The organism is Sporosarcina ureae, from assembly GCF_029267015.1.
Classification (GTDB): Bacteria; Bacillota; Bacilli; order Bacillales_A; family Planococcaceae; genus Sporosarcina; species Sporosarcina ureae_D.
Genome location: NZ_JARIEA010000059.1, coordinates 115343 through 157213, shown reverse-complemented (window position 1 = coordinate 157213; position 41871 = coordinate 115343). Strand labels below are relative to the sequence as shown.

At 41.0% G+C, this 41871-nt stretch carries 39 protein-coding genes and 1 rRNA gene; 29 read left to right on the top strand and 11 right to left on the bottom strand.

What is annotated here, in order from left to right; genetic code table 11:
* From Q7P97_RS09700 to dnaA, 8 genes are all read right to left on the bottom strand, one after another.
* A 16S ribosomal RNA gene (locus tag Q7P97_RS09700) occupies positions 1–149 on the bottom strand; the annotation flags it as partial.
* Positions 150–700: 551 nt separating this feature from the next.
* Positions 701–1813, bottom strand: a complete 1113-nt coding sequence (locus Q7P97_RS09695) for an HD-GYP domain-containing protein (protein WP_303968987.1) — start codon at positions 1811–1813, stop codon at positions 701–703.
* A gap of 143 nt (positions 1814–1956) precedes the next feature.
* Positions 1957–4479 (bottom strand): DNA gyrase subunit A, encoded by a 2523-nt coding sequence (gene gyrA / locus Q7P97_RS09690; protein ID WP_303968986.1) that lies wholly within the window; start codon positions 4477–4479, stop codon positions 1957–1959.
* A 65-nt stretch (positions 4480–4544) separates the two neighbouring features.
* The gene (gene gyrB / locus Q7P97_RS09685; RefSeq protein ID WP_085427704.1) at positions 4545–6473 is read right to left on the bottom strand and encodes a DNA topoisomerase (ATP-hydrolyzing) subunit B; all 1929 of its coding nucleotides are present in this window, start codon (positions 6471–6473) and stop codon (positions 4545–4547) included.
* Between the two features lie 42 nt (positions 6474–6515).
* Entirely contained in the window at positions 6516–7634 is a 1119-nt protein-coding gene (gene recF, locus Q7P97_RS09680) for a DNA replication/repair protein RecF (protein WP_303968985.1), read from the bottom strand.
* Positions 7624–7863, bottom strand: coding sequence for a S4 domain-containing protein YaaA (yaaA, locus tag Q7P97_RS09675; RefSeq protein ID WP_085427702.1), 240 nt, complete (start codon positions 7861–7863; stop codon positions 7624–7626). Before yaaA ends, recF begins: the two co-directional genes overlap by 11 nt.
* A 120-nt stretch (positions 7864–7983) precedes the next feature.
* Positions 7984–9120, bottom strand: a complete 1137-nt coding sequence (gene dnaN, locus Q7P97_RS09670) for a DNA polymerase III subunit beta (RefSeq protein WP_303968984.1) — start codon at positions 9118–9120, stop codon at positions 7984–7986.
* A 171-nt stretch (positions 9121–9291) separates the two neighbouring features.
* Positions 9292–10641 carry a chromosomal replication initiator protein DnaA gene (gene dnaA, locus Q7P97_RS09665; RefSeq protein ID WP_303968983.1) on the bottom strand — a complete coding sequence of 450 codons (1350 nt, stop codon included), beginning with the start codon at positions 10639–10641 and terminating at the stop codon, positions 9292–9294.
* 505 nt (positions 10642–11146) lie between these two features.
* Between dnaA and rpmH the strand changes: the two genes are divergently transcribed.
* From rpmH to Q7P97_RS09610, 11 genes are all read left to right on the top strand, one after another.
* On the top strand, positions 11147–11281 hold the full coding sequence (rpmH, locus tag Q7P97_RS09660; RefSeq protein ID WP_029054388.1) for a 50S ribosomal protein L34: 135 nt from the start codon (positions 11147–11149) through the stop codon (positions 11279–11281).
* Positions 11282–11399: 118 nt separating this feature from the next.
* Complete coding sequence (gene rnpA / locus Q7P97_RS09655) at positions 11400–11738, top strand: ribonuclease P protein component (protein ID WP_085427699.1); 339 nt, start codon at positions 11400–11402, stop codon at positions 11736–11738.
* 88 nt (positions 11739–11826) lie between these two features.
* Positions 11827–12603, top strand: a complete 777-nt coding sequence (gene yidC, locus Q7P97_RS09650) for a membrane protein insertase YidC (RefSeq protein WP_303968982.1) — start codon at positions 11827–11829, stop codon at positions 12601–12603.
* Positions 12600–13412, top strand: a complete 813-nt coding sequence (gene jag / locus Q7P97_RS09645) for an RNA-binding cell elongation regulator Jag/EloR (RefSeq protein WP_303968981.1) — start codon at positions 12600–12602, stop codon at positions 13410–13412. The genes yidC and jag overlap by 4 nt, the downstream gene beginning before the upstream one ends.
* Positions 13413–13863: 451 nt before the next feature.
* Positions 13864–15249, top strand: coding sequence for a tRNA uridine-5-carboxymethylaminomethyl(34) synthesis GTPase MnmE (gene mnmE / locus Q7P97_RS09640; RefSeq protein WP_303968980.1), 1386 nt, complete (start codon positions 13864–13866; stop codon positions 15247–15249).
* A gap of 30 nt (positions 15250–15279) precedes the next feature.
* Positions 15280–17169, top strand: a complete 1890-nt coding sequence (mnmG, locus tag Q7P97_RS09635) for a tRNA uridine-5-carboxymethylaminomethyl(34) synthesis enzyme MnmG (protein WP_303968979.1) — start codon at positions 15280–15282, stop codon at positions 17167–17169.
* Between the two features lie 51 nt (positions 17170–17220).
* Positions 17221–17943: a 16S rRNA (guanine(527)-N(7))-methyltransferase RsmG gene (gene rsmG / locus Q7P97_RS09630; RefSeq protein ID WP_303968978.1), complete on the top strand. Its 723-nt coding sequence runs from the start codon at positions 17221–17223 to the stop codon at positions 17941–17943.
* Positions 17944–18019: 76 nt separating this feature from the next.
* Positions 18020–18892 carry a nucleoid occlusion protein gene (gene noc / locus Q7P97_RS09625; RefSeq protein WP_303968977.1) on the top strand — a complete coding sequence of 291 codons (873 nt, stop codon included), beginning with the start codon at positions 18020–18022 and terminating at the stop codon, positions 18890–18892.
* Positions 18893–19086: 194 nt separating this feature from the next.
* Entirely contained in the window at positions 19087–19848 is a 762-nt protein-coding gene (locus Q7P97_RS09620; RefSeq protein ID WP_085427693.1) for a ParA family protein, read from the top strand.
* The gene (locus tag Q7P97_RS09615) at positions 19841–20677 is read left to right on the top strand and encodes a ParB/RepB/Spo0J family partition protein (protein WP_085427692.1); all 837 of its coding nucleotides are present in this window, start codon (positions 19841–19843) and stop codon (positions 20675–20677) included. The genes Q7P97_RS09620 and Q7P97_RS09615 overlap by 8 nt, the downstream gene beginning before the upstream one ends.
* A gap of 68 nt (positions 20678–20745) precedes the next feature.
* Positions 20746–21450 (top strand): DUF554 domain-containing protein, encoded by a 705-nt coding sequence (locus Q7P97_RS09610; RefSeq protein ID WP_303968976.1) that lies wholly within the window; start codon positions 20746–20748, stop codon positions 21448–21450.
* Here the strand turns inward: Q7P97_RS09610 and yyaC are convergent.
* Positions 21361–22002 carry a spore protease YyaC gene (yyaC, locus tag Q7P97_RS09605; protein WP_303968975.1) on the bottom strand — a complete coding sequence of 214 codons (642 nt, stop codon included), beginning with the start codon at positions 22000–22002 and terminating at the stop codon, positions 21361–21363. The two genes, Q7P97_RS09610 and yyaC, sit on opposite strands and share 90 nt — an antisense overlap.
* Before the next feature lie 112 nt (positions 22003–22114).
* Between yyaC and Q7P97_RS09600 the strand changes: the two genes are divergently transcribed.
* From Q7P97_RS09600 to ychF, 3 genes are all read left to right on the top strand, one after another.
* Positions 22115–23050: a mechanosensitive ion channel family protein gene (locus tag Q7P97_RS09600; protein ID WP_303968974.1), complete on the top strand. Its 936-nt coding sequence runs from the start codon at positions 22115–22117 to the stop codon at positions 23048–23050.
* Positions 23031–23228: a DUF951 domain-containing protein gene (locus Q7P97_RS09595; protein ID WP_083034454.1), complete on the top strand. Its 198-nt coding sequence runs from the start codon at positions 23031–23033 to the stop codon at positions 23226–23228. Before Q7P97_RS09600 ends, Q7P97_RS09595 begins: the two co-directional genes overlap by 20 nt.
* Before the next feature lie 94 nt (positions 23229–23322).
* A complete protein-coding gene (gene ychF, locus Q7P97_RS09590) occupies positions 23323–24423 on the top strand; it encodes a redox-regulated ATPase YchF (protein ID WP_303968973.1) in 1101 nt (366 codons plus the stop codon).
* A 171-nt stretch (positions 24424–24594) separates the two neighbouring features.
* On the opposite strand, the gene Q7P97_RS09585 is transcribed toward ychF, so the two are convergent.
* Positions 24595–25137 (bottom strand): DUF3267 domain-containing protein, encoded by a 543-nt coding sequence (locus tag Q7P97_RS09585; protein WP_303968972.1) that lies wholly within the window; start codon positions 25135–25137, stop codon positions 24595–24597.
* A 154-nt stretch (positions 25138–25291) separates the two neighbouring features.
* Between Q7P97_RS09585 and rpsF the strand changes: the two genes are divergently transcribed.
* The 14 genes from rpsF to rlmH all read left to right on the top strand — a co-directional run bounded on the left by rpsF (position 25292) and on the right by rlmH (position 39377).
* The gene (gene rpsF, locus Q7P97_RS09580) at positions 25292–25579 is read left to right on the top strand and encodes a 30S ribosomal protein S6 (RefSeq protein ID WP_085132250.1); all 288 of its coding nucleotides are present in this window, start codon (positions 25292–25294) and stop codon (positions 25577–25579) included.
* 47 nt (positions 25580–25626) lie between these two features.
* A complete protein-coding gene (gene ssb, locus Q7P97_RS09575) occupies positions 25627–26148 on the top strand; it encodes a single-stranded DNA-binding protein (protein ID WP_085427687.1) in 522 nt (173 codons plus the stop codon).
* Positions 26149–26194: 46 nt separating this feature from the next.
* A complete protein-coding gene (rpsR, locus tag Q7P97_RS09570; protein WP_303968971.1) occupies positions 26195–26431 on the top strand; it encodes a 30S ribosomal protein S18 in 237 nt (78 codons plus the stop codon).
* Between the two features lie 251 nt (positions 26432–26682).
* Positions 26683–27621 (top strand): YybS family protein, encoded by a 939-nt coding sequence (locus Q7P97_RS09565; RefSeq protein ID WP_303968970.1) that lies wholly within the window; start codon positions 26683–26685, stop codon positions 27619–27621.
* 11 nt (positions 27622–27632) lie between these two features.
* Positions 27633–29606 (top strand): DHH family phosphoesterase, encoded by a 1974-nt coding sequence (locus tag Q7P97_RS09560; RefSeq protein ID WP_303968969.1) that lies wholly within the window; start codon positions 27633–27635, stop codon positions 29604–29606.
* The gene (rplI, locus tag Q7P97_RS09555; protein WP_085132246.1) at positions 29606–30052 is read left to right on the top strand and encodes a 50S ribosomal protein L9; all 447 of its coding nucleotides are present in this window, start codon (positions 29606–29608) and stop codon (positions 30050–30052) included. Before Q7P97_RS09560 ends, rplI begins: the two co-directional genes overlap by 1 nt.
* Positions 30053–30076: 24 nt before the next feature.
* Entirely contained in the window at positions 30077–31426 is a 1350-nt protein-coding gene (dnaB, locus tag Q7P97_RS09550; protein WP_483315745.1) for a replicative DNA helicase, read from the top strand.
* Between the two features lie 247 nt (positions 31427–31673).
* The gene (gene yycF / locus Q7P97_RS09545) at positions 31674–32384 is read left to right on the top strand and encodes a response regulator YycF (protein WP_085427683.1); all 711 of its coding nucleotides are present in this window, start codon (positions 31674–31676) and stop codon (positions 32382–32384) included.
* Between the two features lie 6 nt (positions 32385–32390).
* Positions 32391–34214, top strand: coding sequence for a cell wall metabolism sensor histidine kinase WalK (walK, locus tag Q7P97_RS09540; RefSeq protein WP_303968967.1), 1824 nt, complete (start codon positions 32391–32393; stop codon positions 34212–34214).
* Complete coding sequence (locus Q7P97_RS09535; protein WP_303968966.1) at positions 34205–35536, top strand: YycH family regulatory protein; 1332 nt, start codon at positions 34205–34207, stop codon at positions 35534–35536. Before walK ends, Q7P97_RS09535 begins: the two co-directional genes overlap by 10 nt.
* Complete coding sequence (locus Q7P97_RS09530) at positions 35523–36335, top strand: two-component system regulatory protein YycI (RefSeq protein ID WP_303968965.1); 813 nt, start codon at positions 35523–35525, stop codon at positions 36333–36335. Before Q7P97_RS09535 ends, Q7P97_RS09530 begins: the two co-directional genes overlap by 14 nt.
* 11 nt (positions 36336–36346) lie before the next feature.
* Positions 36347–37135, top strand: coding sequence for an MBL fold metallo-hydrolase (locus Q7P97_RS09525; RefSeq protein ID WP_303968964.1), 789 nt, complete (start codon positions 36347–36349; stop codon positions 37133–37135).
* A gap of 106 nt (positions 37136–37241) precedes the next feature.
* Positions 37242–38486 carry a S1C family serine protease gene (locus Q7P97_RS09520; protein ID WP_303968963.1) on the top strand — a complete coding sequence of 415 codons (1245 nt, stop codon included), beginning with the start codon at positions 37242–37244 and terminating at the stop codon, positions 38484–38486.
* Between the two features lie 411 nt (positions 38487–38897).
* The gene (rlmH, locus tag Q7P97_RS09515) at positions 38898–39377 is read left to right on the top strand and encodes a 23S rRNA (pseudouridine(1915)-N(3))-methyltransferase RlmH (protein ID WP_303968962.1); all 480 of its coding nucleotides are present in this window, start codon (positions 38898–38900) and stop codon (positions 39375–39377) included.
* Positions 39378–39526: 149 nt separating this feature from the next.
* Here the strand turns inward: rlmH and Q7P97_RS09510 are convergent, their stop codons facing one another.
* A complete protein-coding gene (locus tag Q7P97_RS09510) occupies positions 39527–40378 on the bottom strand; it encodes a 5'-methylthioadenosine/S-adenosylhomocysteine nucleosidase (RefSeq protein ID WP_303968992.1) in 852 nt (283 codons plus the stop codon).
* A 568-nt stretch (positions 40379–40946) separates the two neighbouring features.
* On the opposite strand from Q7P97_RS09510, the gene Q7P97_RS09505 reads away from it, so the two are divergent.
* The gene (locus tag Q7P97_RS09505) at positions 40947–41855 is read left to right on the top strand and encodes a DMT family transporter (RefSeq protein WP_303968961.1); all 909 of its coding nucleotides are present in this window, start codon (positions 40947–40949) and stop codon (positions 41853–41855) included.
* Positions 41856–41871: the final 16 nt, after the last annotated feature.

The following is a 41871-nucleotide window of genomic DNA, read 5'->3' as shown; positions in this document are numbered from 1 at the left end:
TATCCCCATCTGAAGGGCAGGTTGCCCACGTGTTACTCACCCGTCCGCCGCTAACTGAAAGGAAGCAAGCTTCCAACAGTTCGCTCGACTTGCATGTATTAGGCATGCCGCCAGCGTTCGTCCTGAGCCAGGATCAAACTCTCCATAATACTGACAGACAATCTGCAGCGAATTACGTCGTCGATTTCAGTCGGTCAGTCGGTCACGTACCTGAGTACGCTCCCTCCTTCTCTCCTTCATCTCCTAGTACTTCACTACACCTTGTCAGTCAGTTACATGAAAAATCGATTAGCTCGAGTTTCATTTGCTGGCATCAATTAAGATACTCATTTTGTTTATGTCACTGGCAAGCCAGGCACAAACTGTATTTCATTAACGTTTTGCTGTTCAGTTTTCAAGGTTCATAAGGTTAGTCTCTCGTAAGAGGCAACTTTCTAATATTAACATCTCATCGTTTCGTTGTCAACACTTTTACTTAAAAAGTTTTTCTTGTTAAGTTTGATGTTTTCGCAACTGCTCAATGCGACGCTTATAAATATACCACCGTGTTTAAAGGAATGCAAGCTTTTTCACCATTCTTTTAAAAAAGAATGGTGAAACCGCGTACCTACAATGAAAGAAAGATACAAACCACCTATACAATGATGATTTAAAGACTTCGTAATCTCTTTAGTTGTTTCTTTATTTAGGGTTTGGTGTATTAAAAGACCTTAACAATGGATATTTTTCTGTTAGATGATAAGTCAATATGGATGCCTGTATCTAAAACCTTCACTATCGGACGCAATGGAAAGTCTCTGTGTAAATAAATAACTTCGGCTATCTCATTGGTCGTTAGTTTTAATTTGGTTCCAATTGAAAGCTTGTTGATCAGTTCGTGAAGTACTTCAATTACTTTCATATCAAACTTGCCAAATTCCTCTTCTCTCATTAACTCAATTACTTTGAAAGAACTCTCCTTTTGTCTGTACGGTCTTTCCGACACCATTGCGTGGTATACATCCGCCACTGAAAGTATTTGGGAGATTTCTGTAATCTCTTGCCCTTTCAGCCCTCTCGGATAACCACTACCATCGAAACGCTCATGATGCTGGAGAATTGCTACTTTCATTTCCTGCCGTACTAATGAAGAGTCGTTAACCATTTGGAAACTATGAATCACGTGTTTCTTTACTTCATTCAATTCCTCGCCTGTTAGAAACGCGACTTTATCAATAATTTTCTCATCTACTTTAGCCATACCGCTATCTGCTAATACGCCGGCTATACCAATTTGTAGTACTTGTCCTCTTGGGTATCCCATAGCATCACTTATTAATGCTGCTAGAATCCCTACGCTAATAGAATGATGTGCGCGATAGTTTTGCATGGAGGAAAACTCATTTAGTCTTCTAACGTATTCCTTATTTTCTAAAAAGGCTTGAATTACCGGTAAGACAATTGTACGCACTGCCGCGACGTCTAGTTTCTTACCTGATCTATAATTGATAAATTCTTTTCTGTATGATTCTACTGCCTCGTCATATAATGTTTCCATTGATCTTGACTTTGGAGGTGCACTTTGATTCATCAGACTTTCAACTTCTGGTGTTAGTTTTACTTCCGTTATTTGCTCTACAGGTCCTTGGTCTGTTTTACTAAGTGCCTTTGACTCAACCAAAACGCGGGTAATACCAAATGAATGAAGAATTTCGAAATGCTCTAGCATTAACTTAGTGTCTTTAACCATAATCGGGTTTTTCGTATTGACATACAGGTCCTCTTTTAGAAAACTACCCGGCCTCAATTCACTTACCTCTTTGTAAATATCCAACGTTTTCACCTGATTTCTTGTTCGCTCTATCTATTATCATATAATATTCTCAATTATATGGATAGATGTCTGAGCAAATTTTCCTATTGAAAGTAAAAAAAAGTTATTGGAGGGGTAAATTAAACCTCTCCAATAACTTTTGCTTATTCTTCTGAATCTAGTTCAGTATCTATATCTGTATCTGGCAATACCTGTTCAGATGTTTCCACGTGATCATCAAGCTCTTCTTCAAGGTCGTCATCTTTTTCCACCTTTGCGACTGTTGCTACTCGTTCATCATCAGCCAAGCGAATAAGTCGTACTCCTTGTGTAGATCGACCAAATATAGAAATATCACTGATCGACATACGGATTAAAATCCCGTGAATCGTAATTAACATTAAATCTTCTTCTCCGTTAACCGATTTCATCGCGACGATACCGCCATTTCGATCTGTCATATGCATAGTTTTTAGTCCATAACCGCCACGTGATTGAGATCGGTACTCACTTTCAGGCGTACGTTTACCATACCCCTTCTCAGTAACTACTAGGATGTCATCTCCAGCATCTACAATATCCATGCCAATTACTTCATCCTCGAGACGCAATCTGATACCGCGTACACCTGCGGCAGTTCTGCCGAGCGGACGGATAGTTTCTTCGTCAAAACGAATCATCATACCTTGTTTTGTACAGATCGCAATATCTGACGTTCCATCAGTAGACCTAACGGATATCAGTTCATCTTCTTCACGCAATCCTAGTGCAATTAAGCCGTTCGCACGAATATTGGCATAGTCCATAATCGACGTTCGTTTAATAACACCTTGTTTTGTCGAGAAGAACAAATAATGATCTTCAGTAAACTCGTCAATTGGGATCATGGCCGTAACCTTTTCACCTTTTTGGAAGTCTAGCAAGTTAATAATCGGCAAGCCTTTGGCAGTACGGCTGTATTCAGGAACTTCATAGCCTTTTTTACGGAATACACGGCCTCTGCTCGTAAACAATAAAATCGTGTCATGCGTAGATGTATTTAACAAGTGCTCTACAAAGTCATCTTCATTCGTACCCATACCTTGAATTCCACGACCGCCACGTTTCTGACTGCGATACGTATTGGCTGGTAGACGTTTAATATACCCTTGATGAGTTAATGTCACAATGGAGTTTTCCACTGGAATTAAATCTTCATCTTCAAGCATTTCAGAACCGCCCAGCATAATCTCCGTTCGACGTTCATCAGAAAAACGCTCTTTAATTTCAGTCAATTCTTCACGGATTATTTCAATTAATTTTACTTCATCCGCTAAAATCGCACGCAATTCGGCAATAAGTGTCAGCAACTCCTGGTACTCAGACTCAATCTTATCTCTTTCCAATCCTGTTAGGCGTTGTAAACGCATATCGAGAATAGCTTGTGATTGACGATCGGATAACTCGAATGTCTCCATCAAGCTTGCCTTTGCTTCCCCTGTCGTCTTAGACGCGCGGATCAATGCAATGATGCGGTCAATATGATCAAGCGCTATACGTAGTCCTTCTAAGATATGCGCACGGTCTTCTGCTTTATTCAAATCAAATTGTGTACGGCGACGAATGACCACTTTCTGGTGTTCTAAGTAGTGGTATAGAATTTCTTTCAATGGCAACACTTTTGGTTGCTTGTCTACAAGTGCCAACATATTGATACCAAAACTAGTCTGCAAGGCAGTTTGTTTATACAGGTTGTTCAATAAAACGTTGGCATTGGCATCGCGTCGTACTTCAATGACAATTCGCATCCCTGTGCGGTCAGATTCATCTGCCAAGTGCGTAATGCCTTCAATCTTCTTATCGCGCACGAGCTCCGCAATCTTCTCGATTAACTTTGCTTTGTTCACTTGGAACGGTATTTCATTGACGATAATCGTTTCACGACCGTTTGTAGCCGTTTCGATTTCTGCCTTTCCCCGGATAATTAGGGAACCACGGCCTGTTTCATAAGCACGACGAATTCCACTACGTCCAAGGATCATACCGCCCGTTGGGAAATCTGGGCCAGGAATAATCTCCATCAGTTCCTCAGTTGTAATTGCACTGTTTTCTGCTAAGGCAAGTACAGCATCGATCGTTTCCCCTAAGTGATGGGGAGGAATATTTGTTGCCATTCCTACCGCAATCCCAGATGTACCGTTTACTAGTAAGTTTGGATAACGGCCTGGTAAGACGGCAGGCTCTTTTTCCTGCTCGTCATAGTTTGCTTGGAAATCAACTGTATTTTTATTGAGATCGCGTAGTAATTCCATTGCTATGCGAGACATACGAGACTCCGTATAACGCATTGCAGCTGCGCCGTCTCCATCCACAGAACCAAAGTTTCCGTGTCCGTCCACTAGCATGTAGCGATAACTGAAGTCTTGCGCCATCCGTACCATTGTGTCATAGACTGCACTATCACCGTGTGGGTGATACTTACCAATAACGTCCCCTACAATACGTGCAGACTTTTTATGTGGTTTTTCCGCGGTAATTCCGAGATCATGCATAGCATACAAGATACGGCGATGTACGGGTTTCAAACCATCACGAACGTCTGGAAGCGCACGAGAAACAATAACACTCATCGCATAGTTCAGAAATGATGTTCTCATCTCTGTATTAATATTTATTTCCTGCACTCCGCCTTTTGGCAAATCTGCCATGTTGTCAAGCTCCTTTCACCACTTATATCTATAATTTTGATCGTTGCTAATTCATTCACAATCAATCAAGTATCGATATTTTGTGCGAAAACTGCATTGTCTTCAATGAATTTTCTACGTGGCTCTACTTCATCACCCATTAGTTCTTCAAATGTTGCATTGGCTTCTATTGCATCATCCATACGAACTTGCAAGAACGTACGCTTTTCAGGATCCATTGTTGTTTCCCATAGCTGTTCAGGATTCATCTCACCTAGACCTTTGTATCGTGTAATGTCTGGTTTTGGTGAAGCTGGCATTCTGCTCAAGATTTCTTGCAACGCCTCTTCGTCATAACAATACTCTTCCTTTTTCCCTGCGCGCACGCGGTAAAGCGGTGGCTGTGCAATATATACATAGCCTGCTTCGATCAACGGACGCATGAAACGGAAGAAGAAGGTTAATAATAACGTCCGGATGTGGGCTCCATCCACGTCAGCGTCTGTCATAATGACAAGCTTGTGGTAACGGGCTTTATCCAAGTTGAATTCAGGTCCGATTCCTGTGCCGAGTGCCGTAATAATCATACGAATCTCTGCGTTTCCTAGAATACGGTCCAAACGCGCTTTTTCTACGTTGAGGATTTTCCCTCGTAATGGCAAGATCGCTTGGAAGTGACGGTCACGACCATTTTTTGCAGATCCTCCAGCCGAGTCACCCTCAACAATATACAATTCACTGATAGCTGGATCTCTTGAAGAACAATCTGATAGTTTACCCGGCAAACTCGATATTTCTAACGCCGATTTGCGACGTGTCAATTCACGAGCGTTTTTCGCAGCCATACGTGCTCTTGCTGCCATCGTACTCTTACCAACTACTTGACGCGCTACCACTGGATTTTCAATTAAGAAACGTTGCAGTGCTTCGGAAAACAATGAATTGGTAATCGTACTAACTTCTGAGTTACCTAATTTCGTTTTTGTTTGACCTTCGAATTGAGGATCAGGGTGCTTAATGGATACGATAGCCGTTAGTCCTTCACGCACATCATCCCCTGTCAGATTGTCTTCTGACTCTTTCAATAGGCCGTTCTTACGTGCATAGTCGTTAATCACTCGAGTTAATGCCGTTTTGAAGCCTTGCTCGTGTGTACCGCCTTCATACGTATGGATGTTATTCGCAAATGACAATAGGTTTTCTCCATAGCCACTGTTGTATTGCATAGCGACTTCAACAGTAATCCCATCACGTTCGCCTTCGGTATAAATTGGATCCTCAAAGATCGGTTCTTTATTTACGTTCAAATGCTGGACGTATGATTTGATACCGCCTTCGTAGTGAAACAATTCTGATACAGTTTCTTCACCGCGCTCATCCGCAATGGTAATACGTAAGCCACGATTTAGATAAGCAAGTTCACGTAAACGTGTTGCCAATATGCTGTACTCATATTCCGTTGTTTCCGTAAAGATTTCAGAATCCGCCTTGAATCGAATTGTAGTACCGGTTTCATCCGATTCACCAATGACTTCAAGTTCTTTTGAGACGGGTCCTCTTGAAAACTCAATCGCGTATAGTTTATTATCACGCTTAACATAGACTTCCGTCTTCTCTGACAAAGCATTGACAACTGAAGATCCTACGCCGTGTAGACCACCAGAAACTTTATATCCACCGCCACCAAACTTACCGCCAGCGTGTAATACAGTCATGATGACCTCAACAGCGGGCCTACCTGTTGACTCTTGAATGCCTACTGGAATCCCGCGACCATTATCAGCTACACGAATCCAGTTATCCTTTTCTATGGTTACTTCAATGTGATCACAGTACCCAGCGAGGGCCTCGTCAATACTGTTATCTACAATTTCCCATACAAGATGATGAAGTCCTTTCGCACTTGTAGTCCCAATGTACATACCGGGACGTTTGCGGACAGCCTCGAGGCCTTCCAATACTTGTATCTGACCTGCATCATAATCGGTCTGTATGTCCTTATCTTCAATTGCCAAGGTGTTCACCTTTCCTTTCCAAACCTATCAAACCGTACTAACCTATTCTCTACGTGAGACTGATCCGTCATGCACTTCAAAAATAGCTGCTTCCTGAATCGTATTATGATCAATTCCTGCGATATTGGTTGTCGTCACAAATGTTTGTACTTGTCCTTGCATTGTACTTAGTAAATGCGATTGTCGATAATCATCCAATTCCGATAACACATCATCTAGCAATAAAATCGGAGTTTCGCCCACTTCTTGCTTTACTAGCTCAATTTCCGCAAGCTTTAAAGAAAGAGCAGTCGTCCGTTGCTGCCCTTGTGAACCGTACGTTTGAATATCGTACCCATTGACAAAAAACTGCAAATCATCACGATGTGGACCTATTAGTGTAAGCCCTCGTTCTAATTCGCGTCTTCGTACACTCTGTAACTGATCAGCAAAAATTGTTTCCATCTCCTTGGCAGTCTGCCCAGAATGGAGATCTTTTAAAGTCCCATATGAAACTTCTAGTGATTCAAGACCACGTGAAATCCCTTGATGAATGGGGTTTGCCCATTTTTGTAGCAATTCCATGAAATAAAAACGTTTTCGAATAATTTGAACTGCCACTTGAATATACTGTTCTGTGTAAATATCGAACATAACATCCTGGAGATCCAATTTACCTCGATTTGCTTTTAACAAGGCATTGCGTTGTTTTAATATCTTTTGGAAATTGACCAAGTCATGCAAATAGACTCTCGAGATCTGTCCAATTTCCATATCTAAAAAACGCCTGCGCAGCTGTGGGCTGCCTTTTACGATATTCAAATCTTCAGGCGCGAACATGACTACATTCATCTGGCCGACATACATACTCAAACGATTTTGTTCCAGATGATTAACTCTAGCTTTCTTTCCCTTTTTGGAAATCGTCAGCTCTAACGGCATATGTCCAAATTTACGTTGGACGTCCCCTTCTATTTTACCACACTCTTGTTCCCAACGTATAAGTTCACGATCATTTGATGTGCGATGAGATTTTGCCATGGCTAATACGTAAATAGCCTCCATGACATTAGTTTTCCCTTGTGCATTTTCGCCGATCAACACATTCATTGTGGGAGAGAATTCTAATTCCAGAGATTCGTAATTTCGATAGTTCGATAATTTTAGCCGATCAATATGCATCCGACTGTCCAGATTCATCCAATGACAGTTTGAATTTTCCTGCACCCGGGATATTTACTACATCACCGTCATATAGTTTCTTACCGCGTCGTTGTTCTGGTTCGCCATTTACATAGACGACATTTTCACCTAAAAACCATTTAGCCATTCCGCCAGAGCTGATCACGTTAGTCATTTTTAGTAATTGTCCAAGCGTTATATATTCAGTATTAAACTGTACTGTTTCCATTTTTTTATCAATCCCTCTTAAAATATTCTGTCCCTCTAGTTTACCTAACTTTTCGCAATAAGTAAAAAGGTAGCCAACATGTTGACTACCCTTTTAAAAGATATTTTCTATAGTTCCGGGTTAAAACGTTCTAACCGGTAAAATTAGTTGTAATATTGCTTCGCTATCAATTGATTTTAAGATGAATGGTCGCATGCTGCCAGTAAAATGAATCTTAAGATCCTGACCATCAATTGCCTTCAATGCATCCATCATATACTTTGCACTAAAGGAGATTTTCAAAGGTTCACCTTCGATATGCACAGCTTCTACCAGTTCTTCTACATTTCCGACATCTGGAGAATTTGAAGAGATTTGCACATGTGGACTACCGTCTGTTGAGAAGTGCACAATATTATTCCGATCTTCACGCGCTAACAAAGATGCACGGTCAATTGCTTGCAACAGATTACGACCATTAATTGTTATGGACGTTTTGTATTCGGTTGGAATCAGACGTGACGTGTCAGGATAATTGCCCTCTAATAGTCTTGAATAGAACAAGACATTGTGCAACTTGAATAGTACTTGCTGATTGGCAATGAAGATTTCTACTGCAGTCGAGTCGTCAGGCAATATTTTGCTAAGTTCCTGAAGGCTTTTACCCGGAATTACTGCATTGAATGGTGAACTCGCTTGAATTTCAGGTGTTACAATTCGTCTAGCTAATCGGTGACTATCAGTCGCGATGCAATACAACTCTTGCTCTTTCATGATCCATTGAACGCCGGTTAGAACTGGACGCGTTTCTTGTTGAGATACAGCAAATACAGTTTCACGAATAAGCGATTTCATCAGATCCGCCGGCATTTCAAAGCGTTCTGCATCTTTTACGTCTGGCAGAATGGGATATTCGTCAGCACTTTGGGCAATAATATGGAATTCAGACTGACCAGAACGAATATGTGTTTTCATTCCATCACGTAACTCAATCATGACTTCATTAGTCGGGAGCTTACGAATAATCTCGTTGAATACTTTTGCTTGTAATACTAGTGTACCAGGTTGGATCGTTTGAATGATTTGTGTACCATCCTCTTCGACTGGAATGAAAGTGGATATCGTGATATCTGAATCACTTCCAGTCATCGTCAATCCCTTATCAGTAATTTCTAATTTGATTCCTGTCAAAATAGGTGTTGTCACTTTTGAACTGATTGCTTTGATAACATCGCTCAATCCATCCAATAATCTATCTCTCATAATTTCAAACTGCATATCGATACCTCGCTTATATAATAATAATTAAGTAATTAAAAATAGTAGTAATAGTAGTAGGGCCTGTGGATATGTGGAAAAGCCTTTTGAATGTATGAGAATCATAGTTTCCCACATGTGCATAACAAGTGGACGACCTTGCACTACTTGTCCACAGTTATCCACAACTCATTAGGCTCTTCCTAAAACCTTTTTAATATCTTGTACATCTTGTTGTAGTGATTTGTCTACATCAAGTTGTTTCGAGATCTTTTCATGTGCGTGAATAACAGTGGAGTGATCCCGACCACCAAATTCCGAACCAATCTTCGGCAGTGATGAATCTGTCAGCTCTCTTGAAAGAAACATTGCAATTTGTCGTGGAAATGCAATAGCACGTGTTCGTTTCTTCGCTACAAAGTCTTCTAATCTAATATTAAAATGCTCACCGACGGCCTTTTGAATGTCTAGAATCGATATAATCCGCGGACGTGAGTTTGGAATAATATCCTTTAATGCTTCAGCTGCCAAGTCTGTGGTGACATCTGCATTTACTAACGAGGAGTACGCAACCACACGGATTAATGCACCCTCTAGTTCTCTAATATTTGTATCAATTTGATTGGCAATGTATAGCATGACGTCGTTTGAGATGTCGACTAAACCATCTGCTTTAGCCTTTTTGCGTAAAATTGCAATTCTCGTTTCAAGATCAGGCGGTGCAATATCTGTAATCAGTCCCCATTCAAAGCGAGAACGTAAACGGTCTTCCAGTGTGGGGATCTCTTTTGGAGGTCGATCACTGGAAATGATGATTTGCTTTGATTCTTCATGCAGCGTATTGAATGTATGGAAGAATTCTTCTTGCGTTTGTTCTTTTCCTGCCAAGAATTGAATATCATCAATTAATAGCACATCTACGCTGCGGTATCGGTCCCTAAAATCACCGGCTTTATTATCACGTATGGAGTTAATAAACTCATTCGTAAACTTTTCAGATGACAAATAAACTACCTTTAGTGCGGGATTTTGTTCCAGTACATAATGACCAATTGCATGCATTAAGTGCGTTTTTCCTAATCCAACGCCTCCATAGATAAAGAGTGGATTATAGGCTTTTGCGGGTGCTTCTGCAACTGCAAGTGAAGCAGCATGAGCAAAGCGGTTTCCTGACCCAATGACGAATGTATCAAATGTATACTTTGGATTTAACATGCCAGCTGAATTGGCCATAGGCGCTCTTTCTACTGGCTTAGGCTCTGGCTTTGGTAATTTAATATCGTTCTCCGCCATGTCTTGCGGGACGATAAACTCAACAATTCGATCTTCACCCGTTAGTTCGGATAGAATCCCTGTTATTAGATGGACGTAATGTGTTTCAAGCCAGTCCTTAGCGAATGAGTTTGGAACAGAAATAGTTGCATGTTCTGCTTCATACGTCAGTAACTTTGTTGATTTCAACCACGTCTCAAAACTAGGCTTCGAAACTCTAGCTTCAATATTCTTCAATACTTGTTCCCATAAACTCGATAGATTTTCCAAACGTGTGCCTCCTTTACAATGAAATATTAAAAAGCCCTGAATCCGCTTATACACAGTATCCATGGCTGTGGATAAATATTATCGAAACATGTTGAAAAAACTATCCACACTGTATTCACATATGTGGATAAGATTTTAGATATAAATTATATACACAACAAAAGCTTTCTAATTGTAACAGGGAAAATGAATATTGACAAGGGATCTGATGATTTATGCACAACTCCGTTAACTGTGCATAAAGTGGTTATCCACAGGCTTGGATATGTGAAAAACTTGTCGACAATTGCCGGTATAAGAAATCCACAATTTTAATCCATTAACAATTCATCCAGAGCGATATCATGGAGTGTTGTGGATAAGTCTATATGGTGATTAAAAGTATTGAGTGCGGATCTTAAACTAAGGAATAGAAAAACATTGACATTCTTTTACTGGATGGCTATACTGTTCAAGACTGTCATAGTAGGAAAAGAGACAATCAAAGCAGGAGGTGTCTTACGAAATGAAACGTACATTCCAACCAAATAAACGTAAACGCGCTAAAGTTCACGGCTTCCGCCAAAGAATGAGTTCGAAAAACGGACGTAGAATTCTAGCAGCTCGTCGTCGTAAAGGAAGAAAAGTTCTTTCAGCATAAGGCCACTGACATCAGTGGTCTTTTTTTTAGCTATTGGACTATTTCTTAGTGACTGCCAAGTCTCTACCATTAGAGGATCAGCAGACTGTGGCGGAAGAAAATTAAAGCAGGTGCCAATATGAAAAAAAGCCAGCGAATTAAAAAAAATAAAGAATTTCAAACAGTATTTAAAAAAGGAAAGTCTTTTGCTAACCGACAGTTTATTGTCTATACCTATAAGAAGGAAGACCAGGAAGAGTTCAGAATCGGCTTATCTGTCAGTAAAAAGGTAGGGAATGCCGTCACACGAAACCGGATTAAACGATACATCCGACAATCGTTCCTGGAAATGAAAGATGAGGTCAAACCTGATCTGGATTATGTTATTATCGCGAGAAATCAAGCCGCTACGCTTGATTTCCATACGGCCAAGAAAAATCTGCGACATGTACTAAAAATCGCAAAGGTGTTTAAGTAAAGTCTCATTAAGATGTAGAACGATTAAAGCCGTCATGTTACACTGAAAAAAACTTAATAAATGATCTTGCGACTGTTTGGGGGAAAAAATGTTGAAAAAGAAATTAGTGTTCCTTTCACTACTTGTTGTAGTCGCTGTCTTCATGGCAGGTTGTACCGAATTCAAGGAGCCGATCACGGCCGAAAGCACAGGTATCTGGAACGAATATATCGTCTGGCCGCTCGTCACATTGATTATGAAATTCAAATCGTGGTTAGGTACATATGGACTGGCCATTATCGTCGTTACAGCAATCATTCGTACCGCATTGCTTCCATTGATTATTCAACAAACGAAAAGTTCGAAGCGCATGCAGGAAATCCAACCGCAACTTAAAGCGTTGAAAGAGAAATATAAATCCAAAGACGCGGTGACCCAAAAGAAGTATCAAGAAGAAATGCAACAAATCATGATTAACGAAAAGATCAATCCAGTTGCAGGATGTCTACCGGTTCTCATTCAGATGCCAATATTTATTGGTTTCTATCATGCGATCAGCCGGATGAATGCAACGCCAACAATTGAACTGGGTAATTTCTTCGGAGTTGCACTCGGTTCACCAAGTATTTTATTTGCTATCATTGCTGGATTGTTCCAATTGACCGTTCTACGTACAGGACCTGCAATGGATAACCCACAGATGAAGATGATGATGTATATTATGCCATTTATGATCATGGTATTCGGTTCATTCTTGCCAGCAGCACTTGCTTTATACTGGATTGTCGGAAATATCATTTCATTGCTCCAAAACATTTTCATCTATAAGCCGTTCGATAAGCCGAAAAACGTCGAAGTAGAGAAAGCGGGAGGGAAAAAGAAATGAAACAACTTACACAAAGGGCAGCAACAGTCGAGCTAGCAATTGAATCAGCTTTACAGGACCTGGGTGTAACAAGAGATGAAGTAGAGGTACAGGTAGTGGAAAAGGGCAGAAAAGGATTTCTTGGTTTTGGCTCAAAACAAGCCGAAGTGCATGTAACTGTATTAGAGAAATCAAAGCCTATCCCTAAACCTGTGGTCACTCCGGTCACTGAACCGGCACAGACGCTAGCAGATGACAGTAAAGAGCCATCACCTGTGACTGAGGCTCGAGAAGTTGTTCAACAGCCTGAGGCTAAAGCAGAGCCTGTGATGGATGAAGAAGCCGAACCTGCACAAAATACTAAGATTTATAATGAAAAAGAAGCGATTGAAGAAACTAAGCGATACATCGAAGAGATGGCTGAAGGAATGGGTATTGAAGATTTGGTCATCACATATCAAACAAAAGGGAAGTATATTAACTTCCAACTAGAAAGTGAAAAGGCAGCGTTCTTAATAGGCAAAAGAGGCCAAACGCTTAATGCAATCCAGCAATTAGCACAGCTCGTCGCCAATAATGTAACGAAGCAATTCAAGATTGTAAGAATTGATGTAGCGGATTACCGCGAGCGCCGTGAGCAGTCACTAGAACAGCTGGCGGATCGCATGGCAGACCGCGCAGTACGGACGAAACGTCAAGTGGCGCTTGAGCCAATGCCTTCCTACGAGAGAAAGGTCATCCATAACGCATTATCACTCAGACTCGATGTCGAGACATTCTCTGAAGGAAAAGATCCATACCGACACATCGTCATCAAAGGAATCGAATAAAACGAGCCCCGTGGAAGCTTCTACGGGGTTTTTTAGTGCGTGTAAGTAGGGAATCGTGCGCTAGGAACTTTCACTTCTAGCCGAGTACACTTGTCACGGGAGCTTGCGACTAATTGTTTCACTGCATCCTATCTGAAGCGTAAAGCCCACCACGATAGACATGCAAGCCACTCAAATACTCTCTAGATTTCTTGCATCCTTTCTTGCTCCTATATTATCTTTTCAGAAAGTTTCTACACGAGAAATCTTGAAACGACAGTGTTCTTTGTCGACTGCTAGCACATGGTAAATTACCATGACGCTTGGTTCAAAATTCCTGAATTTATCCACATTTTTTTAAATTCGCGTGCTAGGAGATTCCGACGATTTATGATAATATAGGTTGTTAGAAAGTAGTATTCGCTATAAAAGATATGCACATGTGCACAACGAAGCCAGGAAGGTGAAAAACTTGCATTTTGATACGATAGCCGCTATTTCCACTCCTATGGGAGAAGGAGCGATTGCCATCGTTCGTCTGAGCGGCGATGACGCATGGAAGATTGCAGACCGTATATTCCAGTCACCAGCAGCGAAACCACTCTGCGAACAACCATCGCACACAATTCATTATGGACATCTGCATGATCCCGCCACTGAGGAACTAGTGGAGGAAGTTATGGTGTCGATCATGAAAGCACCAAAGACCTTTACACGTGAAGATATAGTGGAGATCAACTGTCATGGAGGCATCACTTCAGTCAATAGAGTACTTCAATTGGTATTGACAGAGGGGGCTAGATTAGCAGAACCCGGTGAGTTTACCAAGCGGGCATTTCTGAATGGTCGAATTGACTTATCCCAAGCGGAAGCAGTTATGGATTTGATCAGGGCCAAAACAGATAAAGCCATGAACGTTGCACTGAATCAGATGGAGGGGAAATTATCCCACTTGATCGGCGAATTGCGACAAGCATTACTCGAAACACTTGCACAAGTGGAAGTTAATATAGATTATCCGGAATACGATGATGTTGAAGAAGTGACAATTCCTTTGATGGTTGAAAAAGGTACGTGGGTAATGAATGAGATTGATGAGTTATTGCGTACATCATCACAAGGAAAGATCTTGCGTGAAGGATTATCTACCGTCATTGTAGGACGTCCGAACGTTGGAAAGTCATCGCTACTTAACAGCTTAGTGCAGGAAAACAAAGCGATTGTTACGGATGTTGCGGGCACTACCCGCGATATTATAGAAGAGTACGTCAATGTTCGGGGAGTTCCTTTACGTCTTGTCGATACTGCAGGAATTCGGGAGACAGAAGATATTGTCGAGCGGATTGGTGTGGAACGTTCTAGGAAGGTACTGAAAGAAGCGGACCTCATTCTATTGATGGTGAATAGTTCTGAAGTGTTAACAGATGAAGATGAGCGATTATTTGAAGCTGTTGCCGGTATGGACATGCTCGTTATCGTCAATAAAACAGACTTGCCAGCAAAAATTGATCTGGAACGAGTCTATGAATTGGCAGGAAGAGATCGCGTGATTACTACTTCCATTCTGCAAGAGCAAGGTATTGATGAGTTGGAAGAAGCGATTGCTGCACTGTTCTTTGAAGGTTCATTGGAATCCAATGACTTAACGTATGTATCCAATGCTCGCCACATTTCGCTACTCAAGCAAGCGCGTAATACGATTGACGATGCAGTACAAGCAGCACAAGCAGGAGTTCCTATTGATATGATTCAAATAGACGTTACACGTACGTGGGAAATTCTCGGTGAAATCATCGGAGATACCGTTCAAGATAGTTTAATTAAAGAGTTGTTCTCAAAGTTCTGCCTCGGAAAATAATGATTTTATAAATGGGAAGGATGAACGAACATGCCACAATTTGAAGCAGGCACGTTCGATTGTATCGTCATTGGTGCTGGACACGCAGGCGCAGAAGCAGCCTACGCATCAGCCAAGATGGGCGCATCGACATTAGTTTTAACAATGAATTTAGACATGATTGCTTTCATGCCATGTAATCCCTCATTGGGAGGGCCTGCAAAAGGCATTGTAGTGCGTGAAATAGACGCACTTGGCGGCGTGATGGCAAAAGTCATAGATAAGACGCATATTCAAATGCGTTTATTGAACACAGGGAAAGGTCCAGCAGTGCGTGCTTTACGTGCACAAGCAGACAAAGTATTGTATCAGCAAGAAATGAAGCGCATTCTAGAAGAAGAACCGAATATGACACTTCGCCAAGCGGTCGTCGAAAAATTGATCGTAGAAGATGACGAAATAAAAGGCGTAGTGACACAGATTGGTGCCATTTTCCGTGCAAAGACTGTCATTATTACAACAGGTACATTTTTACGCGGGGAAGTCATCATCGGAGATCTCAAATACTCGAGTGGACCGAACAATCAAATGCCATCCATTAAACTGGCGGAGCATTTGCAAGAACTTGGTTTACAGACGGTTCGATTTAAAACGGGAACACCGCCACGTATTAACAGCAATACGATCGATTACAGCAAGACAGAAATTCAGCCAGGAGACGACGTACCGCGTTCATTCAGCTATGAAACAACTGAATTCATTACGGATCAGCTGCCATGTTGGTTAACGTATACAACTCCGGAAACGCATGAAATCATCAATGAAAACCTTCATTTATCCCCGATGTATTCGGGCATGATTAAAGGAAAAGGACCTAGCTATTGTCCATCCATTGAAGATAAAATTGTACGTTTTGCGGACAAATCACGTCACCAGATTTTCCTCGAGCCTGAAGGTCGTAATACAAGAGAAGTATATGTACAAGGATTGTCAACAAGTCTTCCCGAGCATATACAACATCGCTTGATTGCAAGTGTACCAGGACTTGAAAAAGCTGAAATGATGCGCGCGGGTTATGCAATTGAGTATGATTCCGTCATTGCTACACAATTATGGCCAACGTTAGAAACGAAAAAGATTAAAAACTTGTACACAGCTGGCCAAATTAACGGAACTTCCGGATATGAGGAAGCTGCAGCACAAGGATTGATGGCGGGAATCAATGCAGCATGCAATGTACTTGGCAAAGAAGAAGTTGTGTTGGGTCGAAGTGATGCATACATTGGCGTACTCATCGATGATCTTGTCACTAAAGGAACAAGCGAACCATATCGTCTATTGACGTCAAGGGCGGAATATCGTCTATTACTACGACATGACAATGCCGATATGCGTTTGACGGAGATTGGTTATCAAAATGGAATGATCAGTGAAGAGCGCCATAACAAGTTTTTGGCGAAGAAAGCACAAATTGATGCGGAGATTGAACATTTACGCAAAACATCAATTAAACCGACAGACGAAGTTCAAGCAATTATCGCTGAAGCAGGTGGAGCAGCACTTCGTGAACCGATGAAGGCAGCTGATTTATTAAAGCGACCTGAAATGAAGTACAGCGAATTGTGCAAAGTGGTTCCGCCTCTTGAAGAAATTAGCGATGAAGTGGCAGAGCAAGTTGAGATCTTCATCAAGTATGAGGGGTATATTGAGAAATCCATGCAACAAGTAGCAAGAATGAAGAAGATGGAGAATAAGCGGATTCCTGAAAACATTGATTATGATGCAATTTCAGGTATTGCCAAAGAAGCAAAGGCCAATCTTAAAGAAGTACAGCCGTTGTCGATAGCGCAGGCATCACGTATTTCGGGTGTCAATCCAGCAGATATCTCGATCTTACTTGTCTATATTGAACAGGGAAAGATTGCGAAAGTATCCGGGTGAGTATAGGACTGGCACTTAAGGGTATCAGTCTTTTTGAAAAGGAATGAGAACATGACGGAAGAACAGTTTTACGAAGCGCTACAAGAGAAAGGCTTTGAATTATCTGATACGCAGAAACAACAGTTCAAACGTTACTTTGAAGTACTCGTTGAGTGGAATGAAAAGATGAACTTAACGGCGATTACGGATGCACCTTCTGTATATCTAAAACACTTTTATGATTCCATCACAAGTGCATTTTACGTGGATTTCACGAAGTATGAATCAATTTGTGATGTAGGAGCGGGCGCAGGTTTTCCGAGTATCCCGTTAAAGATTATCTATCCACATCTTCACGTAACGATTGTAGACTCCTTGAACAAACGTATTACATTTTTAAACCATTTAGCAAGTGAATTAAAGCTTGAAAAAGTGGCATTCGTCCATGCAAGAGCAGAGGAGTTCGGTCGCAATCCGAAGTATCGTGAACAGTTTGATGTAGTGACTGCGCGTGCAGTAGCACGTTTGTCGGTATTGTCGGAACTCTGTATTCCACTTGCCAAACAAGGTGGACTCTTTGTTTCCATGAAAGGTGCAGATGCTTCCAATGAAATGGCAGATGCTACACGTGCTGTAAAACTACTTGGGGCAGTTTTACAGAATGAACATGCATTCCTTTTACCGGAAGAAAATAGTGAACGCCACATTTTTGTCTTTGAAAAGAAGAAGCAGACACCGAAGAAATACCCAAGAAAACCGGGTATACCTAATAAAACACCGATTACAGCAGACTGATTTAAGGGAATGTTTCACGTGAAACAATTGTATAGAAGAGATAAGAGGGAATAGTTCCGAAAAGGTGGTGCAGAGGTTGAAAAGTACTTTTTCGCGTTTTTTTGGTGGGGGAGAAAAGATGGCTACGATAGAAGAAGTTAGAGTTCAGCATCTGGAGAAGGTAGCACAGATAGGTATTGATACAATTATACCGAATCAATACCAACCACGGGCAATTTTTAATGAAGAAAAGATTGAAGAACTTGCTAGAACGATTCATACACATGGCGTTATTCAACCAATTGTCATTCGTACAAAAGATGACGGATCATACGAAATCATTGCTGGGGAACGAAGATATCGTGCGATGCGTAAGCTTGGCTGGACAGAAGTACCGGCAATTGTAAGAGACTTGGATGATAAAGAGACGGCCTCTATTGCTTTAATTGAGAACTTGCAACGCGAGGAACTGACGGCAATTGAGGAAGCACATGCTTATGAACGTTTACTGGAACTGCATGAACTGACACAGGAAGCATTAGCACAAAGACTTGGTAAGGGGCAGTCTACAATTGCAAATAAGATGCGCTTATTGAAGTTACCTGAATCCGTTCAAACAGCGATCTTGAAAAAGGAAATATCTGAACGTCATGCACGCGCGTTATTACCGTTAAAGGAATCCACACTTCAGATGGAAGTGTTGGAAGAGATCAAAATGAATCAATATAACGTTAAAGATCTAGAAGCCAGGATTAAAGAGATCTTGTACCCAACTGAATCAGTTGAGAAAGTGCAACCTGCAAGAAAGCGCGGACCTCGACAGAAAGCTGTCAGTAAGGATGTTCGTATTGCGGTAAATACGTTGCGCGAATCACTGGCACTAATGGCCAAGAGTGGAATTGAAGTAGAATCCGAAGAAGTAGATTCTGAAGAATACTACACAATCACGGTAAAGATATGTAAAAAGTGACGTATGAAAACTCTTGCTGACATACTAGCAAGAGTTTTCTTATATATCAATAGAGTTCGTACAGTGAAGATGATAAACTGAAATAGACCACATAGAACACATTTTTTGTCAGGTGTTTTACACATACGAAGCAACTAGTAAAATTTTGGTGTACTATTAAGATAAATGAATTAGGAAAGAAAGCAGGTGCAAGAGTGGGTAAGATTATTGCTATAGCAAATCAAAAAGGAGGAGTCGGCAAAACGACGACTTCTGTAAACTTAAGCGCATGCCTTGCCCATTTAGGCAAAAAGGTGCTCTTAATTGACTCTGATCCACAAGGAAATGCAACGAGTGGAGTCGGTGTAAACAAAGGCGACGTGCAAGATTGTATTTATAATATTTTAATTGACGATGTGCCGGTACGAGATGTTATTTTTCCAACGGATATCGAAAATCTTGAAATTGTTCCTGCGACTATTTCACTTGCAGGAGCTGAAATTGAGTTAGTATCAACTATTTCACGTGAAGTTCGCATGAAACATGCAATTCAAGACATTAAAGATGACTATGACTATGTCATTATTGACTGTCCACCATCACTTGGTCTGTTGACGTTGAATGCACTGACGGCTTCTGACTCCATCATCATTCCTGTGCAGTGTGAATATTATGCGCTCGAAGGACTTAGTCAATTACTGAGCACAGTCCGTCTCGTTCAAAAACACTTGAATGAATCGCTCTATATTGATGGGGTATTATTGACGATGTTTGATGCACGTACGAATTTAGGTATTCAAGTTATTGAAGAAGTAAAGAAATACTTCCAAGACAAAGTGTACAAAACGATCATCCCACGTAACGTTCGTTTAAGCGAAGCACCGAGCCATGGTAAACCCATTATATTATATGATCCACGATCCAAAGGTGCGGAAGTGTATTTAGAGCTGGCAAAGGAAGTGGTGGAGAATGAGTAAAGGTCTAGGTAAAGGTCTTAATGCATTATTTCCTCGAGAGTCATTAGAAAAGGTAGAACTTTTACGCTTGAAAAGTATTAAAGTCAATCCATACCAGCCACGCAAAGAATTCAATGAAGAGTCCTTGATTGAATTGAGCGAGTCCATCAAAGAACATGGCGTTCTACAACCTATTATTGTCCGAAGTGTAGGGACACAGTATGAAATAGTAGTAGGGGAAAGAAGATTCCGAGCTTCTGAATTGGCAGGTAAAAAGGAAATTCCGGCCGTTGTACGTGATCTAACAGATGAGCAATCAATGGAAATGGCTATTCTGGAAAACCTGCAGCGTGAAGATTTATCACCAATTGAAGTGGCGGAAGCCTATCAAAACTTAATGGAAAGTCTAGAGTTAACGCAAGAACAACTTGCCTTTAGACTCGGCAAAAGTAGACCACATATCGCCAACCATATCCGTTTACTAGCATTACCGGAAAAGGTCTTGAAAGACATTTCCCAAGGAATACTATCTATGGGACATGGTCGGACGCTTCTTGGTTTGCGTAAAAAAGAACAAATCCTAGCTATTGCTGAAAAGATTAAGACGGAAGGGTTAAATGTCCGTCAATTAGAGAAACTAGTACAACGTTTAAATGAAGATGTTCCACGTGAAACAAAAAAGGAAAAGAAAAAAGATATATTTATTGAAGCCCAGGAAACTACATTGCGTGAGCAATTCGGTACAAATGTTACTATCAAAAAAACAAAGAAAAAAGGTAAAATTGAAATCGAGTTTCATTCAGATGAAGACTTCGAACGTATTCTTGAATTATTGAACGCAGAGCGATGATACAAAAACCTATTTTGCTTTCATTGCAAAATAGGTTTTATTCTTGAAGAGAACTTGGACGTGACATCATGATATTGTTTGGATCGCTGTTTAATGTGTTTACGATTATAGTGGGTACATTAATTGGTAGGTTTTTATACGCAATACCAGAACGAATGAAAGAAACGATCATGTATGGAATTGGTATGGCTGTCGTAGCTATTGGATTGCAAATGACATTTGAAACAACACAAATTGTCATTGTCATTCTTAGCATTGTCATAGGTGCAATTCTTGGTGAAATCATTGATCTTGATCAAAAGGTTAATCAATTGGGGCATTGGATTGAAAAAAAGTTACCTGCCAAAAAAGCAGGGCCGGGTATTGCTCAAGGATTTGTAACGGCTACATTGTTCTTTTGCGTAGGCTCCATGGCGATCATCGGTGCTATTGATAGTGGTCTGCGTAACGATCACAATGTATTGGTAATGAAAGGAATCCTGGATGGATTTACTTCCATTATCTTCAGTTCTACTTTAGGAATAGGTGTAGCTTTTGCAGCCGTACCTCTATTCATTTATCAAGGAAGTATAACTTTCCTAGCTACATTCCTCAGTCGGTTTGTCCCTGATGAATTAATGGAGTTATTCATCTCTGAAATGACCGCTACGGGTGGCTTAATGATTGCAGCGATCGGATTAAATTTAATCGGCTTGACGAAAATCAGGGTAGCTAATTTCATCCCAGGGATTGGTGTAGTTGCGGTCATCGTAACGATTGTATACGCCTTTTGATGGCTGACGATGATGTGCTAGTTGCAAGGCTCGACCAATCATACGACTCATTTCAAATGGCAAATGTAGCCGAGTGCTTTGTAAGACAGCTTGCTCCATGAATCCACCGATATTAACGATTCCTTTGATTGATACATCGCCAACAGGTGGTAGTTCCTTACCAACTGCTTTGCCAGGTGCAATGGGTCCGCTATGAAACAATAGATCACCAACTGCGTCCTTTTTACTTAGACATGCATCAATTGCGACTACGAATGCATCGGGATACATGGATTTTGTTAACTCGATACGTTGCTGCAAGTTAAGTGCGTGCAACGGGTCTTGCAACGTGCCGACTACCTTGTAAGGGAATAGACTTAGTTCAGACAAGTAAGAGCCGGTCAACGGCCCAAGCGAGTCGCCAGTAGAGCGATCCGTTCCAATACAATAAAATATGATTGGTTGCTGTTTGAAAGGGATATGTTGCGCGAAGTAAGAACTTAATTTCCACACGACACCGGTTTCTTTACTGGAAATTCGGTAATGATAGGAAGAGGATTCAGCTCTATACATAGGATGACACCAGTCCTTTGTGATTATTTACGCTGAAGAGTATTCTGCTCAGGTATTGTTGTGCAGTATGTCCTCGGGTGAACTGGTTTATACGAAAGGAGGATTTCTTTCAATGGCAACAACTTCTGCTACAGAAGAAGCGAAAGAAAGCCTAAAAGGTTTAGAAGCAGCAGTGCAACAAGTGAAAGATACGATATTCAGTGCCGACTTTTGGCTCTCTACCGGAATTTTTGCTATTCGCATTCTCTTGATTATTGTGGTGGCAGGTGTAGTAGTAAAAGTAGGGCAAGTATTAATAAGGCGATTCTTCGCTATTAAATTAAAAAGTCCGATGCGCAAAACAGAACGACGTGAAAAGACCATGATCAAACTTTTGGAAAATGCATTGAAATACATTGTCTATTTCTCCGCCATACTAGCCGTTCTGACAGAGTTCAAGATAGACGTAAAAGGTCTGCTTGCAGGTGCAGGTGTACTTGGTCTTGCTGTCGGCTTTGGTGCTCAAAGTTTAGTAAAGGATGTCATTTCAGGGTTTTTCATCATTTTCGAAGATCAATTTGGAGTAGGGGATTATGTACGTATTAACTCAGGTGAAGGAACGGTCGTGGAAATCGGTCTCCGTACAACAAAGATTGCGTTGTACGGCGGTGAGTTATATACCGTACCGAATGGACAAATAGGTGAAGTTGTCAACTATTCTGTTACCAACTCCATGGTATTGCTTGATCTTGCGTTATCCTATGAAACGGATATTGATCATGCAGAGGAATTAATCAAGGAATTTTTGAAACGATTGCCGAAAGATCGTTATTCAGAAGTGATCGGAGTACCGGAAGTATTAGGTGTACAAAGTATGGAACCGTCCAGAATCCTTTTGCGTATAGCTGCAGAAACAGAGCCGGTAGCCAACTTCAACGTAGGCCGCAAACTTCGTCAAGACTTGAAGAAGTTCATGGATGAGAATGGGATCAAAATTCCTTATCCAAAAATGGTGATCCGTGATGAACACAAGGAAGGGGATTCATATGATGGCGGACAAAGAGTTTAATTTGCATGACGTGGTGGAGATGAAAAAACAACATCCATGTGGAACGAATGCATGGAAGATTATTCGCATGGGTGCGGATATTCGAATTAAATGTGAAGGATGCGGACACAGCGTCATGATTCCGCGTAATGAATTTGCCAAAAAGATGAAAAAGGTTCTACTCAAGAACGAGTCGTGACAGCACATGGACAATCTTACGCATTGTCCTTATAATGAAATGGTTGACTAACGAATAATGTAAGCTTTGGATAGATAAGAAAGGTGTGGGAATAATGGCGTTAACAGCTGGGATTGTAGGTCTTCCGAACGTTGGGAAATCCACTTTATTTAATGCAATAACAAAGGCAGGAGCAGAGGCGGCGAACTATCCGTTCTGTACGATTGACCCGAACGTAGGAATCGTTGAGGTGCCAGATGAACGTTTGGATAAACTGACTGAGCTTGTCACACCAAAAAAGACGGTGCCAACTGCATTCGAATTTACAGATATTGCAGGAATCGTAGAAGGTGCAAGTAAAGGTGAAGGACTCGGTAACAAGTTCCTTTCACATATTCGCGAAGTAGATGCAATTTGTCAGGTCGTCCGTTGTTTCGTAGATGAAAACATCACGCACGTATCAGGAAAAGTAAGTCCAATCGATGATATCGAAGTCATTAACCTAGAATTGATTCTAGCGGATATGGAAAGCGTAGATAAGCGTTTGGCGCGCGTTTCCAAAATGGCGAAGCAAAAAGACAAAGAAGCGATGGTGGAAGAGCCAATTCTACTGAAATTACGTGATGCATTTGAAAACGCCATGGCAGCACGTTCCGTTGAATTGACAGATGATGAGCTTCAAGTCGTTAAAGGCATGCACTTGTTGACGATCAAACCGATGTTGTATGTAGCGAACGTTTCAGAAGATGAAATTGCAGATGCAGATAATAACCCGTATGTACAACAAGTTCGTGACTTTGCAGAGAAGGACAATGCAGAAGTAATCGTAGTATGTGCGAAGATCGAAGAAGAGATGGCTGAGCTTGAAGATGACGAGAAGGAAATGTTCCTTGAAGATCTAGGTATTAAGGAATCAGGTCTTGATCAGTTGATTAAAGCGACGTATAACTTACTTGGCTTTGCAACATACTTCACGGCAGGCGTGCAGGAAGTTCGTGCATGGACATTCCGTAAAGGCATGAAGGCACCACAGTGTGCTGGCGTAATCCATACCGACTTTGAACGCGGGTTTATCCGTGCAGAGACGGTAGCGTACGACGATTTAGTAGAGCACGGTTCTATGACAGCGGCTAAGGAAGCTGGCAAGGTTCGTTTGGAAGGTAAAGAATACATCGTTAAAGACGGCGACGTTATGCTGTTCCGCTTCAACGTGTAATACAAAAAAGCTGATTCTCCTCGTGAGAATCAGCTTTTTTTGGTTTTGAGTTAGTAAAGTTAAAGATATACAGCAATTAGTGAGTACGAGTGGATTGCAATTCCAGCTGGCGTACGCTTTCTAGGGACGCAACCTTGAGCCATTTTCTATCCTACTGCCAGCTTCTTCATTTTATTGAGCAGGATAAACATATAACTTAGGCAACTCGGGATCATCCTTCACTAGTGCATCATCGGGAAACTTCTTCAGTTCCTTATACATAGCAAAATCTCCGGCAGCTCCACCGATCAGCATCGCGCCTAACAGCAACAGCACGCCGTCATTGAAGTACAACGCCAGAACAGCAGGCAACACACCTGTCATCCAAAATGGCAATAATAACGCTTTGCGAATACCTTTATTGTCCATCAACTGATCTGCAGTAGCATACGCAACGCCCATCTTCAAATTGACACCATATGCCATGTTCTTCCACGGCACATTACAAAAAATACGGAAACCAAGCAAATGGAAAAACTCATGTATGATAATTAATAAAATATATCCAACCAAAGCATAGACAACATACCATACCGAAAACGTCAAAGATAATCCACCTTGTAGCAGACTGCGAATTATTACTAGTCCTATGAGCGGTAGGAAAGTGAGCCAAAGACTTTGCTTCGCTATTTTCTGTAAATCGAGCTCGACAATCACAGGCTGTTGTTCTTCCATGTGAATCACTCCTTATTCCATCCAGTATAGTATATTAGGGGTTGATATTTCAATTGCGTTGTGATAACATGTACTGATGTGAGTAATATTAAATTTACTTACTCCTTGCCCACTTGTAAAAGTAGGGCCCAAGTCCATAAGGAGGTGACTATTGATGAGAAAGTACGAAATTATGTACATTATGCGCCCAACTCTTGAAGAGGACGCGAAAAAGGCGTTGATTGAACGTTTTGATACTGTCCTAACTTCAAACGGAGCGGAAATCATCGAGTCGAAAGAGTGGGGCAAGCGTCGTCTTGCTTACGAAATCGACGACTTACGTGAAGGTTACTACCAATTAGTAACTGCTAACGCTGGTGCTGAAGCAATCGATGAATTTACACGTCTAGCGAACATCAACGAAGGTATCATTCGTCATATGACAATTCGTGTAGATGCGTAATCTGATATAAAATGTAAAAATCTATGATGAGGGAGGTTTGATTCTGAATGATAAACCGTGTCGTTTTAGTTGGTCGATTAACAAAAGATCCTGAGCTGAAGTATACACAGACTGGAATCGCTGTAACTCGTTTCACACTTGCAGTGAACCGTGCGTTCGCTAACGCGCAAGGAGAGCGAGAAGCCGATTTCATCACATGTGTTGCTTGGCGTAAACAGGCTGAAAACATCGCGAATTACTTACGAAAAGGAAGTCTAGCTGGAGTGGATGGCCGTATACAGACGGGCAGCTTCGAAGGTCAAGACGGTAAGCGCGTTTACACGACAGAAGTTGTTGCGGACAGTACTCAATTCCTGGAGCCGAAGAGTTCTAATACAGAACGGCAGCAGACACCATCTTATGGTGGTGGAGCACCATCGTATAATGCACCTTCTCAAGACCAGGGACAAGGATACAATAACCAGCAATCCTACCAACCGAATCAGCAAAATATGACACGTGTCGATAACGATCCATTTCAACCAGGCGGCGGTCCGATTGAAGTAACAGATGACGACCTGCCATTCTGATAGAACGGTTCACTTGATAACGTAAATAGGAAGGAGGACAACAATTATGGCACCACGTCGTGGAGGTCGCAAACGCCGTAAGGTTTGCTACTTTACTTCTAACCACATTACATACATCGACTATAAAGATGTAGATTTGTTGAAGAAGTTTATCTCTGAGCGCGGAAAGATGTTGCCTCGTCGAGTTACTGGTACAAGCGCTAAATACCAACGTAAATTGACGGTAGCAATCAAACGTGCACGCATCATGGCACTTCTTCCGTTCGTATCTGAAGAGCGGTAATATATAAACCACCACTGACTGAGTTACTCAGTCAGTGGTGGTTTTTTATTTATGCAGAAATGCATTAGTAGATCATTCACTACATATCCACTTTACTGGAAACGGCAACTACCTGTATTTTTGATTTCACGTCGAATCGTGATACAATTAAAAGGATGATTGTAGCTTTATATGAATTAAGGAATGTAACACTTTGTCCCCCTAATTATGGATTGGCGGCAAAGAAGCAATGAATGAATTGAGGCGTAAATATGCAAGATCAAGCAAGTAGAATTACGTATGGTGCGATGATGGTAGCACTCTTCGCCATATTACTGGCAATGACTTTGTACGTGCCATTACTTGGATTATTGACAATATTGCTAGTTCCATTGCCCATTACGATTTATCGTTTGCGTTATGACCGAGTCTCCACGCTGATGGTTGCTATGTGTACATGGCTTATCACATTATTGATTGGCGGATTTCTTTCCATCCCAGCAGCGATTGTATTGAGCGCAGTTGGATTCATAATTGGTGATACTGTTCGGACAGGTAAGACAAAGCTTTATGTATTTATGGCAACAGGCGTCACGTTGCTCATCTCATTAAGCTTATTGTATCTCGGTACTGTCTGGTTCATGAAAATTAATCCGATTGAACAGTTGCTACAACAATTTGAAGCTATACAGCAAGAAGCGTTTGTAATACTCTCTGGAATGGGAAATTCAACGAAGGATATGGAGCGGACTGTGGCAGAGGCGTTTACGTATTATCAAACCATTGTGCCTTCGCTGTTTATTTTATCTACCTTCGTGGTGGCTTATCTATTTATCATGCCCATCTTAGCAGTTGCAAAACGTCTACGTTTTGAAGTTCCTAAATTTGCCTCTTTCCTTAACATGCGCCTGCCATTTGCAACGGTAGTAGCCTATCTGGTGTTGCTATTGATTTCCATCTTATCGCAACCAGAACAAGGAACGACATTTTATCTAATGGAGGCAAATGCCATTCTCATCTTTAGATTCTTATTCTTCTTACAAGGTTTGGCGTTGATTTATTATGCATTGCGCAAGATGAAGCTTCCATTGATCGTCAATGTGCTGGCTACGTTATTTGCCATGTTCCTAAGTCCCTTCACCGTTATGCTAGGTGTTTTGGATATCGCCATTAACATTCGTACATGGATAGATAAAGACAAGAGAGCGTAGGAGATGAGACAGTGAATATATTTTACAAAAAACGAGCGATACGGATTCCGCTAGCCATCTTATCACTTCTTGGCGGAGTAGGTTCTGTACTCCTGATGCTATTGAACTTTTGGGTCGGCCTGTTTTTTGCGCTCGCCTATGCGCTCGCACTTGGGGTTGCTTGGAAAGTTGAAAATGATAGCTATCTGGAAACCGAGAAGTATATTGAAACCCTATCCTATCGAATGAAAAAGGTAGGAGAAGAAGCGTTACTGGAATTACCCATTGGGATTATCTTGCTAAATGATAAGCAATTAATTGAATGGATCAACCCATTTATAAGCTCTATCTATCCAGACAAAACTTGGATTGGATCACAACTTTACGAGATGAACGAATCATTCCGTCAAGTAATTAAAGAAGACAGTGAGCAAGACGTTATCGTATTAAATGATCGCTCCTATCGTGTGTACTATAAGCCAGAAGAAAAGTTACTCTATTTATTTGACGTAACGGAGCGCGTAAAGATTCAATCTCTTTATTATGCTGATAGAACGACAATCGGAATTCTATTGGTTGATAACTATGATGAACTATCTCAGACGATGGATGATCAAACACGAAGTCAGATGAACTCCCTCGTTACGTCATTAGTTAATCAATGGGCGGATGAGTATGGAGTATTTGTTAAACGAATATCATCTGAACGCTTTTTAGCTGTCTTTAACGAAGGAACGCTTGAACAATTGGAAAGAACCAAGTTTGCATTGCTTGATACGATTCGCGAGAACACGTCTAAACATAGTGTACCTCTTACGATGAGTATTGGGGTAGGTACGGGAACAACGTCGCTTACAGAGCTTGGAGAGCTTGCACAGTCGAGTCTTGACTTGGTTCTAGGTCGTGGCGGAGATCAAGTAGCAATTAAACACCATGATGGAAAACTGAAATTCTATGGGGGTAAAACAAACCCTGTAGAAAAACGTACGCGTGTGCGTGCACGCGTTATCTCACATGCTTTACGTGATTTAATCCAGGATAGTGACCGCGTCTTTGTTATGGGTCATAAAATGCCGGACATGGATGCGATCGGTGCATCAATCGGTGTACGCAAGATGGCACGCATGAACGGTGTAGAAGGATATGTTGTCGTTAATTTTGATCAGCTCGATGCCAGTGTCAGTCGTCTGATGGATGAAGTACAGCAAGATGAAGAACTATATGATCATATGTTAATGCCTGAAGAAGCATTGGAATTGATGACAGAGCGTTCGTTAGTCGTTATAGTCGATACGCATAAGCCGAGCATGGTTATTGAAGAACGTGTGCTGGAGAAGGCGCAGAAAGTCGTATTGATCGACCACCATCGACGCGGTGAAGAGTTTATCAGTAATACTGTGCTCGTCTATATGGAGCCTTACGCGTCTTCTACGGCGGAACTTGTGACTGAATTGCTCGAGTATCAGCCGAAAAACGAAAAGTTGACGATGCTGGAATCCACTGCCATGCTTGCAGGGATTGTGGTGGATACGAAAAGTTTCACACTTAGAACGGGTGCTAGGACATTCGAAGCTGCTTCCTATTTGCGAACGCATGGTGCAGACACGATACTAGTGCAACGTTTATTGAAAGAAGACATCACGACATATATTGAACGTTCAAAACTGATTGAAACCGTTGAATTTGCAGGGAATGGAGATATTGCGATTGCGAAAGGGCAAGAGGACGTTGTACACAGCTCCGTACTGATTGCTCAAACAGCAGATATCCTTCTAACGATGCAAGGCATCTCAGCGTCATTTGTCATCGCGAAGCGTGATGATGGGAAAATTGGTGTCAGCGCCCGCTCATTGGGCGAGTTGAATGTTCAAGTCATAATGGAAGATCTGGGTGGTGGCGGTCACTTAACAAATGCGGCCTGCCAATTAAGTGTAGATACAATAGATGAAGCTATAATTATGTTGAAGAATACACTAGATCAATACGTAGAGAGGGGAAATGAATAATGAAAGTTATTTTTTTGAAGGACGTTAAAGGAAAAGGCAAAAAAGGTGAAGTGAAAGAGGTTTCAACAGGCTACGCACAAAACTTTTTATTGAAAAATAATGTTGCGGTTGAAGCAACGCCAGGTAACTTAAGTAAGTTGCAAGGTCAGAAGGAACGCCAGAAGAAAGATGCAGCTGCAGAGTTGGCAGAAGCTAAAGAATTAAAAGAGCAAGTTGAAAAATTGACTGTAGAGCTACAGGCTAAAACTGGCGAAGACGGTCGTCTATTTGGTTCTATTACGTCCAAACAAATTGGACAAGCATTGGAAAAGCAAAACAAAATTAAAGTTGACCGCCGTAAGATGGAATTACCTGAGCCAATCCGTGCACTTGGCTTTACAAATGTTCCGATCAAATTGCACCCTGATGTAACAGCTACACTTAAAGTGCATGTTACTGAAGAATGATAAGGAGATAATAGCTTGAACCAGATGATCGAGCGCACACCTCCGCATAACAACGAAGCAGAGCAGTCAGTTCTTGGGGCAATATTTTTAGAGCCACAGGTACTGATTACCGCATCTGAAATATTGTTGCCGGAAGATTTTTATCGGGTCGCGCATAAAAAGATTTTCGAAACCATGCTTGTATTGAACGACAGAGGTCAACCAGTCGATTTGGTGACAATCGCCGAAGAGCTCAAAGTGAAAAATGAGCTCGAAGACGTCGGAGGCATTTCGTATATTACAGAGCTTGCCAACGCGGTTCCGACTGCAGCAAACATTGTCTATTATGCAAATATAGTGGAAGAAAAAGCTTTGTTGCGCAGATTGATTCGCGTTGCAACTGATATTGTGGAAGATGGCTACACCCGGGAAGACGAAGTAGAAGCCTTACTTGGTGAAGCCGAGAAGAAAATGATGGAAGTATCCAATCGAAAAAACGCAGGTGACTTCCGTCATATTAAAGATGTACTAGTAGAGACGTATGACAATATTGAATTATTGCATACACGTAAAGGTGATGTAACGGGTATCCCAACCGGATTCCGTGACTTGGATAAGATTACGGCAGGCTTCCAACGTAATGACTTGATCATCGTGGCGGCTCGTCCTTCCGTCGGTAAGACTGCGTTTGCGTTGAACGTGGCGCAAAACGTGGCAACCAAGACAGATGAAAATGTTGCGATTTTTAGTCTCGAGATGGGAGCCGAACAGCTCGTTATGCGTATGCTCTGTGCAGAAGGAAACATTGATGCGCAAGTGCTTCGTACAGGGAACCTTGAAGCCGATGACTGGCGCAAGCTGACTATGGCGATGGGATCGTTGTCCAATGCGGGTATTTTCATTGATGACAGTCCAGGTATTCGTATCAATGAAATACGTTCAAAATGCAGACGACTTCAACAAGAGCACGGTCTAGGTATGATCATGATTGACTATTTGCAGCTGATCATGGGAAGCGGACGTGGCAGTGATAACCGTCAGCAAGAAGTATCTGAGATCTCCCGTTCATTGAAAGCCTTGGCACGTGAATTGAAAATTCCAGTCATCGCACTATCTCAGCTATCACGGGGAGTAGAGCAACGCCAAGATAAGCGACCTATGATGTCCGATCTTCGAGAATCTGGAAGTATTGAGCAAGATGCCGATATCGTCTCCTTCCTCTACCGGGAAGACTACTATGATAAAGAAACTGAAATGCAAAACATGATTGAAATCATTATTGCCAAGCAACGTAACGGCCCAACTGGTACTGTCACCTTGGCATTTGCAAAGGAATACAATAAATTCCTTAATATTGACTGGAGTCAGCATGAATCACCTCCGTCTTACGAATAAAACAGCACGCTCTTCTTCTACGACTGTAGGAAGAGCGCGCTGTTTTTTCATTGTTCCAAGCTAGCCACCCCTATCTGAAAAAGTGCGAATTCACACAAATCATGATAGAGTTAAAGGATATGGAATGATATATTTCAGCTTTAGAATAAGGTTGTACCCATAGAAAAGATCGTTAAGTGTTCGTTGTGCTGTATAAGTGTACAACGTTTAAAATTCATTGCCAATTATGGCTAGAAAGGAAAAAATCATGCAAAATAAAACAATATTTATTGTAGACGATGAAAAACCCATCGCAGACATTATAGAATTCAATCTGAAAAAGGAGGGCTTCAATGTCTTTTGCGCATACGACGGTGAAGACGCCATTAATCGCGTAGAAGAAATCCAGCCAGACCTAATGCTTCTAGATATTATGCTGCCTAAACGCGACGGCATGGAGGTGTGTAGAGAAGTACGGAAAAAACATGATTTCCCTATCATCATGCTGACTGCAAAGGACTCGGAGATTGATAAGGTTTTAGGGCTTGAGCTAGGTGCAGACGATTATGTAACCAAGCCGTTCGGAACAAGAGAATTAATTGCCCGCGTAAAGGCTAACTTGCGTCGTCATGCAAGAACGATCGCAGAGGACCAGGAAGAAGAAACGAACGATATAACTGTAGGACAACTGGTCATCCAACCTGACGCATACTTCGTTCAAAAGCGTGGTACTACAATTGAACTAACACATCGTGAATTTGAATTACTGTATTACTTGGCAAAACATATTGGTCAGGTAATGACACGTGAACACTTACTACAAACTGTATGGGGCTATGATTATTTCGGTGATGTACGAACTGTTGATGTAACGATTCGACGCCTTCGTGAAAAGATTGAAGATACACCAAGCCATCCAAGCTGGATTGTTACAAGACGCGGTGTAGGCTATTACTTACGCGATCCGGAACAGGAGTAAACCACTATGCATAAGGTAGGTTTTTTTCGATCGATTCAAGTCAAATTTGTCTTGATCTATGTCTTGCTTATTCTTGTGTCTATGCAGATTATTGGGTTATATTTTGCTCGTGAACTGGAACAAACACTAAAAGATAATTTTACGAATTCGATTGTAGACCGGATGAATTTAGTCGAGTTCAGTGTAAAAGAAGAACTCATAAAAAAGCGAAGTGATAACGACGTCACACTTGAACAAAGTTTAAAAGATGTCTTAGTCGAATTCACTTCGGATGATATTATTGAAATACGTGTCATCAACTCCAAATATCGAATTTTGGCTACAACTTCATACGAAAATCAGATGAAAGTTGGCCAACATTCAACTAATGATAATGTGCGTAAGTCCATTACATCAGGGAGTATAAAAGACATCATCACGCTTGATCCAAAGTCACATAATCGTGTACTTTCGTTAGCCCAACCGATTGAAAATGGCAATGAAATTATAGGATCACTCTATGTAGAAGCCAATATCGAATCAGTCTTCAAGCAAATTGAAGAAATCAATCGAATATTGGCGGGGTCAGCAGCCGTATCTCTCATCATTACGATCATAGTAGGGATCTTCATTGCAAGAGCATTCACCCGACCTATTTCAGACATGCGGAGACAGGCACAGGCAATGGCGAAAGGGAACTTCACCCGAAAGGTTAAAGTGTATGGAACGGATGAGATGGGTCAGCTGGCCATCGCATTTAATCACTTAACTAACCAGCTGCAAGAATCGCAATCCACTACTGAGAGCGAAAGGCGGAAATTGGCATCTGTTCTGGAAAATATGACAGACGGAGTCATTTCAACCGATCGTAAAGGACGGGTGAGCCTGATTAACGACTCTGCCCTACAAATGCTTGGTGTAACGAATGATCTTGTGATTAATCGACCAATCGCCAGTATTCTAGGTATTGATGAGGAATATACATTTGAAGAATTAATTCAAATGAAAGAATCTATTCCACTCGACTTCAGTACAGAAGACCAAGCGTACATTTTGCGAGCGACAATCTCCGTCACGCAGCGTGAAACGGGGTTCGTCAACGGCTTGATCATCGTATTGCATGACAATACAGAGCAAGAAAAGATTGATATGGAACGTCGTGAATTCGTATCGAACGTTTCTCATGAATTACGTACACCGCTCACAACCATGCGAAGTTATCTGGATGCATTAGCGGAGGGTGCTTGGCGAAACGAAGAAATTGCACCGAACTTCTTACGTGTCACGCAAAATGAAACGGAGCGAATGATCCGTCTCGTCAATGACTTGTTGAAACTATCACGTATGGATAGTAAAGAATACGAATTGAATAAAGAATGGGTAGAATTTAACCGATTCTTCAATGCGGTTATAGAGCGTTTTGAATTCTCGAAGTCGCAAAATGTCCGATTCACACGAAATCTGTATTCAAGTAGTTTATTTGTAGAGATCGATACAGATAAGTTAACACAAGTGTTAGACAACATTATTTCTAATGCCTTGAAATATTCACCAGATGGCGGCGAAGTACGCTTCGGTGTAACCGTCTCGGGCGATTATATTAAAGTGATGATTTCAGATGATGGAATGGGTATTCCAAAATCTAATGTCAATCGAATCTTCGATCGTTTCTATCGTGCCGATCGTGCGCGATCACGTGCACTGGGCGGAACCGGTCTCGGTCTTGCAATCGCTAAGGAAATGATTGTAGCGCATAAAGGAGAGATTTGGGCGCAGAGTGAAGAAGGGAAAGGGACAACCATCTTCTTCAAGCTTCCGTTTGAACAACAAGAGGATGGTGAGTGGGATTGAAGTATATTGAACCAATTAAATCCATTGTATTACTGTTGCTCGTCTCGCTGAGCGTGTTGTTCACTATTGCAGTCTGGAATTATTCGCCGAATTATGAACCGATGGAACAAGTGCAGACTGTTGATATCTCCATTTCCGAAAAGAAAACGATTGATGAGATTATTAAACCGTATAAAATGATTACCAATTTAAAAGATCAAGTATTGGGCTCTGTGGACGTAGAAAAGATGGATACCATTCTGAATGAAATTAATTCATGGGAAATGTCTGAACTACAGTTGGTGAGTCAAAAAATGAATAAGTTCGAGATTGCACAAATCCTTCGTCAACCTAGTCAAATGACACTGTACTTTCCAGGTGAGGTACCTATGCTCGTCTATGACAATGTATTGCTAGTTGATGACGCCAATATCCCTGAAGCGACCTTTAATCGTCTAGTGGTCGACTGGAGTCAATCCACGCAAGCGCCAGTCGTTCACTTGTTAAGTGAGGTAAGCGGTCTGCATTATAAGATACAAGTGACGCTACCGAATAAAACAAATTTTCTACGCAATGTAATAGATGTAGGCCAATCATTTGATGAATATGCAGAAATTGACCGTGGCAATGCATCGTTTCTAGCTGTACCGAATGATCCTGTGACGATTGCGCGCAATACGTATATTCAGGAAGAAATCAATCCAAATAAATTCCGCGATGCTTTGTTCAGTGAATCTAATAATGCAGTTCGGCGTAATCAAGTGGATGCAACGCATGAAGAGTATGGGGATGATCATGCATTCTTGAATATCGACACTGAAATTAAAAGATTAAATTATGTCATGCCTGCTGTAGAAAGTCAGGAAATTGCGATACCATCTGAATTGCTGTTGAATACAATAGATTTCATTAATGAGCATGGTGGTTGGACGGATGAATTTCGATATGCCTATATGAATCCGATATCTCGTTACGTCCGGTTCCAGCTATACGTCGACGGCTTACCTGTTTTTAGCGATCAATCCGGCACGAATGAAATTACGGAAACGTGGGGAAATGGCCGTGTGTTCAAATATATTCGACCTTATTACAAATTGGACTTAAAAATCGAGTCGAAACAGAACGAATTGCCCTCAGGAGTGGAAGTAGCGGAAGCATTGCGTGAATCGCAAGAGGTAGATTTTGACTTAATTGAAGAAATCACACCGGGCTATTATATGATTCAAGACGTCGAGCAAGAATTGATTGTTTTAGAACCTTGCTGGTATTACCTGATTAAAGATAACTGGTTACGCTTCGCTCCGGAAGAATTGCAAGGGGGTGGCATGATTGGATTGGAATAGAACTAAAACCATTTTTATCATTGTCTTTTCCATTCTGAACGTCTTCTTGTATTGGCTCTATCTAGATCGGCAATTAGACGTGGGAAATATGCAGGTTCTCGGTAAAACTTCCGTGGAAGATACTTTGAGGTTGGAAAATATTACGTACGAACCAATTCCCTTTACTAAAAAAGAAGTATCGTATCTTTCCGCGCATGTCGTAACATTCTCGAATGATGATTTGAAGAAACTAACTAATCAATCGTTCGTCTTAGTCGAAGAATCGCGGTTACTGTCCCATATGAAAAAGTCTGTTAAAGTGATCGATGACAAAGGCGAATACAATTTTGAAGAGTTCTTGGGGAAGTATGTGCTCAAAGGAGAAGATTACGTGCTATGGGATGTAAACGAAGAAGACCAGAATGCTGTATTCTTCCAACAAGTCAAGAATGAAACCATCTTTTACAGTCCCAATGCCATGCTCATCATGCACTGGGATAAGGACGGAAAAGTTACACATTACGAGCAGCGTATGCTCGACGAGTTCTCAAGCTTTAATCAGAAAAAGAATTTACTATCACAAGATGATGCGGTTTCTTCACTTGTTACACGTAGTTTATTGAAGCCGGATTCCACTGTCATGCAAGTCAAATCAGGTTATTCGACACTTGTTCAGCTAACAGAAACGCAAGTATTTGCACCGACGTGGAATGTTCAGGTAAAATTGAAGGATGGAACTATTGAACAGCACTTCGTCAATGCGATTGAAGGAAAAGTCATCGAGTTCCAATCGGATATGTTAGAAGAACAAATAGAATAGGAGTTTTCTACATGCGATTTAGCATTTTGGCGAGTGGCAGTACAGGCAACTCGTTATATATAGAGACAGATGAGCATGCTTTTCTCGTAGATGCCGGCATGAGCGGTAAGAAAATTGAAGGTTTGCTCGGATCGATCAATCGCTCGATGAAACATATTGACGGCATTTTCGTCACACATGAACACAGTGATCATATTAAAGGAATTGGCGTACTCGCCCGGAAGTATAAAACACCCATCTATGCCAACGCAAAAACGTGGCAGGCGATGGACGGACTAGTAGGAGAGATTCCTGTTGATCAGCGTTTCCATTTCGACATGGAAACGGTGAAAACATTTGGTTCACTGGATATCCAGTCATTTGCTGTATCCCATGACGCAGCAGACCCGATGTTCTATACGTTCAATGAAGGCGATCGTAAACTGGCAATCATCACCGACACAGGCTACGTTAGCGATCGTATGAAAGGCCACATCCAAGGCGCTGACAGCTTTGTATTCGAAAGCAATCACGATGTCAGTATGCTACAGATGGGACGTTACCCATGGTCGATCAAGCGTCGTATTTTAAGTGACGTGGGCCACGTATCGAATGAAGATGCAGCCGTTGCAATGAGTGAAGTGGTTGCTCAAAAAGAATCGCATATTTACTTAGCTCATCTTAGCTTGGATAACAATATGAAAGACTTGGCGCGCATGAGCGTAGCACAGACCCTTGAAGACTGCGGCATTCGTGCAGGGGAATTTGTCCACTTGCATGATACGGATGCATCAGAATCTACAGAACTTGTGCTAGTCTAATGAAAATGCGGAAAGCCTTGCTAAATTAGTGAGGCTTTTTGCATTTTCAGATAGTCATTGGGGTACAGTACATGTAGGAATACTTTCTGATAAGGAGGAAATGCGAATGGACGATGAAAGAAGAGAAGAAGGAAGAGAAGAAATGGAACAGCAACGCCCCATTCCACCGTTTGAAACGAAACGCGAACCAAAACGTAGGGGCGGTTTTTGGCCAGGTTTACTCGGAGTCTTATTGGGCGGAGTCATCGTATTTTCAGTCATGACGTATGCAACCGATTCATCAGATACTAGTGATGTTGCAACGTCTAAAACAACGGAAGTCAAAAGCAACTCGGAACACGCCCAAGTATCAATGGACATTTCAAGCGAAGTTACGGATGTGGTAGGTGACGTTGCAAATGCTGTTGTCGGTATCACAAATATCCAGACAGTCCAAGACTTCTGGTCTTCCACAACGTCTACTCAAGAAGCTGGATCGGGTTCTGGTGTGCTGTATAAAAAAGAAGGTGACAAAGCATATATCGTCACCAATCACCACGTCGTAGAGAATTCTGAACAACTCGAGATTAGTTTTGATGACGGGACAAAGGTCGAAGGAAAGTTAATTGGCAGTGATCTGTGGACGGATTTAGCGGTTGTCGAAATTGATGCAGAACACGTTGATACAGTGATAGAATTCGGTGATTCCGATGCGTTAAAACGCGGAGAATCTGTTATTGCGATCGGTAATCCATTAGGACTTGGCTTTGCGGGATCCGTCACGGTTGGCGTAATCTCTGGTAAAGACCGATCCATTCCAATGGATCTCAACAAGGATGGAAACGTTGATTGGCAAGCAGACGTCTTGCAGACAGATGCAGCGATCAACCCAGGGAACTCCGGTGGTGCTTTAATTAATATGGCAGGTCAATTGATTGGGATCAACTCCATGAAAATCTCTGAGGCAACAGTAGAGGGAATCGGACTGGCTATTCCAATCAATATTGCATTACCGATTATCGAACACTTAGAAAAAACAGGACAAGTAAATCGTCCTACAATGGGCGTATCGTTACTTGATCTTCAACAAATCCCTATTCAGCAACAGCAACAAACGTTGAACTTGCCTGAAAAAGTAACAGAAGGTGTCGTCGTAACAGATGTCATGCCGAATTCATCGGCAATACAAGCTGGAGTGAAGAAATACGATACAATCGTTCAGCTGGATGAAGAGAAAGTGACGGATATGGTCAGTCTACGTAAGTATTTGTATAATCAAAAAGAAATTGGTGATCCATTGAAAATTACAGTTTATCGAGATGGAAAGAAACTGGACTTGGAAATGGTATTGAAAGACGGAAACACATTCTAAGAGAATATACATTGTCCACATAGTGAACAACTTCTCGTCCACATCAGGCATCTAGCGAAAATGCGCTACGATGCCTGATTTTTTTATGAAGTTATCCAATTGTGGATAAAATCAAAATAATGTGCATAATATTGTGTAAAATAAAATGTGTAATAAATAGTAAATAAATTTGAAGTGACAAGTGTTAAAGCCTTACAGAACAGTAGGTTGGAGCATTCGAACATTTGAAATAAAAAGTATATTTCTATTCAAAATAAATAATGGTTGAAAAGTTATCCACAAAGGTGTGGTATACTAATTAAAGAATTTCACATGTAGTAGGGAACAAATAATCGAACACAATATGTAGATAGGCCTGTGGATATGTGCATAAGTATTGTGGGTAACTTTTAGAGAGTGAGTGGATAAACTGTGAATATATCAATTGTCACCGTGGGTAAGTTAAAAGAGAAGTATTTGAAACAAGGAATAGAAGAGTATACAAAACGCCTAAATAGCTACGCAAAAATGCAATTAATTGAAGTGGCGGACGAAAAAGCACCAGAAACACTTAGTGATGCTGACATGGAAATTGTCAAAAAGAAAGAAGCCGATCGAATTTTGGCGAAGATTGCACCTGACGCACACGTCATTGCACTAGCAATCGACGGGAAAATGAAAACTTCTGAAGAATTTGCAGCTAGTATAGATTCGTTGATGACATATGGTAAGAGTAAGATTGTCTTTGTGATTGGAGGATCACTTGGATTACATAGTAGTGTGTTGCAACGTTCGAATGAGAAGTTGTCGTTTTCTAAGATGACATTTCCGCATCAGTTAATGAAGTTGGTGTTGGTGGAGCAGATTTATCGAGGGTTTCGGATTATTAAGGGGGAGCCGTATCATAAATAGAAATAGAAAATCACACTCTTTATAGCAGGCTCGTACACTTCCCAGATTTTTGAATAGGTTGCCTGAGGCTTTTAAATGCTAAAAACTAGAAGAGAAAGGTTTATGGAACAAACCTTTCTCTTCTAGTTTTATTTACGAGTTAAAGTCACTTATTTTAAATTGGAGATATATTCTTTTAATACAAGATAAACATAGTCTTGATTGGCTGAAGCAGTTTCTGGATTATACTGTCCGTTATTAGTTTTGTTATTTGAAAGAATGCGTATTCCTAAAAAAGGAACGTTGTAACTATCAGAGATCTGTGCTGCTGCAGCACCTTCCATTTCTTCAACGGAAGTACCGTACTTTTCATGGAACCAGTTTATGCGGTCTACTTCGTTATTCCAAAGATCTGCAGATCCAATAGTACCTTCAACAACTTTACCTTGTTCATATTGATCTTTAACCGCATTGGCTGCTGCTAATAATTCAACGTCGCCATCAAAGTAGCGAATCTTCTCTGCGTCGGGATCCTCTCCGGCACTGCCTTCGGAAGCCATAAGGTCCATAGGCTTCCATAGCGATGGATCCATTCCTTCGTTTTCTTCAGCAGACTCAGTCTTCATAGAACCGATATTGACAGTTCGTTTTCCTAACACTATGTCAAATACATGTAAGTTCGGGTCATGTCCGCCTGAAGTTCCCTGGTTAATAATAGCGATAGGGTTGTACTTTTCAATTGCTAATGCAGTAGCGGCAGCAGTGTTTTCCATCCCTTTACTAGTCTTCGTAACAATTACAGGATAGTCATCGATAGTTCCTTTATAAAAAACAAAGTTTCCCGATTCCTCAACTTCTGTATCGCTTAATTTCTCAGCAAACTTTTCAGCTTCAATAGGCATGGGTCCTTGAACAATAATCGGACGTAGTTCAGTTTCAACTGTATTTTTAGTAGTTGAGTTACAGCCCGAAACGATCGTTGCTAGAAAAACCATACATACAATAAAACCAACTAATTTCATGTTCCTCAAAGATAATCTCCTCATTCCTGAATAATTACAATCGAATAGTATCCCTAGCAAATTACTTTCCCTAGTGCATTGTATATTTCATTTGGCCAATCAGTACGTATCGTTAAAGTATAGTATGACGGCGCTTGAAATTTACTAAGTGTTAAGAGATTCCTATTACTCACTATTTTTATGCAGAATTTAGTAAAAAGCACTATTGCAATGAATACGTTATGATTATAGCAGAGGCTTTTTATGCTTTCAACCCAAAACACGAACAATTAACTTGTAAATAATTACATTGTACGTTATATGGTGCAGATAACATTAAAATACTTGAATGTACTGAAAGGAAAATTCTAAATAACGAACGATACAAGCAAGATCAATGCTATTAGGATGTAATTAATAGTAAGATAACGATGTATATAAAAACATTTCTATTACTGCGTTTTAATCTTGTAAACATTGCCATGCTGTATGTCAGTAAGCAGATACAACCAAACAAAAATGTGTACGAAAAGTATAAGTAAGTATAGAATAGGCCAGTTGGCATTTCGTTGTAGGAAGGGTGATAAATTTGTTTAAAGCATACGCTTGGCTGACACTTTGTGTAATGGTGTGGGGCAGTAATTTTGTTTTTGGAAAGATGTTGGTCCAGGACTTTTCCCCGGCTCTTCTCACTTCGCTCAGACTATTGTTTATAGTGCTTTTTCTGATTGGATTATCTTCATATAAATTACATGTGAAACGATTGAATAAATATGATTTACTAGCAGTAATTTTTCTAGGTGTTTTTGGCGTTTTTATTAACCAGTGGTCTTTTTTTGCTGGATTAGAGACGGCTGATCCAACAACGTCTGCATTAATCTTGGCAACTACGCCCATTTTAACTGGTGTTTTAGCAGGTATTTTTTTAAAAGAAAAATTAACAATTCGTATGTTACTTGGATCTATTGTTGCGATCATAGGTATTTTCTTTGTCGTAGCAAAAGGGAGTATATCCTCTATACATATCGATAAAGGTTTATGGTGGATTGTAGTTACGATGATTACTTTCGCCATGCTAATTATCGTGACGAGACTCCTTTCCAGTAGAGTGGATCCGCTTGCAATTACTTTATATTCAAATATTGTCGGACTAGCTGTGTCGGTTCCTTTTATTTTTTTACTTGATACGCCCATACGAATGAGTGTAAAGGTCGCAGATTGGTCATTTCTGATTGTTACAGCCGTTGTAGTACACGGTATCGCCATGTTGATTTGGAACTACAATATTAGATATGTTGATGCTTCAAAGGCCTCCATATTATCTAATTTAGAACCTTTTGTAGCGATGATAATGGGTTTGATCTTGTTGTATAAACCAATAACGGGGTCAGAAATTGTCGGTTCACTATTTATAGTGGGAGGAGTAGTGCTGTCTACATATCAGCGAAAAAAATTAAAGCTGGTGGAAGTAACGAAGCCTGCAGCAAGAAAACTTTAAGTTGTACTAGTCAATT

What these genes read in the sequence shown, in the direction of transcription:
- yyaC (WP_303968975.1), bottom strand. Translation starts at nt 22,002, where the DNA reads ATGTATAGAGCTGAATCCTCTTCCTATCATTACCGAATTTCCAGTAAA.
- gyrA (WP_303968986.1), bottom strand. Translation starts at nt 4,479, where the DNA reads ATGGCAGATTTGCCAAAAGGCGGAGTGCAGGAAATAAATATTAATACA.
- yaaA (WP_085427702.1), bottom strand. Translation starts at nt 7,863, where the DNA reads ATGGAAACAGTACAGTTTAATACTGAATATATAACGCTTGGACAATTA.
- recF (WP_303968985.1), bottom strand. Translation starts at nt 7,634, where the DNA reads ATGCATATTGATCGGCTAAAATTATCGAACTATCGAAATTACGAATCT.
- yidC (WP_303968982.1), top strand. Translation starts at nt 11,827, where the DNA reads ATGTTGAAAAAGAAATTAGTGTTCCTTTCACTACTTGTTGTAGTCGCT.
- Q7P97_RS09510 (WP_303968992.1), bottom strand. Translation starts at nt 40,378, where the DNA reads ATGAAATTAGTTGGTTTTATTGTATGTATGGTTTTTCTAGCAACGATC.
- ssb (WP_085427687.1), top strand. Translation starts at nt 25,627, where the DNA reads ATGATAAACCGTGTCGTTTTAGTTGGTCGATTAACAAAAGATCCTGAG.
- rpmH (WP_029054388.1), top strand. Translation starts at nt 11,147, where the DNA reads ATGAAACGTACATTCCAACCAAATAAACGTAAACGCGCTAAAGTTCAC.
- yycF (WP_085427683.1), top strand. Translation starts at nt 31,674, where the DNA reads ATGCAAAATAAAACAATATTTATTGTAGACGATGAAAAACCCATCGCA.
- rnpA (WP_085427699.1), top strand. Translation starts at nt 11,400, where the DNA reads ATGAAAAAAAGCCAGCGAATTAAAAAAAATAAAGAATTTCAAACAGTA.
- Q7P97_RS09615 (WP_085427692.1), top strand. Translation starts at nt 19,841, where the DNA reads ATGAGTAAAGGTCTAGGTAAAGGTCTTAATGCATTATTTCCTCGAGAG.
- mnmG (WP_303968979.1), top strand. Translation starts at nt 15,280, where the DNA reads ATGCCACAATTTGAAGCAGGCACGTTCGATTGTATCGTCATTGGTGCT.
- jag (WP_303968981.1), top strand. Translation starts at nt 12,600, where the DNA reads ATGAAACAACTTACACAAAGGGCAGCAACAGTCGAGCTAGCAATTGAA.
- Q7P97_RS09595 (WP_083034454.1), top strand. Translation starts at nt 23,031, where the DNA reads ATGGCGGACAAAGAGTTTAATTTGCATGACGTGGTGGAGATGAAAAAA.
- Q7P97_RS09610 (WP_303968976.1), top strand. Translation starts at nt 20,746, where the DNA reads ATGATATTGTTTGGATCGCTGTTTAATGTGTTTACGATTATAGTGGGT.
- Q7P97_RS09600 (WP_303968974.1), top strand. Translation starts at nt 22,115, where the DNA reads ATGGCAACAACTTCTGCTACAGAAGAAGCGAAAGAAAGCCTAAAAGGT.
- rpsF (WP_085132250.1), top strand. Translation starts at nt 25,292, where the DNA reads ATGAGAAAGTACGAAATTATGTACATTATGCGCCCAACTCTTGAAGAG.
- dnaB (WP_483315745.1), top strand. Translation starts at nt 30,077, where the DNA reads ATGATCGAGCGCACACCTCCGCATAACAACGAAGCAGAGCAGTCAGTT.
- Q7P97_RS09585 (WP_303968972.1), bottom strand. Translation starts at nt 25,137, where the DNA reads ATGGAAGAACAACAGCCTGTGATTGTCGAGCTCGATTTACAGAAAATA.
- dnaN (WP_303968984.1), bottom strand. Translation starts at nt 9,120, where the DNA reads ATGCAGTTTGAAATTATGAGAGATAGATTATTGGATGGATTGAGCGAT.
- Q7P97_RS09520 (WP_303968963.1), top strand. Translation starts at nt 37,242, where the DNA reads ATGGACGATGAAAGAAGAGAAGAAGGAAGAGAAGAAATGGAACAGCAA.
- ychF (WP_303968973.1), top strand. Translation starts at nt 23,323, where the DNA reads ATGGCGTTAACAGCTGGGATTGTAGGTCTTCCGAACGTTGGGAAATCC.
- rsmG (WP_303968978.1), top strand. Translation starts at nt 17,221, where the DNA reads ATGACGGAAGAACAGTTTTACGAAGCGCTACAAGAGAAAGGCTTTGAA.
- walK (WP_303968967.1), top strand. Translation starts at nt 32,391, where the DNA reads ATGCATAAGGTAGGTTTTTTTCGATCGATTCAAGTCAAATTTGTCTTG.
- rplI (WP_085132246.1), top strand. Translation starts at nt 29,606, where the DNA reads ATGAAAGTTATTTTTTTGAAGGACGTTAAAGGAAAAGGCAAAAAAGGT.
- Q7P97_RS09565 (WP_303968970.1), top strand. Translation starts at nt 26,683, where the DNA reads ATGCAAGATCAAGCAAGTAGAATTACGTATGGTGCGATGATGGTAGCA.
- rpsR (WP_303968971.1), top strand. Translation starts at nt 26,195, where the DNA reads ATGGCACCACGTCGTGGAGGTCGCAAACGCCGTAAGGTTTGCTACTTT.
- Q7P97_RS09525 (WP_303968964.1), top strand. Translation starts at nt 36,347, where the DNA reads ATGCGATTTAGCATTTTGGCGAGTGGCAGTACAGGCAACTCGTTATAT.